Below are 55,089 nucleotides of genomic sequence, written 5' to 3' on the forward strand. Positions count from 1 at the left end.
GATTAAGCACCGTGGCCGGAATGAGATTATTGCCCGTCATCGCTCGGCTCCTTCTCCACGGCGCCGGCCGCCGCCATCAGGAGGGTCGCCAACCTGGCGACGACCGTGCTTCGTTCCGCGTCGGTCAGGCCCCGAATCTGTGGCATATCGAGCGGCATGCTCAACTGACGGGTCAGCATCGGTAACGTCGAGGGTGGTGGTAATGCCTTCATAGGGCGCCTCCTGGATGGCGGTGAGTCCATCCGACGAAGTCTGCCTGAAACCGCGATCGGTAAGCAGTCTATGAAGCTCCACGAGGCCAGTCACCGCAACCCGCGGTTCGCCCATTGCCATATCAGCGCAAAACGCCCGATCCAGCATCCACTCCGAAACCTGAATGATCTCGCCCGGCCTGATCTCTACCCGGACAATCGCACCACTGGCCCGATCCTCGCGGCCTTCATACCGAAAACGGCCGCCGTAATATGGATGCCAACGATAATGAAACTCTACCATCTGCCCGACATGGGCAGAATGAACATGTGACGGCGGCGGCCCGAAACATCTGGGCCAACATTCCCAACCGCTCCAACCGTAAGCAGCGCTTCGGCTTCTCGTCATGGCTCTACCGCCAGCGTAATCTCGTCGAGCGCTTCTTTAATCGGATCAAGCAGTTCCGGGGCATCGCCACGCGATACGACAAGGACGCTGCCAACTATCTCGCGGCCATCAAGCTCATTTGCGCACGTCTCTGGTGCAACGGGTAATGAGTCTACGCCCTAGATGCGTCCTCGCGCGTGGCTGTAGACTTCGCGCGGGGCCGCCACGCGATACGACGTTCGGCACGATCCGGAGCGCCCCTTCGAGGTACACACGTCGCAGGCCCGCATGACCGCGCTCGGCACCAGCTTCAGCGTCGATCACAGCGGCGACGGCAGCGAGTTGCGGGTCTTCTCGGGCAAAGTCGGGCTCGAGGCCGCATCTGGGCTGGTGGTTCCGGCCCGGCAATGGGCCATGGTCGGGGCATCGGCGATCACCGGCCACGGCACGTTCGATCCGGCTGCAGGGGACTGGCAGAGCGACTGGCTCGATGCGCGGGTAATGCCGCTCGGGCGTGCGGTCGAGCGCCTCGGCCGCTACAGCGCGGCGCCGCTGCGGCTGGGGCAGGCGCGCTTTGCGGCGCTGACGTTTAGCCGGTCAGTCATTCAGCTGGGCAACTTCAGCAAGGCGCTGGCCACGTTGCGGGCATTGGCTGCGAGTTCCTCGTCCGGTAGTTCGCCAGCAGTCCAGAAGGACAACACGCCGCGAAAGGCGAAGGCCAGGTGCCTTGCCAAAGCCGGTAGCGCTTGATCCTGTCCGTTCTCGCTCAGGCCCTCGCCCGTCCCGAGCGCCAGGGTCCATAGGGCGGTGGACTGCGCCAGCACTTCGCCATGTGTCGGCCCCGACGTGCCGAGCCATCCCATCACCGCGCGGTTCACACGCGGTTCTTCCAACATCAACTCAACCATCGTGGCAACCGCCAGCAAAACGCGCTGGCCGGCATTGTCAAGGCGGGGCTTGTCCGCGAACCTCTGGGTCGCGGTTGCGATCCGCCGCGCCGACAGGGCATGCATGATCGCGGCCTTGCTGCCGAATTGGTTGAACGGTGTGGCGAAACTGACACCCGCTTCCGTCGCCAGATCACGCATGGAAAATTCCGCTTTGCCATCGCGCAGCAGGTGCTCGGCCGCATCGATGACTCGATTGCGCACCGGTTCACCACGCGAACCGGTCGAGGGGGGCTTGATGGACGTCATCTCAATAAATATATCATGATATAGTTGATGTTCGAATCATGGAGTAAGCCATGTCAGTAGCCATCCCAAAGACTTTCCTGATCACCGGCGTCAGTTCGGGTCTGGGCCGGGCCTTTGCCGAGGGCGCGCTGGGCGCCGATCATGTCGTCATCGGCACTGTGCGGACACCCGCCGATGCCGAGAGCTTTGCGGCGCTTGCGCCCGGCCGGACGCATCCGTTGTTGCTGGACGTGACGCATCTGGACGCGGTTGCGGACATGGTGGCGGCTGCAGAGCAGCGGGTCGGACCGATCGATGTGCTCGTCAACAATGCCGGCTATGGCCATGAGGGGGCGCTGGAGGAATCGTCGATGGACGACCTGCAACGCCAGTTCGCCGCTAATGTTTTCGGCCCCGTGGCAATGATCAAGGCGCTCTTGCCCGGCATGCGCGAGCGGCGGCGCGGCCATATCATCAACGTGACGTCGATGGGCGGGTTCATTACCATGCCCGGCATCAGCTTCTATTGCGGAAGCAAGTTCGCGTTGGAGGGGATTTCCGAAGCGCTGGGTAAGGAAGTAGCGCCCTTCGGCATCCGGGTGACGGCTCTGGCGCCCGGCCAGTTCCGCACCGACTGGGCCGGGCGGTCGATGGACCGCGCTCCGCGCAGCATTGCCGACTATGACGCGATCATGGACCCTATCCGGGTAGCGCGTCAGGCCAAAAGCGGGCACCAGCCCGGCGATCCGGCGCGTGCGGCGCGGGCTTTGCTGGCGCTGGTGGAGGCGCCAGCCCCGCCGACGCGCCTGTTTCTGGGGCACGATGCGCTGGACCTCGTCCGAAGCAAACTTGACGGCATGGAAGCGGAAATCGCGCAGTGGCGCGGGCTGTCGCAGTCCACTAGCTTTGTGCTCTGACCGTTAAGGACCGATCGTCCCCTAAGCGAAAGAGATAGACGATGTTTTGAATAGCGCCCTTGAGCAGGGTGCATACGCTCGGCAGCCTGCCCGCATTCCGCTGGCGGCCTAAATGTTCGCGCGTCATGGCCGGATTACCCCCCGTTCTGCTCCGGCATCACTTATCTAGGCTCAGGAGCTATTAAAATGTTTTGCAGAGCAGAAGATCGGTTGATTTAATGGTGGCGCAAGGAGGCGTTGCGATAAGTGATCTGATCTGACTTTCGGAGGCGCAGATGCGCCGGATCGAGCCGTATTCTCCGCCGTCGCACGGCTTGCCACGAGTGGATGATCGCCGGATCATCAGCGGCATCGTCTTTGTTATCAGGAACGGCTTGCGATGGCGCGATGCTCCTGCCGACTATGGTCCACCCAAGACGATCTACAATCGCTTTGTTCGTTGGAGCCGCCTCGGGGTATTTAAAGATCGTCGCCGCCCTTTCGGCGCAGGGCGGCAAGCCCGACCAGTTAATGATCAATGCTACCCATTTGAAAGCGCACCGAACAGCCGCCAGCCTACTCAAAAAGGGGCTGTTCCCCCGAAGTATCGGACGCACCAGAGGCGGCCTGAACTTCAAGTTCCAATATCGTATGCGACGGCAGAGGCATGCCGTTGATCATGCTGCTCAGCGAGGGACAGATGAGCGACTTCAAAGGCGCTGCCTTGATGCTCGACGCCTTGCCTCACGCCAAAGCTCTGCTCGGCGACTGAGGCTATGTACCGACTGGTTCCGCAAGGCGCTCGCAGAGCGCAGACATCACCGCCTGCATCCCGTCAAAGAGGAACCGAAAGGTCCCTATAACACATGATGCTATGCTCAATCGCCAACGCCGCAGAATCGAGAACATGTTCGCCAGGCTCACGGATTGGCACCGCATCCATACTCGCTACGACCAATGCGCGCGCACCATCATTTCCGCTATCTGCATTGCCGCAACCATCACCTTCTGGATCAATCAATCAGTCCTGAGCCTTAGCTACAAAGAGAAATATTTCTCATTTATATCATAATTCATCGAATCGTCATGGCCGGGACGCGGAACTGTCATTCTCGCCGCCTAGTGGCTGCCCCTGCAAACGAATTCATTCATTTCGGGGCAAATCTCAATGCGTATCACCAAGCGTGCGCTGGCGTCGTCAGCGTCGGTAATCCTGTTCGCCTGCGTCGCCGCTTCGGCTTCGGCCCAGACGATACCGGCACCGACGTCAGCAACGGCAGGCGAAATCAACGGCGAGGACATCGTTGTCACCGGCAGTTACGCTCGCAGCCTGCGCGCCGCGACCGAGGCGAAGCGCACCGCGTCGTACCAGGTGGACTCGATCAATTCGACCGACATCGGCAAGTTCCCCACCCAGAACGTCGCTGAAGCGCTGCAGCTGGTCACCGGCGTCGCCATCACCCGTCCGCGCGGTGAAGGCCTGAACGTCAGCGTTCGTGGCCTTGGCCCGCAGTTCCAGAACACCCTGCTGAACGGCAGCCCGGTGGCGGTGAACGAAGTGATCGAGAACGGCGGCGCCGCCGGTCGCCAGTTCCGCTTCGAGATGCTCCCTGCCGAGTTCACCTCCAGCATTGACGTGGTAAAGACGCCCACCGGCGACATGACCGAGGGCGCGCTGGGCGGCAACATCAACGTCAAGACCTTCGAGCCCTTCGACGTCGGCACCAAGACCACGCTCAACTTGCGCGGCACGTATACCGAGCAGACCGGCAAGGTTAAGCCGAACGCTACGCTCATCACCAGCTGGGTCAACAAGGACGACACCTTCGGCATCCTCGTCGGTGCCCAGTACTGGGCCAAGGACGTGCGCAACGACCGCTGGTACAACGCCGGCTGGTACAAGGACCGCTTCGCCTCGCAGCTGGGCCAGACCGGGCTCTACCTGCCCACCCGCACCCGCGCCACGGTCGAGACCGAAAAGCGCGAGCGTCTTTCGGGCATGCTGTCGATGCAGTGGCGCCCGAACCCGGAGATGACGACGACGCTGAACGTCCTCGCCACCCGCCTCGACGTGGCTTACGACGAGTTCGGCCTCGACATCTATCCCGACGACACCAGCGTCGCCGGTCACCGCCCGACCATCGTGCCGGGCAGCACCGTGATCGACGGTGATACCGTGGTGAAGGCGACGATCAACGACGTGCGCTTCATGGCCTCGCGCGAGTACAGCCTCAACCGCCACGACTTGTTCAACGTCGGCCTGCGCCAGACGTGGGACCATGACGACTGGCATGTCGCGGGAACGGTGAACTGGTCCTACGCGCACAGCTATCACCCCAGCTACGACGTCGGCACCGTGCGCAGCCGCGCGATGTTCTTCGCGCCGCTGACGTACGATGCGACGCGCGGCTACAAGGAAGTGCCGGACTTCAACACCACCGTCGATCCGACCAACCCCGCCAATTACCAGCTGTACCAGTTCAACATCGCGCCCAAGAACAGCAAGGACTGGAACTTCTACGCCCGCGGCGACGTGGCGCACGATTTCGACGGCTTCCTCTCGAAGATCGCGGTCGGCGGCGAGTATCAGTTCCGCAAGCGCGACTATTCGCGCCGCGACTTCATCGTGAACCCCGTGGCGGGCACGCCGCTGTCGAGCCTCGGTTCGGGCGCCTACGAGCAGCTGCCGTTCGACGATTACCTCGGCGGCCTTGGCGGCAACATCCCGCGCAACTTCCTGGTGCCGGTGACCAGCGCCTATCTGGATGCGTTCTTCACTTCGGATGTCGAAAATTCGGCGCTGACCCCGGCCGACCTCGCCGCTTCGTTCCGCACCACCGAGAAGATTCTGAGCGCCTATGTGCGTGCGGACTACGACTTCTCGCTGGGTTCGGTTTCGATCACCGGCAACGTGGGCCTGCGCTATGTCCACACCGATCAGATCGCCAGCGGCAACTTGCGCACCGGCAACACGATCACCCCGGTGAGCTATCCCAAGACGTTCAACAACGTCCTGCCCAGCTTCAACTTGCGCGCCGAACTGACGCCGTCGTTCATCGGTCGCCTTAGCGCCAGCCGCGTACTGACCCGTCCGAACGTGACCGACAGCGCCCCGCGCATCACCATCTCGACCGACGCGCCGACCGCCAGTGGCGGCAACCCGGACCTCGTGCCGTTCCTCGCCACGCAGTTCGACGGTTCGCTGGAATGGTACTTCAACAAGTCCGGCTCGCTCACCGGCGCGGTGTTCTACAAGGCGATGGATGACTACATCACCCAGCAGAACGTGCCGATCGACATTCCGGGCCGCGGCACGGTGCAGTTGAGCACGCAGGTCAACGGCGGCGACGCCAAGGTCTACGGCTTCGAGGCCGCCTACCAGCAGGTATTCACCTTCCTGCCGCAGCCGTTCGACGGCCTGGGCTTCCAGGCGTCGTACACCCGCACCTCGGTCAAGGCGAACTACACCGCCGGTTCGCGCGTTATCAAGGACGAGATGATCGGCCTGTCGAAGAACAGCTTCAACGTGGTCGGCTTCTTCGAGAAGGGTCCGGTTTCGACCCGCCTGTCCTACGTCTGGCGCGACCGTTATCTGTCCGGCACTGGCAGCACCACGCAGGCGCCGACCTACACCGCCTCGTTCGGCTCGCTCGACGGCTCGCTGGCCTATCGCCTGACCAGCAACGTGACGCTCAGCCTGGAAGCGATCAACATCGCCAAGGCCCGCCAGTACACCTACAACGACCTGCCGATCCGCTACGGCGACATCAACGATTACGGCCGCACGATCCTGTTCGGCGCGCGGGCCGAATTCTGATGCGCGGCGTCAGGGCAAAAAGCACCGCAATCCTGCTGGCGGCACTAGCGTTCGGGGGGGCTTCGGCCTCCCCGGCCTCTGCGGGTGAGGGCGAAGCACTGCGGATGAATGACATTCAGGTCATTGGTTCGCACAACAGCTACAAGACGCGCATTCCAGCCGCTATCATGGCTGAACTGCGCCGCCGCGATCCGAAGATGGCCGAGGCGCTGGACTATTACCATCTGCCGCTGAGCGCCCAGCTCGACGCAGGCGTCCGGCAGCTGGAAATCGACATATTCGCGGACCCCAAGGGTGGCCGGTTTGCCCACCCGAAGGGCGAGGCGCTGCTTTCGGACGCCGAACGGGCGCACGCACGTGAGGATGGCTTCGATCAGGCGGCGATGCTGAAGCAGGGCTTCAAGGTCCAGCATATCCCCGATGTCGACTATCACGTCGTCTGCGCCACACTAATCCGGTGTCTTGGCGAAGTAGATGCCTGGTCGCGCGCGCATCCCGGCCATCTGCCGATCATGATAACCCTCAATGCCGCCGACACGCCCAACACGCACGGCCTCACGCAGCCCCTACCGCTCGACGATGCGGGACTGCTCGATGCACTCGACGCGGAAATCCGCAAGGCGCTGCCCGGCAAGCGGCTCATCACGCCTGACGAGGTGCGCGGCAAGGCCGCCACTCTGGCCCAGGCGGTGAAGACCACCGGCTGGCCGACCCTCAAGGCAGCGCGAGGACGCATCTACGTCCTGTTCGATGTGCGCAGTGCCGTTTCGGACGCTTACCGTTCGGGCCATCCTTCGCTGCGCGGCCGGGCGATGTTCGGCTGGTATCCCGATGGCGAGGCGGAAAGCGCGATCCAGATCGTGCAGGATCCGCTCGTAGACGGGGCGAAGATCCGTGATTGGGTGAAATCCGGCGTGATCATCCGCACCCGCACCGACGCCAACACGGTCGAGGCGCGGGCTCATGACTTCGCCAAGACACAGGCGGCGGAGCAAAGCGGCGCACAAGCGGTGAGCACGGATTATTATCCGGGCGCACCCGATCCGCTTGGCCTGCACTTCAGCGTGACCCTGCCGGACGGTGCCATGGCGCGCTGCAATCCGGTACGCGTGACCAGCGCCTGTACGATCAAGCCCTGAGATGAAAGGCTGAGATGAAAGGCTGGCGCAAGTTCGCCGTTCCGGCATTAGCAGCAGTCGGGCTGGTCCAGCCGGCGGCGGCGCGTGAACCGGTTCGTCCCGATCTGGTGACGGACAGGCCGTGCTGGTCATGCGGCACGGGATTCGCGCGCCGCGCTGCCTGTGCCGGATCGCGGCAAGGCCTCGATATCTCCGCGATACCGCTTGGCATCGTCGAGAGAATGGAGGTCGTCCCCGATGGCGCCTCCGAGATCTACGGGGCCGACGCGGTGGCGGGCGTCGTCAATGTCATCCTGCGGCGCGACTTTGACGGTGTGGAAGCCCGCGCCGATCTGGGGGGCGCCACTGACGGAGCCGGCTGGCGCCAGCAATACGGCCTCGTCGCAGGAAAGATCTGGAGCAGCGGCGCTCTCGTTGCAGCATACCAATACCAGGATATCGAGGGCATCCTGTCCTCTCAGCGCAGCGTGTCGGCCAATCGCCCCGGCCTCATGCTGCTTCCCGATCAGCGGCAAATTTAGCCATGCATCTGGCATGCTACAGAGGGCCTAGTTTTGTCGACACCCGCCGGAGTAGCGGACGGTCCGAACGTAGTGAACGAAATTGTGGTGCTGAGGGACTTAGAAGGGTCGACGGCAGAATACTTGCTTGCACCCGTTCAAGTCGTTTGGTCTCGCAGATGTTTTTCACAGAACCTGCCGTTCAGCAGGTCCTCGCTCCCATCGACCTGCACGACTGAATTTGGGATCTTCGACCCGCCGATTTCGGTTGAATATTGGATAGCCGACATTCCCTCATTAAGCGATGCTACCAATCGTTCCGGTTGGTTCGCACTGGCGCTGTATCGGCGCACTGATTACTTGAAGTTCGCCTTTTCGAACAACGTCCTCGCCTGTTTCCCAGTTCACTCCATCATCGCAAGCAGGGATTCTATCGAACAGGTCGCAAAGCCCACGGTACTGTCGGATATTCCATAGGGGATCAGCAACCGATCCTCGACCTTGAGCGCGCCGCAAGTGTAAATGACATTGGGCACGTAACCCGAACGGTCCGCATTTTCCGCCGTGAGCACCGGCTCGGGCGTACGAGCGAGCACCTTACTGGGGTCGCTACGATCGAGCAGCGCACAGCCGAGGGCATACTTGCGCATGGCGCCGACTCCGTGCGTGAACATCAGCCAGCCTTCATCGATCGGGATCGGGCTGCCGCAATTGCCGATCTGGATGAATTCCCAGGGGTACTTGGGCTCCATCAGCAACACGCCCTCGTCGTCCCACGTATCGATGGTGTCCGATTTGAGCAGGAACAGGTTCTTGCCGTCCTGCCGCCCGACCATGGCGAATTGTCCGTCGATCTTCTTAGGGAACAGGGCCATGCCCTTGTTGCGGCCCGCCTTCCCCCGGATCGGTTCGAGATCGAAACGCTGGAAATCACGGGTGCGCAGCAATTCCGACCGGATCGAACTGCCGGAATAGGCGGTGTAGGTACCGACCCATTCGAAATCGCCGCCGCCATGATCGAAGCGCACCAGGCGCAGATCCTCCAGGCCGCCGCGCTGCTGCTCGGTTATCGGGAAGATCACCGTGTTGGACAGGCTCGATTCCGTGTGGCGGTGGACCGACACCGAACAGTCGGCATCGAACTGGTCTTCCTCGTCAAGTTCCACCGATGTCGCGAAGGCGGCCTGGGGCCAGAGCCGGAAATCGCCACTGCATTCCGCGATACCCTCGCGAAAGGCGATCGAGCTGATGTGGCCTTCGCCCACCGCGCGCAGGCTCATGATGAAGCGCACGCAGCCGCCATGCAGTCCTGTCTGGTCGGGGGAAGGGACGATCGACGGATTCATGAGCGCAGCTGCGGCGAAGGTATACTCATGGCAGAAATACGAGCCGATCAGCCGCTGCTTGGTTTCCGAGAACAGGGAGGGATCGAGGCCAAGGTTGCTTGCCACTTCATCGAAGCGGCAGGCGAAAATCCTTTCGGTCTGCCAGTGGCGTTCCTTGAAGTCGCGCAGCACGCGCTCGTACTCTAGCGCAGCGCGCTCCTCGGTGAGCGCGGCGATGTCATCCACCAGGGCCAGCGCCCGACCTCCGGGCGCATTCTTCGCCTGCCAGCCGAGATGGAAGGGGCGTATAACCACGCGCGCCGGATCGGCGTGCAGACGCGTCTCGAAGATACGAAGCGGCTCAGACCAAACATTTTCAGGCCGGTTCAAGCATTCCTCCTTCCCGCGGGAGCGGGGTGGACAGAGGGAGCATTTCCATAAGCGCATAATGCGACAACTGAAAGGCCAGTATCGATTCCGCACCGCAATTCGCGTTGGCACCGCGCGGAGTTACCCCATCCCGGCAACGCCCCGTCGCAATGTCAGCAAGGATCGCACCCCGGTCATTGTCGCCGAAGAACCACCGCCATGCCATCATCGCATGCTCGCGCCAGAATGTGTTGCCGGTTACGCGCCATGCCGAGCCCGCAGCCTCGATCGCCGCCTGCGCTTCCAGCGGCTGCTGGTCGAAAGGCAGGTAATTGTGCTCCTTATGGAAGCTTTCCGAGCCGATTGGCCGGAACTGGCGCTTCGCCGAGACCTGCTGGGCACATATCCATTCCAGCGTTTCCAGTCCTGCGTCGGTCCAGTGTTCCTGCCCCAGCAATGCGCCGGCTTCGATCAGGGCCTGCGGCAGGCGCGGATTGTCGTAGCCGATCACGGCTTCGAACCACGCCCAGTCCGGCCGCCGCCCTTCGCCCAGAAGACGCATCAGGATGTCGCCGCCGCGCGCGGCAGCATCGCGGGAGGCGCGGTGCTCCGGATCGCGGCGCAGTACGGCGCAGGCGCCAAGCATGGCAAAAGCGATTGCTCGGGGTGATCCCAGTGGCGCCATGTTCTTGTTCACATCGTCGTAGAGATGAAGCGCCCAGTCAGCGACGCCGTCATCGGGTGCGCACGCATAAGTCTCGCCCAGTGTCCAGATCGCCCGCCCATTCGAGTCCTCGGAGCCTTCATCCTCGCACCAACTGCGGTCGAACCGCATGAAGTTTCGAAAACGCCCGAGATCTGGATTCCAGGCGGATTGCACGAAGGCGGCATAGGTGAGCGTCCACTTCATCCGCTCCGCTGCGGACAGACCCTGCGCCACGTTCATCAGCATGAGCGCGCGGGCATTGTCGTCGAGGCAGTAGCCGTGGCGGCGGTCTGGAACCACGCCGATCGAATGCTGGAGCATGCCTGTCGCATCGCTCATCGCCAGCACTGCGGCGAGCCCCGGAATGGCGGTGGCTGGCGGCGCCGCCCGCTGGGGCGCGACCGCGCGAGCGACCAAACGCGCGGAGGCCTCGGCGAACTGCGGCCAGATCGTGGCGCGCCCGCGGCCGTAGGCACGTCGTTGCATGGCGGCCATCGCTTCCGGCGCGTCGAGCAGGGCATTGACGGCTTCGGCAATGGCTTCGCTCGAGCGCGGGCGGATCAGCCGGCCGACATCCTGCGCAAGCAGTTCGCGCGCATGGACATAGGGCGTTGAGATGACAGCCTTGCCCAGCGCCACCGCGTAGCTCAGAGTTCCGGATGTGGATTGCTCCAGCCCCGGATAGGGCGTGAGGTAAATGTCACACGCTTCCAATTGGTCGAGTAATTCAGGCGTGTCGAGGAAGCGGTTGTCCCAAATGATGTAATCGGCGACACCGAGATGTTCGGCCAAGGCTATGAGCTTGTCGCGATAGGCCTCGCCTTCCTCGGCAACAAGGTTCGGGTGGGTTGCGCCGACGATGCGGTAGAGCGCCTCGGGGTGGCGTGCCACTATCGCGGGGAGTGAGCGGATCGCGTGTTCCAGCCCCTTGCCGGGGCCAAGCAGTCCGAATGTCATGAGCACCTTGCGGCCTGACAAGCCCAGCATCGACTTGAATTCTTCCTGGCGGCCGAATGGCCGGTCTGGCGCGCCGTGGTCGATAACTTCCAGAATGCCTGGCGGTGCGCCGTATTCACTCTCGAGCAAGTCGCGCGAGTGACGCGACATCACCATGATACGCGAGGCGCGGGTCACGAGATGGCGCAGGATGCGGCCCTGGCGCGCGGAAGGCTCTCCCAGCACCGTGTGGAGGGTAAGCACCAAAGGTGCGGCCAGCAGATCGACGAACTGAATGACCATCTCGCCGTCACGCCCGCCGAAGATGCCGTACTCGTGCTGAAGCCAAACTGCATCTACCCCGGACTCGTTGATCCGGCGGGCGACGCGGGCATAATCCTGCGGATCGCTGCGCGCGATGGTGTCCGCTACGTCCGTATATTCAAGAGGGCTTTCCGAATCATCCAGCGCATAAACGTCCACCGCGATTTCCCGATGAAATTCGCAAAGCTTCTCAAATACGTCGGTCGTGAACGTGGCGATACCGCATTTGCGAGGGACGAAATTGCCTACAAGTGCCACACGCATCTGTTTTTGAGGTTTTGTGCCACTAGCCTCGAAGATGGAATGGATGTCAGCGACTTCGCGCCCGAACTCAGGGTCTTGGGAAAACGGCAAGCGTACCATGTGCAGACCTTGAACGAGAAATGAACACCTCTCCTCAAGTCACCGGCGTCGATTCAGTTTCATGCCGCGCTGCAAAATGAGACGGTCCGATGCATGTGCGATCCGGAATGATGGGAAGCCAGAAACAAGTGCAAGACCTGGCATCGAGGGCAAGACCGCGTAAAATGGAACTTCACGCTGACCGTTGCGGCGTACAATCTGGTTCGTCTGCCAGAACTAATAGCGAGGGCCTAGCTATGCGAGGAATCCGCCACGCTGCAGTTCTGTCCGCCAACGACTGCCACCTGATGCCGAATTCCCCAAACCGAAGTCCGATAAACCCTCAGAGTCCGACGATCACCGCGCCTCAAGGAAGTTATTTCCGCGCCTTGCTAAAAACGGAAAGCTGTCCGCCCGTACCTGGGCAGCGAAAAATCGCCTCCGAACGACCGATAAGGGTCGGGTGCGGGAGTGGCTGCCGAGCAACTATCGCATCGCCGTTTAGACAACGCCACTCGTGACTAATTTGGTGGATTGTACGATCCTGCAAACATGAGAGCCCGTAGATATTCCTGTGTAGTGCTGGCGATACTCTATGCCGTAGCTGGCACGCTACATTTGGCGATCTCGGCACCATTCGTCGCGATCATCCCGGATTGGGTTCCTGCGCCTGCCTTAGTCGTCATGCTGACCGGTCTTGCCGAGATCGCCGGTGCCGCGGGAATCGGGCAGCCTTGGAAGCCTCGGCTTCGCGCTGCGGCGGCGTGGGGGATCGCCGCTTACACCCTGTGCGTCTGGCCGGCGAATGTCCAGCACATGCTGCTCGACCTTGCGAAGCCGGGCTACGGACTGGGACTGGCCTACCACTTACCACGCCTTGCCTTACAGCCGGTGCTTATCTGGTGGCCGTTATGGGCGACGAGCGTCACGACCTGGCCTTTCCGGCCACGCACCTGACCATCCCGGTGGCGCGCGTCAGGCGGACCGGAATGCCAGCGCAGCGCCATTCATGCAGTAACGCAGTCCGGTAGGGGGTGGCCCATCGTCGAAGACGTGGCCGAGGTGCCCGTCGCAGCGGGCGCAACGCACCTCCCTGCGAACCATGCCCATGGAGCGATCGGTAACGATCTTCAGGGCGCTCGGGAAATGGTTCCAGAAACTGGGCCACCCCGTTCCGCTATCGAACTTGGTAGTGGACGAAAACAAGGGCAGGTCGCAGCCCGCGCACAGGAAGCGACCCTTGCGGTGTTCCTTGAGGAGCGGGCTCGAATAGGGACGCTCGGTACTCCCCTGTCGCAGCACCGCATAGGCCTGAGTGCCTGACTCAGAAGTTTCTCAAGCGTAGCAATACCTTGCAGTTCTGCGGGTGAGCATGCGGATGGAGGCTATCGTTATCCATGCCGTGGAGGATTCGATGGTAGTTTCCCAATCCTTGGCGAGGCGGCGGCATCGGCCAAGCCATGCGAAGGTGCGTTCGACGACCCACCGCCGCGGGAGAACCTGGAAGCCCTTCGCCTTGTCCGAACGCTTTATGATCTCGATCGTCCAAGCCCCTGATCCGGCAAGGGCAGTACGGAGCTTGTTGCCGGCATAGCCCCCATCGGCAAAAACATGCCGCAGCCACGGGAAGCGTTTCCGCACGGCCTTTAGGACATCGACGGCACCGTCGCGGTCCTGGATGTCGGCGGTGTGGACGAGGATAAAGATGAGAAAGCCGCAGGTGTCGGTCAGGATATGCCGCTTGCGGCCCTTGATCTTCTTGCCCGCGTCATACCCGCAAGGGCCGCCGCTTTCGGTGGTTTTAACTGACTGGCTGTCGATCACACCGGCGCTCGGCGAGGCTTCGCGCCCTTCGATCTCGCGCAGGTTCAACACCAGCATCGTGTTCATGGCTTCGAGCAAACCGGTGTTGCGCCAAGCGTAGAAATAGCGCTGCACAGTCGAGACCGGCGGAAAGCATTTGGGCAGAAGCCGCCAAGCGCAGCCGCTGGCTGCTATGTAAAGCAAGGCATTCACTACTTCGCGCATATCTGTCGTCCGACGACGACCTCCGCGCTTGGCTGGCGGGATGAACGGTGCCGCCAATTCCCACTCCCGGTCCGTCATATCGCTGGAATAGCGCAATCCTTTCCGGCTATGCTCCTGCCGGGCAATACCAGTCCATGTCATTGATCACTCCATCTCTCGCAGGACGGACTGAATCACAACATACTGGTATTGCTCAACAACTTTTGGGGCAGGCTCTGAGGGGATAGGCGTCGGCGCCATTCCGCGTCCGGCAGGCGGAGACTTGCCGCCGGAGCGCCGACAGATGGTCCAACTGTCAGTGCAATCGCGCCTGCAACGAACCCCGCCGACGTGAAGGCGCGGCGGTCCAAGGAAAAAAAGCTCGAAGTCATGGCCGCGAAAATCCTGTCGCTTGAAAGTATGCAGGAGATACATGGGGCGGCGGGCCAACGGCCCACAAGCCCCATGTGTCGTTGAAATCGTGGTCAGGGCATCAGCACGGTGTCGACCACGTGGATGACACCGTTTGATTGCATGACGTTGGCGATGGTGATCTTCGCCTTGCCGCTCTTGGCATCGGTTAGCCACCAGGCTCCGGCCTTGTCTTTCCAGGCGGTCAGCTTCTCGCCCTCTACCGTCGTCAGCATGGCCTTGCCGCCATGGGCCTTGGCGTTGGCGGCGATGTCGGCGGCGGTCACGCGGCCCGCGACGACGTGGTAGGTCAGCACTTTCGTCAGCATCGCCTTGTTTTCAGGCTTGAGCAGCGAATCCAGGGTGCCCTTGGGCAGCTTGGCGAAAGCGGCGTTGGTGGGCGCGAAGACGGTGAACGGACCGGGGCCCTTCAGCGTATCGACGAGCCCAGCAGCCTTAACCGCGGCGACGAGGGTGGTGTGGTCCCTGGAGTTGACGGCGTTGTCGACGATGTCCTTGGTCGAATACATCGCGGCGCCGCCCACCATCGGGTTCTTGGCCGCAATGGCTACGCCGCCGCTGAGCAACAGGGCGGCGGCCAGGCCGGAGGCGAACTTGCGGGATAATGCTTGCATGTCAGGGATCCTCTTTCGCGCACTCCTTTGGATGGAATGCCCCGAAGATACGGAGCGCATGCCGGTCCGGATGCAGGAGAAATCAGATCATCGAGATTTTTCCCGTCATCACCGGCAGGCTGCTCGGCGCGGCATGGGGCGCGGTGGCGGGATCTTCCATAGTAACGGCTAGCGTCGCTCCCGCAGCAATAAGCGGGCGCATTGCGGGATCGACGGGAATGGCGCCTCCCTGGTGCGCCATCATTCCCAGCGAGCGCGGGACGCCGTCCTGCGGGATGACCCATAGCTCGGCGCGCTTGCCGTCGCCGGGCTCCGCCTGCGAGCCGACCTGCAGGATGCCTTTCCGCGGGTCGTAGCTGATGGCGAGAACTTGCGCCTCATCGGTCCCCTTTAGCTGCGAGACGGCCATTGGCATGCGTGCAGTCGGCTCGACCGGGCGCAGTACGATGAATAGGGCGAGCGCTGCCGCGACGGCTCCAGACATCAGCGCACCCGCTCGCCAAGCATGCAGTCGGTTCAGGCTTGGCGCCTCCGGGGCGGCTCCGATGCGCGCCGCTACCGTATGCCAGACCCGGGACGAAGGCAGGACGGGCGGGAGCGTATCGAGTAAAGGAGATAGCCTTGTGGTCCATCCTTCCACCTCGCGTGCAAAGACCGGATCGGATAGGCACAAGCGCAAGGCCTGCGCTCGCTCGGCTCCTTCCAGCAGCCCCAGCGCGAGTTCAGCGGCGAGAGCACCGCGATCCTGTTCCTCGGCTGCGTCAACCATGGCCCAGGCAATCCTTAAGCCTGAGCATGCCGCGCCGGATCCAGCTCTTGACCGTGCCGAGCGGCGTATCGCTGCGTTCCGCCAACTGCTGGTAGGTAAAGCCCTGAAGGAACGCGCTGCGGATGGCGCTGGACTGCTCGCTGGGAAGGCCTTCGAGGCAGACAAGCAGCCTGCGCCTTTCCTCATCGCCTTCCATCAGCGCATCGGCGAGCGGCGCATCGTCCGCGATTGCGGCCATCGCTTTATCGGGCATGGCGTCATGGCGATGTTCGGCTCGGCGCCAGTCGACGGCGGCGTTGCGCGCGATCGTGGCGAGCCAACTTACGGGACTGGCCCGAGAGGCGTCGAATGACGCCGCCCGTCTCCAGACCTTCACGTAGACATCCTGTAGCACATCCTCCGCCGCTTCCCGGTCCGCGCAGATGCGAAGGCAAATACCGAATAGCTTGGCGGAGGTGAGGTCATAGACATTGCGCAATCCGGCCGCATCGCCGCTGGCGGCGAGATGGATCGCCGAGACCAAAAGTGCCCGGTTTTCCGACCGTGAGGCAGAACTCGCTTCATGCATTCGCCGGTCTCGTCCCTGCTACGCCGAAGGATCAACGATCCTTCGCAGAACTTGTGCCCGGCCCGGACACGAGAACGGGATTGCTGCGATAGAGCGCCGGGAACGTCGCTTTAAGCGCGGTGACCTTCGGCAGGTCGTTGCGGCGGATATAGGCCGAATCCGGGTGCAGGGTCAGGTAGTCCTGATGGTAGGCTTCCGCTGGGTAGAAGCCCTTAAACGGCTCCACGCGCGTGACGATGGGGCGCTTCCAGGCACCTGCCTTGCCGAGTTGGGCAATATATCGCTCCGCGGTCTCGCGCTGTCCCGGCGACTGGGGGAACAGCGCGCTGCGATACTGGGTGCCGCGATCCGGTCCCTGCGCATTGAGCATCGTGGGGTCCGCGATCACCGAGAAGAATACGTGCAGTAATTGTCCGTAGCTGACCTGCCGGGGGTCGTACGTCACCTTCACTGCCTCGGCATGGCCCGTGCTCCCGCGTGAAACTACGGCGTATTTCGCGTTTTCCCGATCGCCTCCCGCATAGCCCGATACCGCGCTGCTCACGCCCCGGACATGCTGATATACGCCCTGAACGCCCCAGAAGCATCCGCCCGCGAAGACGGCGGTTTCGCGCTTGCCTACCTCCGAGGCCTGGAATGTCGGTGCCTGGATGCGGAATACGGCCTGCGTCGGGGCGGCTTGAGCGCTGTTCTTGCGCATGAGCGCCGTCGCTCCCGCCATACCTGCAGTGACGGTAACAACGAGCATGGCGATGCTGGCGATACGCTTCATGAACAAGGCTTTCCGGCTTCGTGGTTCCTGCGTGAATATACGATGCAAGCTGGCGGAAGGATGCATGCCGCCGTCATTCATGGATCATTATGGTGCGCAAGCGTCTATGGACCGCAATACCGAATCCGCCGACGCATCGGAGCGCCGCGCGCTTCGGCATCTGCGGCAAGGCGGCGATACCAATGATCCTTTTTCTGCTGGCTTACCTGGGCGGTGTGCTGACGATCATCAGCCCATGCATCCTGCCTGTGCTGCCTTTCGTCTTCGCGCGCGCCGACAGGCCGTTCCTGCGTAGCGGCCTGCCGTTGCTGCTGGGCATGGCGATGACCTTTGCCGCCGTAGCGACGCTGGCGGCGGTCGGGGGAGGATGGGCGGTCCAGGCGAATGCCTATGGCCGGATCGCGGCGCTTGTCGTGCTTGCCGCCTTCGGGCTGCTGCTGCTGTATCCCGCGCTTGCCGACCGGGCGACGCGTCCGCTGGTGGCGTTGGGCGGAAGGCTATCCCAATCCGCTGACCGGGCGGATCACGGCGCATCGAGTTTCTTTGCCTCGCTCCTGCTGGGCGTCGCCACCGGCCTGCTGTGGGCGCCTTGCGCGGGGCCCGTGCTGGGGCTCGTCCTCACCGGAGCCGCGCTGCAGGGCGCAAGCGCGCATACGAGCCTGCTGTTGCTGGCTTACGCGGCAGGCGCCGCGACTTCGCTGGCTCTGGCCTTGCTGGTGGGCGGCAAGGTCTTCGCCGCGATGAAGCGCTCGATCGGCGTGGGCGAGCGGATCCGCAAGGTTCTGGGCGTCGCCGTGCTGATCGGCGTCGCCGCGATCGCGCTGGGGCTGGATACCGGACTGCTGACGCGGCTCTCGCTGTCAGGCACCACGCGTTTCGAGCAGGGCCTGCTCGACCGGTTCCATCCGGATGATGCCATGCCTTCAGCTGCGATGGGCAAAGGCGGACGACTGGCCGACGAAGGCCCGGTCCCCTCGCTCGCTGGGGCCGGTGAGTGGATCAACTCGCCGCCGCTGACCCCGCAGTTGCTGCGCGGGAAAGTCGTTCTGGTCGATTTCTGGACCTACAGCTGCATCAACTGCCTGCGCTCGCTGCCCTACGTGCGGGCCTGGGCGGAGAAGTACCGGGACCAGGGGCTGGTCGTCATCGGCGTCCACACGCCCGAGTTCGCGTTCGAGAAGGACCCCGCCAATGTCCGCAAGGCGGTGCACGACCTCGACATCGCCTATCCGGTCGCGATCGATAACGACCATGCCGTCTGGCGCGCGTTCCGCAACCGCTACTGGCCCGCCCACTACTTCATCGATGGCAAGGGCCGCATCCGTTACCACCATTTCGGCGAAGGCGATTATGCGCAGTCGGAGAGGGTGATCCAGCGCTTGCTGGCAGAGAATGGAAACGCGGTGGGTAATTCCGGGACCGTCACCGTGTCGGCGACCGGAACCGGAGCCGCTGCGGGGCAGGGCAAGGCGCGATCGCCGGAAACCTATCTCGGCTATGGAAAGGCGCAACGGTTCGTCTCGCCGGGCGGTCTCGTGCGCGATACTCGTCACGACTACGCGGTCCCTGCATCACCGCGCAGGGACGACTGGGCACTCGGCGGCACATGGACGGTCGGGCGCGAACAGGCTTCGCTCGAGGCCGCCGGAGGCCGCATCGTCTATCGCTTTTATGCGCGCGACCTGCACCTTGTGCTCGGCCCGACCCGGTCGGGGCAGCGGGTACGGTTCCGCGTGACCATCGACGGCAAGGCCCCCGGAGCCGACCATGGCGCCGACGTCGATGCCAGCGGTAACGGAGCGGTCGAGAGCCAGCGGCTCTACCAGCTGGTCAGGATGCAAGGCGGCATGGCGGAGCGGACTTTCGCGATCGAGTTCCTCGACCCGGGCGTTCAGGCCTACGCATTCACGTTCGGCTGAGGCGTGCCATCGGCTGTGCACACAATGGCACATGGGCAACAAAACGTCATGGTAAGCCGGCGCAACCAAACTTTGGCCCTCGCAGTTTGCCCTTCCGACAGCGGCTGAGTTGGCCGTCTGATAAGGAGGATTTCCATGAGGGCACTGTACTTTGCGCCGTTGGGCGTGATGGCGCTCGCTCTTACCGCGCCAGCTTTTGCGCAGGACGGGGACGCGGTGGACTGGAGCGGCCCGTATGTCGGCGGCTCGATCGGCTACACGTTCCAGAAGAGCGACAACAACGAGCATCTTCGCTTCGACACCAATGCCGACGGCACCTTCAACGACACGGTCACGACGACCACCGGCGCAAACGCGTTCTCACCAGGCACGTGCGGCGGCGCAGCGCGTGGTTCGACACCGGCCAGCGGCTGCCGGGGCGACAAGGATGCGCTGAGCTGGATGGGCCATGTCGGGTACGACCGGCAGTTCGGCAGCATCGTCGCGGGCGTGGTCGCCGAAGCGGGCAAGACGTACATCGACGATGCCGTGAGCGAATATTCGACGACGCCTGCCTACTACACCATGCGCCGTCAGATCGACTGGAACGGCAATCTGCGTGCCCGGCTCGGCGTGACAACGCGCAGCGGCATCATGCCCTATGTGACGGGCGGCCTGTCCTACGCCAAGGTGAGCAACAGCTTCACCACCAGCAACGGGGCGAACAGCTTTACGGAAGTGAACCGCAAGGAAGATGCCTGGGGCTGGAACGTCGGTGGCGGCGTTGAAGCCAAGGTCGCGCAGAACTTCTCGATCGGTGCGCGCTATCTCTATACCCGCTACAATGCCGGCGATTACCGTGTCGATGTCGGTGCCGGCACGGCGCCTGCGACCAATCCCTTCCGCATTACCCCTTCGGGCGGAGCCAGCATCAATCGTGGCGACAAGTTCGACACCCAGAGCGTCATGGTGACCAGCAGCTTCCGCTTCTGATCGCGCTGACCTGAGGGCAGTTGCGAACATCTTGCTCCACCTCGCAATTGCCCTCATTGGTCACACCGCCAAACGTCCGGGCTTTAAACTCGAAGTTCCTTACGGGCAGTCTTGGGCCTTCAGAAAAGGGGAAGCTGCACGTCCGCAACTGGATAACGAAAAGTGACCGCTGAGAGTCCGAGAAGGGGCGGTTCGGACAAGGGCGAGCGCCAGATCGAGCGCCATTTTGGGCAGTCAGCTTTGTATTAATAATTCGAGAGGTTGCACCGTTTGGCCGCCTTTATCCTCTAGAGGCTTCGAGAAATTCAGGAGCGCATAGGACCTTGGCTGCTGCCGGGTTATCGGGGCAATATGCGCATGCCCCCCATCCTCGTCAGATTGTTGAGCGAACCGGCCGGACGATCAACGTATTAACGTCCACATCCGCCGGCTGCTCCACTGCATAGGCGATGGCGCGCGCGATCGCGTCCGGGGTGAGCGCGATGGAGCGGAAATCGACCATGGCCTGCGCCGCGACCGGATCGGTGATCGTGTGGGCCAGTTCCGATTCCACGACGCCCGGCGCGATGATGGTGACGCGAATGTCGTCATGCTCCATGCGCAGCGCCTCCGAGATGGCGCGCACTGCATATTTTGTCGCGCTGTAGACGCCGCAGGTCGGCCACACGGCATAGCCACCGATCGAAGAAATGTTGACGAACTGGCCGCTGCCCTGGCTTTTGAAGCGGGGGAGGGCGGCGGCTATGCCGTGCAGGACACCGCGGATGTTGACGTCGATCATACGGTCCCATTCGTCAACCTTCAGGCTGTCGAAGCGCGACAGCGGCATCAGCCCCGCATTGTTGACCAGCACATCAACGCGGCCATATTCGGCTTCGGTCGCGGCGATGAACGCCTCGAAATCGCCGCGGTCGGTGACATCGAGTGACCGGAAGGCGACTGTGCCTCCCGCTGCGTTCAACTCCTCCGCCAGCGCTGCGAGCCGGTCGGTGCGGCGTGCGCCCAGCATCAGCTTCGCGCCGCGCGCCGCCAGGAGCCGCGCCGTGCCTTCGCCGATGCCGCTGCTGGCGCCGGTAATCGCGATGACCTTGTCCTCTATGGCCATGATAGTCACTCCCGTTCAGACAGACCGAACCATCGATCCGATGCCCCTTAGATGGCGCTATCTGGTCGGAAGGAGGTAGAACGGTCATCCGGGTTGATTGCACGATATTCCAGATTTATAGCGCCGCGCTGGATCGGTCTCTATCAGCCGTGTAGGCTGATCGTACCGACTGCTTTAGGAGAGGCGCTGATGGCGCATCAAGAACTGGCTCAGCAGATTGCCCGATACGCCGAGCGAGACGGTATCATCGAGACGCCCATCGCTCGGCTCACGCTGGTCCGCTCGGGCCGGGGTGGCGAGTCGGTGCATATGGTGCAGCGTCCGGCGCTGTGCATCATCGCGCAGGGCAGCAAGCGCGTGCTGCTGGGCGATGCGGTGATCAACTATGGCCCTGCCAGCTATCTCGTCGCCTCACTCGACCTGCCCATCACAGGCGCTGTGACGCAGGCGAGCGCGGACGCGCCTTATCTCTGCTTCTGCCTCTATCTCGACCCCGCCCTGTTGTCGGAGATCGCGTTAACCCTGCCGCCTCTGCCGGCAGGCACGGAGGAGAGGGGCGGGATGACGCTGCATCCGATGACACCTGAACTGATTGACGCGGCGACGCGGTTGACGGCGCTGCTCGGCGATCCGGCGAACGCGCCGCTGCTCGCGCCGCTTATCGAGCGGGAATTGCTGGTGCGGCTGATGACCGGGCCGGGCGCGGGCATCCTGCGCGCGATAGCGAGCGGCGAAAGCCGCACCAGCCAGCTGGCCAAAGCGATCGCCTGGCTCAAGACCCATTTCCGCGAACCATTCAGCGGACCACATCTTGCCGCCCTTGCCGGCATGAGCCTGTCGAGCTTCCATGATCATTTCCGCCGCGCCACCGCCATGACTCCGCTGCAATATCAAAAGCAGTTGCGGTTGCAGGAAGCGCGGGCGCTGATGCTAGCCGGCCGGCTTGATGCGGCAGAGGCGGGCTTCCGCGTTGGCTATGACAGTCCTTCCCAGTTCAGCCGCGAATATCGTCGCCTCTTCGGCGCCCCACCTGTCCGCGACGTGGAGCGGTTAAGGGCAATGCCGCAGATGGCTATGGCGATTTGAGGGCGAGGCGTAGTTCGGTTCGATGCGGGGCGACGATACTTGCCCAGCTGTGATCCGCATCGTTTCAGGGGCAATGACGCGCTTGGAGAGCGCCAAAGACTGGATCGACAGCACTCGCTGCTCGTCGTCGCTTGCAACATAGGTTCCGCTCTCCGAGCATTGCGAACCGTCCGCATCTTATGTCCCCCTTGGCGAGACATCGGGTGCGACATCGGGACAGAGAGAATGTTCGGGATCATACGCCAGAGAACAAAGCTCCGCTGCCCTCACAGCGAGCGGCTCCTGCCGATGGCGCCATTGCACAATTCCGAGCGACAGCCGCGAGATATAGCTGACGGTTGGCACTTTGGAGTTTCGAAATGAAAGCCTAGTATCTGCGTTGGGTCGATTGCGTAGGCGGCATCGTGGGGCAGTGCCGTCATTTTCGCCTTGGTCGGCGAGTGTCGGCTTCGGCGAAGAGCCGACACTCGCACGATCGGCGGTCCCTTTAAAAAGGTTGGAAGTGGCACGCTCGGCGCAATCAATCCGAAGCCGACAGTTCCCGCACGATCTCCGCGACCAGCCCCCGCAGCCAGCGGTGCGCCGGATCCTGTCGGTATCGCACATGCCAGGCCATTTCGACGGGAAACGTACCTAGATCCACCGGCGCGGTAAGAATTTTCAAGCGGGAATCCTGTCGTAGTCGCCGGCAAATCAGTGACGGCAGTGTCGCGCAATAGTCGGTGACGGCCACCATCTCAGCGACCGCGAAGAAGTTGGTCACCGAAATCGCCACCTCGCGCTTGAGCTGCTGCTGCGCGAGCGCCTGGAACAGGCCCGCGCGCATTCGCCCCGGCGGTATGATGTTGACGTGCTTGAGCGCCTCGAACTGCTCGCGCGTCATCGCGTCGCCCACGGTGGGATGGTCCGCCCGCACGGCACAGGCAAGGCTCTCGTCCATCAGATGCTGGACGACGAGATTGTCGGGAGGATCGACGATGCGGCCGAGCACCAGCGCAGTGGTGCCTGATACGACACCGGTCTCGACCAGATCGTTGCCATAGGGTGTCAGCCGCAGCTTGATGCAGGGCGCCACCTGCTGGAGCCGGGCGACGATGGCGGGGACAAGCACGAACTCGACATAACCATTGGGCGCTATCGTGAAAACCCGCTCGGCCTTGGCGGGATCGAAGCCCTGCTGGCCCAGTACAGCATCATCGAGCTTCGCCAGCGCATCGGCGATCGCGGGCGCGAGTTCCAGCGCGACGGCGGTGGGCTGGATCCCGTAACGCTCGCGGATGAAAAGCTGATCCTGCAGCATCAGGCGCAGCCGCGAGAGCGCGTTGGACAGCGCCGGCTGCGTCATCCCGACGCGCTCGGCCGCGCGCGTCACGCTCCGCTCTTCCATCAGGGCAACAAAGATAGGGAGCAGGTTGAGGTCGTATCGCATACAGACATACTCTAGAGCGTATAACTGAAATCAGAATAATAAACTTCTGGAATATGTCGAATAGGGCCACCTTTCACTCGTCCGCAGCAAATGCGGTGAGACAATGGAGACTCAGATGACCAATGCGAAAGTGCTCTTCCTCGGATCCAACGCCACGCAGATCGAGCTGCGCGGCGGCGGCTCTGCCACGATTGGCCAGTACCTGAACGAGACAGTGGTGCCCGCGATGGCGCTGATCGAGGCCGGCTACGATGTCGTGCTCGCTACGCCCGACGGCACCAAGCCGCACATCGACGAAGCATCGGATACGGTGCAGCATTTCGGGGGCGACCAAGCCGCGTATGAGCGCGCACGGCACTTCTTTGCCGAGGACCCCGCCATGAACGAGGTCCACACCCTCGCCTCGGTCATCGGACAGGGTCTGGACGAATTTGCAGGCGTCTTTGTCCCGGGCGGCCATGCTCCGGCGGTTGATCTGATGCAGGACTGCGAGGCGGGCGCCATTCTGCGCCACTTCCATGCGGCGGCCAAGCCGACCGGGCTGCTCTGCCATGGTCCCGTCGCGGTGGTCGCCGCCCTGGCCGACCCGGCAGCGTACAGGGCCGCCCTGATCGAGGGCGATGACGCTAGGGCGACCGACCTCGCTAAGGGTTGGATCTATGCGGGTTATCGCATGACGGTTTTCTCGGCGAGCGAGGAGAAGATCGCCGAAGAGCACCTGCTGAAGGGCGAACTGTACTTCGACATGCCCAAGGCCCTGCGGCTGGCCAGCGGCGAGGTTTCGGCGGCTCCTGAAGATTTCGTTGCCAACGTGGTCGTGGATCGCGAACTGATCACCGGCCAGAACCCGGCCTCCGACCACGCAGTCGCGAAGGCCATGATCGAGGCGCTCGGCGGCCCGCAGACGGCCGCATGAGCACGCGCATGACAGGTGGCGCGCTGCGGATGCGCGCCACCACGCGCACCCATTCATCAAGGATTACCCATATGACCAACCCTGTGAAGATCGTCGCCGTCCTGACCGCTCGTCCCGGCGCTGCCGACCAGCTCCGTACCCTGCTCGAGGGCATGCTCGCGCCGAGCCGGGCCGAAGCCGGCAACTTGCGCTATGATCTCTGGCAGGATCAGAGCGAGCCCACGCGCTTCGTTCTGGACGAGCTCTACACCGGCTCGGACGCGGTTGCCGCGCATCGCGCGACCCCGCACTTCCAGGCCTATCTGGCCGCGATCAGCGATCTTGCCGAGCGGACCGCCTTCGTCCTCGATCCCGTTTCGGCCTGAGGAGGCCCCGATGCGCAACCTGAAGCACTGGATCGGCGCCGCGCTGCTCGCGCAGCCCTTCTACGCAGAGGAAATTCAGATGATCGGACTTCTGGCGCAGACATGGCGCTTCGGGTTGCCGCACCGCCTGCAACCAGGGCGCTAAACCCGCCACCATCCCACACGAGACGGCAGCAGACCGCCACCTTCGTTCCGCGCCGCCGGACCGGAAGGAGCCATGCCGCGCGCCTGCCAAAAGGCGCCGGCTGATCCACGCACTCCGAGGAGATCATGATGACCCGCCACCCCGCCCTGTTCACCCCCGTCCCGCTCGGCCAGCACACCTTGCGCAACCGCATCGTGCTGCCGCCCCAGACCACCAGCGCGCCGCCCAGCCCGGAGACGTGCCGACCGCGCTGATGGCCCGCTACTATGCCCAGCGCGCCGGCGCAGGCTTCATGGTCAGCGAAGGCACGCAGATCGAGCCGCTCAGCCAGGGCTACCGGCAGGCGATCCCGGGCAGTTCGGTCGCGCGTGCCATTGCCTATGCGATCGAGCAACCCGCCGATGTCGACATCAACGCCATCGTCATCCGCCCCACTCGCCAGAATTTCTGACAGCCGTTGCAGCCCCGCTTCCGTTCTTAGGAGCCCACGATGTTCGACACACTGACCAACCCCGCCCAGATCTTTGCATCCGAAGCCGTATCGCGCGACCCCGCCACCGACGCGCTGATCGCGCGCTGCCCCTACCAGAACCCTGAAGAGGTCGGCGATTCCGCTTCCAGAACACGGGTCAGGTCTGTCTCGTGGCCAAGCGCTTCATCCTCGAGCGGCCCATAGCCGAAGCCTTCACGGCGAAGTTCGTGGGCGCCGCGCGCGACCTGAAAATCGCGATCCGCAAGATCCCGCCACGAAGATCGGCCCCATGACGCCGGCCATCCTGAGGCGCCCGCGTCGAGGTCGATTGACGTGGCGGAAAGTACGGGAAGCGACAAAATTCTTTCAGGATGACCTTTATTGGTCGCGAGCTGCCAGAAGAGCGGAAGGTCTGCACCTGGGGAGCCGAACTCTGGCTCTGAGCGTCTCCTAAGGGGCGGCAGCGATGGGCTGGGCTTGGGATGAACCTGCCGTTCGCGATAAGAATGCGAATGGCAGGTTCCAACGACCGAGCCGCTCACGCGGTTTCATTCCCGTCGGACTGATTGATCTAATGCTTGAATGAGAGCGTGCTCGACCCGGTGATCGTCCGATTGCGCCACGTTGAAGCGCATGAACGGCGCCGCAGACTGAGACACGCTGAACACGTTGCCAGGTGCTAGCACAACGCCAGCCTCCAGGCAGTGTCTGGCGATGTCCGCGGAATCGAGGCCATCTGGTAGGCGGCACCATAGATAGAAACCACCTCGCGGCATGATCCATGGCATGATTCCCAACTTCGCCAAACGTGCGGCAGTATGGTCCCGCGCTTGCGCCAAACGCTGGCGCAGTTCGGCCATATGCTTTCGATAGCTACCACCCGCCAGCACATCGGCGATCAATTCTGTTGCCACTGGGCTAGGTCCACCGAAGCTCGTCGCAACCTGAAGATCAATCAATCCCTCGATCCAGTCGCGACGCGCCGCGATATAACCACAGCGCACGGCCGCGGAGAGGGTCTTGGAGAAGCTCCCTATGCGGATCACCCGGTCGAGTCCGTCGAGGACCGCGAGACGCGGCGACGGCGATGGTTCGAAATCGGCGAAGATATCGTCTTCCACGATCGTGAGGTCATGGGCTCCGGCAGCGCTCAGCAGGCGGTGCGCCGTTTGATACGAAATGCTTGCCCCCGTTGGATTGTGGAGCGCGGAGTTGGTAATGTAGAGCCTTGGCTTATGCGCAATCAGCGCCGCTTCGAATGCCGCGGTGTCCGGACCGGTGGACGTGAATGGAATACCGACCAGCTTCACACGGTGCGCGCGCAGCAGCGCCTGGAAATTGAAATAGCCGGGGTCGTCGACCAGCACGGTGTCGCCGGGATGCAGCAGAAAGCGGCAGATCAGATCGATGGCCTGCGTGCCGGATCCGGTCAGCAGAACCTGGTCAGCGCTCACGTCGATGCCCTCTTCGGCGAAACGACCGAGAAGCAGGCGGCGCAGCGCCAGCGAACCATGTGTGCTGCCATATTCGGTCAGCAGTGCATCCTCACCGCGTGCCAGTGATCGTAATGCCTTGCGGAGTGCGGCATGGGGCATCCAGTCCGTTGGCAGCCAGCCACAGCCTGGCTTGGCCATGGAAGCATCGGCGTCGAGAGATTGGCGGGAAATCCAGAACGGATCGACGGCCCGCTCGCGGCGTGGCCCCATTTCGCTAACCGACATCGGCGAGATGCTGCTTCCCGTCACATAGAAGCCCGAACCTCGGCGTGCACTGATCACCCCTTCGGCCGCCAGTCGATCATAGGCCTCGACCACGGTGGATGGAGACACGGACATGGTCTCAGCAAATCCTCGGACGGAGGGCAGCCGATCCCCCGGACCGATTGCACGGCTTGCGATCTTCGCACGGATTGCGTCCATGAGTTCTTCGGTTCTGGTTCCGCTGCGCAACCGACCCATCGCTATGCGCTTTTTGATTGTATGGTATAAAATATCCATACAGTTACCAATTTTTGTATTGTATTGTCTCTGTCTTGGCCAGACCTCTCCGAATAGTCGGATCGCGAAAGCGAGGAGTTATGGAACGGAATACAGCCGGTTGGGGCAGCGGCCTCCTGGGCGTCATCATCTTTAGCGGGTCTCTGCCGGCGACACGTCTCGCAGTCGCGGACTTCACGCCGCTGTTCGTAACGTCGGGGCGTGCCGTCATCGCGGCGCTGCTTGGCGCGGTCGTCCTCATGGCACTCCGGCAAGCACGGCCCGCGCGCTCCGACCTGCTGCCGCTCGGCATCGTCTCGATCGGCGTAGTGCTCGGCTTCCCGCTTCTGACCGGTTTTGCTCTCCAGCACATCACAGCGGCACACTCGGTTGTCTTCGTGGGATTGCTTCCGCTGTCCACCGCCATCTTCGGCGTATTGCGCGGTGGCGAACGCCCCAAACCTGCCTTCTGGTTTTTCTCGACAATCGGGGCTGCTGCGGTGGCCGGTTTCGCCTTGTACAACAGTGGAGCCGGTTCGTTGACCGGCGACCTGCTGATGGTGGCGTCCATTGTGCTGTGCGGACTGGGCTATGCTGAAGGTGCGGCGCTGTCCCGCCGGCTTGGCGGATGGCAGGTTATCAGTTGGGCTCTGCTCCTCTCGCTACCGGTCATGATCGTCTTCGCCATGACGACAGTGCCGGCGAACTGGGCCGACATCGGGTGGCGCGCCTGGTCCGGCTTCGCTTATGTTTCGGTCTTCTCGATGATGCTGGGTTTCGTGTTCTGGTATCGCGGCCTTGCCGTTGGCGGCATCGCCGGCGTCGGACAACTCCAGCTCCTTCAGCCCTTCCTTGGTCTGCTCCTCGCAGGCGTGGTTCTCGGAGAGCCTGTCGCATGGACGATGATCGCATCGACCGTGATCGTCATCCTCTGCGTGGCCGGTGCGAAGCGCTTCTCCTGATCCATACCTGATCTGTCCATTCACGAGACATAGCCATGACCGAAGAGTTCTATCGCATGAAGCGCCTGCCTCCCTACGTAATCGCGGAAACCAACGCGATGCGGGCAGCCGCGCGCGCTGCCGGGCAAGATGTCATCGATCTCGGCATGGGCAATCCAGACCTGCCTCCGCCCGATCATGTCATTGAGAAGCTGATCGAGGTGACGCGCAAGCCCGATGCCCATGGCTATTCCCAGTCAAAGGGCATTCTTGGCCTGCGTCGGGCACAAGCCGATTATTACGGCCGGCGCTTCGGCGTCGAACTTGATCCCGAGACGGAGGTGATCGTCACGATGGGATCGAAGGAGGGGCTGGCCAGCCTCGCCACCGCGATCACCGAGCCGGGTGATGTCGTGCTCGCTCCCAATCCCTCCTATCCGATCCACACGTTCGGCTTCATCATCGCAGGCGCGACGATCAGAAGCGTGCCGACCACGCCGGACGAGCACTATTTCGAGAGCCTCGAGCGCGCGATGCGTTTCACCGTGCCCCGCCCGAAGCTGCTGGTGACGAACTATCCCGCCAACCCGACGGCGGAGACTGTTGACCTCGCTTTCTACGAACGCCTGGTGGCATTCGCGAAGGAGAACGACCTGTGGGTTCTGAGCGACCTTGCCTATTCGGAGCTGTACTATGACGGCAAGCCGACGGTATCGATCATGCAGGCGAAGGGCGCGAAGGATGTCGCCGTCGAGTTCACCAGTCTGTCCAAGACCTACAGCATGGCAGGATGGCGGATCGGCTTCGCTGTCGGGAACCCAAGGCTGATCGCGGCTATGGCGCGGGTGAAGTCCTATCTCGATTATGGCGCTTTCACGCCGATCCAGGCTGCCGCCGTCGCGGCGCTCAATGGGCCGCAGGACGTTGTCGAGAAGAACCGCCGGCTCTATCATCGGCGACGCGACGTGCTCGTCGACAGCTTCGCCCGCTGCGGATGGGAGATACCAAGCCCAAGCGCATCGATGTTCGCATGGGCGCCGCTACCGCCCGCCCTTCGGCACATGGGCAGCCTCGAATTCTCGAAGGAGCTGTTGACCCAGGCGAAAGTGGCTGTCGCAGCGGGGGTCGGCTATGGCGAACAGGGTGAAGGATATGTCCGCATCGCACTTGTCGAGAACGAGCAGCGAATTCGACAGGCCGCGCGCAGCATCAAGCGCTATCTTCTGTTGAAAGGCGTGAACGTGCCCACTGGCAAGGGAGACTGAAATGGCGCTCTTCAGAGGCATCGGCGGACGGACCGCACTGGGGAGCGTGGATTTGGCTGCTGGAGAACGGGGAAAGTTCGCTGCCGGCGAGGTCAGGCCGCTCGCTGCAAGCGACGGTTCGCTACATCGACTTCGCGGCAAGGTGCGTCAGCGCGGCTCGCAAAAGGCTGACCAGCCATTCATCAGCAATCGGCGCTTTTCGAGCAAGTTTCCGCGTCGATACGCAGCTTCAGTTTTGTCTTTTGCAACGTGAGCAAGTGCTGCCTCGGCCACTTCGCCGTGATGCTCAGTCTCTTCGCTCACCCAATCGCGAAATGCCGACCTGAAACCATGTGCCGTGTAAGGTTCCTTAATTTCACGCAGAAGCTTCGTCAACGTCATGTCGAACAGCGGGGTGTTCCGTTTCGCTCCAGGGAAGACGAGGGGGCAATCACCCAGTTTGAGGGCGGCTGCTCTTTCTATGATCCGAATTGCGCTCGGCGTGAGGGGAATGACATGCTCGCGGTTGGCCTTCATTCGCTTCTTCGGCACCGTCCAGAGGCAGTTCTCCAGATCAAATTCCTCCCACCGCGCGCCGCCAACCTCCCCCGATCGTGAAGCGCACAGGATTGCAAACTCGAGTGCCATCCGGCTGAATGACTTTCGTGTCCTGAGGCTGGCAACAAAAGCGGGTACATTATTATAGGGCATCGCTGCGAAACGGCCCTCATTCTTCGGCTGCTTAGGCAGACTTTTGGTCACCGGATGCATCGGTGCCTCTGATTCTCGGAAGCCGGAGGCAAAGGCCCAGTCGAGCACCGCTCCAATACGCTGTCAGACCCGCCGTACGGTCTCAGGCTTGGATAGCCAGATTTCGGCCAGGACATTGCGGATCATGGGCTGGTGATTTCCGAGACTTGGACATTGCCTAGTTTGGGGAAGACATATGTCTCCAGCGTACGAAGCCACTGACCTTCATGCTTCTCATTGCGCCAAGTCTTGCGCTGGGCTGCTAGGACTTCCGCAGTGGCCTCCTTGAAGGTAGGCACGCCTTCGGCCTTACGCCGTTCGAAAACGGGGTCGAGGCCCAGCTCCACCCAGCTCCGAATCTCCCGAGCGCGCTCCCTTGGCTGGGCGATCGACACCTTCGCCGCGCTGCCCGCGCCAAAGTCGCGGCGGCTACCAGCCTTCTGAACCCGGCACATCCAACTCTTGGTATCACTGGGTTGGATGATGAGAAAAAGTCCATCACCATCCCCCAGGCGTCCTGGCTTGGTGGCGTTTCTTACAACGGTTGCGGGCAGCTTACCCATGCCACAAATCTTCCCACATTTTTTCCCACACGACGAATCGGTTGCAGGCGAACAGGGATGAATGCGGGTGGACACGAAGCACCCGAAAGACCTGATTTCTCAGGGCTTTATCGGATGGTCGCGAATGTGGCTATACAAGCCGGTGGCGGAGACGCCGGGATTCGAACCCGGGGTGCCCCCTTAAGGGCACGACGGTTTAGCAAACCGCTGGTTTCAGCCACTCACCCACGTCTCCGAGTGCGGCTTGGAGCGGTGCCTATAACGGGAGCATTCGGGGGCGGCAAGGGGGCAAGAGTGCCAGAATGCAGATTTATTCGGCACTCGCTTCGGCGCATGTTTCAAGTTCAATCCGCCGCAAAACCGACTCGGGTCGTCGTCCGTTCATTGCTAGGTCATGCGCGGTGGATTCTTGTGGGATGATACCAGTTTTGACCGTGCATGGGGCGCGGGGAACGTGGAAGCGCCAGTATCGGCGTGGAGAACGCAAGGTAATCACGCCATGAAGGGTCATTCTATGCAAGATCGCACGCACACTGCCCGGGGCGCGCGTCGCAGGTCGGTCATCGGGTTGGCGGCGGCGTTTATGGCGCTCGCCATGCCTGTTGCGCCGGCCTTAGCGCAAGTCACCACCGTCGATCCCGACGCTGCGATCGATAGCGACCTCAACCGGGGGACGACCTATTCGCCGGTGCCGCCTGCAACTGATCCTGGTAACGGCACGCCTGTTGAAGGGCCCCCCGCCACCGACTGGAACGGCGGGCAGCCGGCCTATCCTGCTCCCACGCCCGCGCCGACTTATCCCGCCGCACCTGCTGTCGCGACGCAGGACAATGGTTCGACCTACCGCGAGGACGACCTGATTGGCGCAGCCGAAGGTGTATTCGGCAAAGGCGCCAAGGGTCTTGCGGACATCATCAAGGACCTGCTGGCCAAGCAGGGCGAGCCGAACGCCTATATCATCGGCCGCGAGGCTGGCGGCGCCATCGCCGTGGGCCTGCGCTACGGCTCGGGCACGCTTCACCACAAGGTGGAGGGCGAACGTCCCGTCTACTGGACCGGGCCGTCGATCGGCTTCGATGCCGGAGCCAATGCAGGCAATGCCTTCGTCCTCGTCTACAACCTCTACGACAGCCAGGACCTGTTCCACAGGTTCGGCGCGGGCGAAGGCCAGGCTTATCTCGTGGGCGGCTTTACCGTCAGCTACCTGCGCCGCGGAAACACCGTGCTGATTCCCGTGCGCGCGGGCGCGGGACTACGTCTGGGCGCCAACATCGGCTACATGAAGTTCTCCGAAAAGCAGAGTTGGCTGCCCTTCTGACGCAACGATATTGCGCATCGACGCGGCCCTTCAACTAGGTGGTTGCGTCAAGCGGCGGGCGGGGTTAAGGGCCGCCCGCCATGCTCAACGATCTCAAGCAACAGCCCGCTGACGCGCTCCTTGCGCTGATCAAGCTCCACAACAACGATCCGCGTGCGGACAAGATCGACCTCGGTGTCGGCGTCTACAAGACTGCGGAGGGCGACACGCCCGTCTTCGCCGCGATCAAGGCGGCGGAGAAGAAACTGGTCGAGGAGCAGAACTCCAAGGCCTACCTTGGCCCCGAGGGTGACATGGGCTTCGTCGAGAAGCTGATGCCCTACGTGTTCGGCAAGGCCAACCCGACCATGGACGGCCGGATCGAGGGCATGCAGACCCCCGGCGGCACCGGCTCGCTGCGCCTCGCGCTCGCGATGGTGAAGCGTGCGGGCTACAAGCGCGTCATCGTCGGCAAGCCCAGCTGGCCGAACCATAACCAGATTTGCGCCGATCTCGGCCTCGAAGTCCTCGAATTCAACCACGCGACCGGGGCCGGTGCCGACATGGACGCCCTGCGCGGCGCGATCGCCACGGCGCAGGAAGGCGATGCCATCCTGCTGCACGGCTGCTGCCACAACCCGACAGGGATTGACTACACCCGTGCAGAGTGGTCCGAGATCGCCGGACTGCTGGCCGCTTCGACCATCCTGCCGGTTCTCGACCTTGCCTACCAGGGCCTCGGCCAGGGCATGGAAGAAGATGCCTACGGCCTGCGCCGCGTTCTGGCATCGGTGCCCGAAGCGCTGATCTGCTATTCGTGCGACAAGAACTTCGGCCTCTATCGTGACCGCGTCGGCGCGCTCTACGCAATGGTCGCCGATCCGGCCGATCTTGCCAAGGTGATGTCGAACGGTCACTCGCTGGCGCGCGCCAACTGGTCGCAGCCGCCAGATCACGGCGGCGCGGCGGTTCGCGTGATCCTCGAAGACGAGGCGCTGACCGCGCAGTGGCTGGCCGAACTCGACGAAATGCGCGAGCGCATGCGCGGCGTGCGCGCCAAGCTGCAGGCTGCCGGCAAGACCGGCGGCGTCGATCTGACCCCAGTGGGTTCGCAGAACGGCCTGTTCTCGATCATCCCCTTCACCCCGGAGCAGGTGCAGGCGATGCGTTCGGAATACGGTATCTACTTTGCCGCTTCGGGCCGCATCAACGTTGCGGGTCTGACCGACGGCAACATCGACCAGTTCATCGCCGCCGTCGCGGCCGTGACGGCCTGATCATGAACCGTGAGCCGGTTCTCGAAGGGGACCGGCTGACGCTCCGGCCCTTGGTCGAGGCGGATTGGGATGCGCTGTTCGCAGTCGCGTCCGATCCCGACATCTGGGCCGTGCATCCCTCGCACGATCGTTGGCAGGAGCCGGTGTTCCGCGCCTTCTTCGACGAGGCGCTGGCGGGTGGCGGCGCCCTTGCGATCCTCGATCGGGAGAACGGCGCAATCGTCGGCTCCTCCCGCTACGGAGCGCCCGAAGTCGAGCAACCCGGCGAAATCGAGATCGGCTGGACGTTCCTGGCACGCCGCTACTGGGGCGGCGGGTACAACGCCGAATTCAAGCGCATGATGCTTGCGCACGCACTCCAGCATTTCGAGCGTGTCATCTTCCAGGTGGGCGCGGACAACGTCATCTCGCGCAAGGCGATGGCGAATATCGGCGGCCGTCTGGTCGAGGGCCGTTCGCGCAGCTACGAGCGCTGCGGCGTGATGGTCGAGCACGTCATCTTCGAAATCACGCGCGAGAGTTTCACGGCAGGCCCGCTGGCCTGACCGGGTATCGTCCGCCTGTCGATCAACCGCCCAGGCGGTGATGGACGGCGGGTGAAGATATGGGCCTCGTCACGTCTTTCCTGACCGACGTTACGTGGAGCCTGCATGACAATCGATCGACCCATCGGGATCGCCCTCGTCGGCTGCGGCCGGATCGCGCCGCTGCATCTCAAGGCGATCGTCCGCAGCCCGGAGCATGCCCGGCTGGTCGCGGTGGTCGACCCCGATCCCGCTCGCGCTGCCGAATTCGCCGGCGAGTATGGCGCTAAGCATGCCTGCTGCTCGCTGGAAGAGGCGCTGGCGCTGGATGCTGTCGAAGCAGTGGTGCTGTGTACGCCCAATGCGCTTCACGCCGATCAGGTGGAGCAGGTCTTGCGCGCCGGGCGCAACGTGCTGGTCGAGAAGCCGTTCTCCGAAACCGTCGCCGATGCCGAGCGGATCGCTGCACTGGCGGACGAAACCGGGCTGGTCCTTGCTGCCGGGCACACCTTTCGCCATGTCGAGGCGGTCCGTACGCTGCAGGACCGCCGCGCCGGGTTCGGCCGTCTGCGCGGGGTCAGCATCTCGATGTGCGTGTTTTGGGACGGCCCGCAGGCGCCCTGGTGGGCGACCCGCACGCGCGAGGAAGGACTGGTCCTTACCCTGTTCGCCCCGCACGCGATCGATTTCCTGCAACTCGTCGTCGGCGAGATCGATCCGCTGCGCATCCATGTCGAGGCGGCGCGCTTCCAGCCCGACTGGGCGGCAGAGGACGAGGCGATGATCCTGCTGCGCTATCCTGACGACGTGCTCGCCTCTATCCACGTTTCGTACAACCAGAAGCGCACGATGAACCGCAAGGTCGCGCACTTCGAGAACGCCACCGTGCGCGTCGAGAACGGCGATGAACTCTGGATCGACGACGAGCCCGTCGTCATGCCCGAGCGAGCACCGGTGGATGACGATGCGCTCTTCAACGACGGGATCACGCACTATTTCGCGACGCAGCTTCGCGAGTTCGCTCTGGCGGTGAGGGGGCTGCCGAACCGCAGCGTGCTGCACCCCGCCGCCCTGCGCCAGACCCGCCTCAACCGTGCGATCGTGGCGGCGGCGCAGCACGATAGCTAGTGTGCCAGCGCTGCGCCTCCGCGTGCGGGGACTCAGCGCCAGATGATCAGCGCGGCAATGCACATCAGCGCGGCCGGGACGATTCCGAAGGCGTAGCGGATCGCGTCGATGGCCTCGGCGCTCTGGGCGATGCCGCGCTTGGCGGCGGCTGAATCGAAGCCGCCGATCGCCAGGATCGAACTCGCGATCAGCGTGCCGCCGAGCGCGATTCCGGCCTTCTCGATGATCGACCAGATCGCGGCGAACGAGCCGGCGGTATCGCGCCCGGTCTCCGCGCGGGCCTGCGCCATGGCGTCGGTGAGGAGCGAGAGCGCGATCAGGCCCCAGCCCGAGTTGAACAGCCCGACGCAGCCCGAGCACACATAGGTCACCCAGATCGGCCCGGCGCCGGCATTGGACCAGACGATCAGCGTGATCACATGGCCGAGCGCGCCGACGAGGTACGCGTTGCGCTTGCCCAGCACTTTCGCCGCCGCCACCCAGAGCGGCGAGACCGCCATGACGACGCAGCCCGCAATGGCGACAAGGATGCCGAGCTGCACCAGCGCGTCGGTCCGCCCCATGTTGTAGGTGATGAAGAACGCCATCGCCGCCGAGCAGGTGCCTGCCGCCACCGTCATGGCGGCGGCGGAAAGGCACAGGACGCGGAACGGGCGGAAGGTCAGCGTGGCCAGCAGGCCGCGCAGCGAGAGGTCGCGCTCGAGAGGCGTGACGACCTGCACCTTGCGCACCGCGTTCCAGGCGGTGACGAGGCTGATCGCGGTGATCCCGCCCAGCAGCGCCGCGCCGGTGACGTAGGCGCCGCGATCGGCACCCAGTTCGTGGATGAGCCATGGCACCAGCGCCGAGCCGAGCAGCAGTCCCGCGCCGGTCCAGGCGTGCTTCCACGCCATCAGCACCGTGCGCTCCTGCGGATCGCTGCTGATTTCCGAGAAATGCGCAAGGAACGGCACGGAGAAGCTGGCGAAGGTCACCATGTAGAAGCTGAAGGCGACGACGACGTAGCCGACTTGGGTGCTCATCCCGGCGTTGGGCACGAAGAACGTGGCGATCATCGCGAAGGGGGCCAGCACTGCGCCGACCAGCAGCCAGTTTCGCCGCGCGAAGCGATGGAGGTTGCGGTCGGAAACGACGCCGACGGTGAAGTCGCTGAGCGCGCCGACGATGACCTTGGGCACGAAGATCGCCGCGCCCGCGATCGCTGGCGGAATGCCGACGATGCTGGTGAGGTAGTAAAGCAGGAGGATCATCGGCGCGTCGCGGAACAACTGGTTCCCGACGTTGCCAAAGCTGTAGAGCGCCTTGGTCCGGGTCCGAAGCAAGCCGCCTTGCGGCGCGGCTCCATGCATGCCGTTGTCTCCAAATGATCCTGTAGCCGCCAGCCTAGTGGCAGGGCGCCGGATCATCGGGAGAAACCCGCAGAGTCACCGACACGCGGTGACTCTGCCGTGCCTTTCAGGCCGATCAGCTCCGCAGCGACTGCATGCGCTGGAGATAGCGGGCCAGCACGTCGATCTCCAGATTTACGCCGTCCCCTGCTTGCATCGCGCCGATGGTGGTCACTTCCGCCGTGTGGGGGATGATGTTCAGGGCGAAGTGGCAGGTGCCGTCCGGTTCGTCACTCACTTCGTTGACGGTGAGGGAGATGCCATCGACGGTGATCGAACCCTTGGGGGCGAGGTAGGGGGCCAGTTCCCTGGGCGCGGCGATGACGAAGCGGCGCGAATCGCCGACCGGCTCGATGCTGACCACGGTGCCGACGCCATCGACGTGGCCGGTGACGATGTGACCGCCCAGTTCGTCACCCAGCTTCAGTGCCGGCTCAAGGTTCAGGTGGCGGCCTTCCTGCCAGCGGTCGGAGACGGTGCGGGCCACGGATTCGGCCGAAATATCCACCGCGAACCAGGCGTCGCCGGCCACGCCGCCCTTGTCCACCACGGTCAGGCATACGCCCGAGCAGGCGATCGAGGCGCCCATCGCGATGCCCGCGGGATCAAAGGGGCAGGCGATGACGGCGCGCAGGTCGCCGGTCTTGCGGGCTTCGCGGATGGTGCCGACGGCAGTGACGATTCCGGTGAACATGAGCTAGCCTTCGTGAGAATTTCGCGCGTCGTAGACTTCCAGCGTGTCGCTGCCAAGCTGCCGTCGCTTGATCATCCGCCAGCGGCCATGGGCCTGCGCCAGCGAGGACAGGCCGAAGTCGGCGAGGCCCGGCCTGCCGCCGAGCAGCACCGGCGCGCGGTAGATCAGCAGCCTGTCGACCAGCCCCGCCGCGAGGAAAGCCGTCGCGGCATGGGCGCCGCCCTCGACGAAGAGGTGAAGCACACCCTCCATCCCGGCGACGGCGTCCGGTGAAGGCAGTGCATGCCAGCCTTCGGGAGCGGAGCCGCGTGTCAGTACCCAGCGCTGCGGGCTGCGATCCTCCAGCCCCGGCAGGCGCACGTCGAGGCGGGGATTGTCGGCTCTCAACGTGCCGCCGCCGACAAGGATCGCATCGGCACGGGCGCGCATGGCGTGGGTGTGGGCGCGGGCTTGGGCGCCGGTGATCCACTGGCTTTCGCCGCTCGCCAGTGCGATGCAGCCGTCGAGCGACAGGGCGAGCTTGAGCGTCACCTCGGGACGGCCGAGGCGCTTGGTGGTGAGATAGCCGGAAAGGCTCTGCTCGCAGGCCGTCGAAGGCAGGTATTCGGCCGCGATCCCAGCGGCGTGGATGCGGGCGATTCCGGCGCCCGAGGTGCGCGGATCGGGGTCCATGCAGCCGATCACCACGCGGGCGAGGCCAGACTGCGAGACGAGGTCGGCGCAGGCCGGGCCGCGCTCGGACTTGTGGGCGCAGGGTTCGAGGGTGACGTAGATGGTGCCCCCGTGCGCGGCCTCTCCGGCGGCGGCGAGCGCCATGGCTTCGGCGTGAGGGCGGCCGTCGGCTTGCGTCCAGCCGCGCGCAATCACGCGGCCGGCCTTCACGATGATCGCGCCGACGCCCGGATTCGGCCTGCTCAGCGGACGGGCGCGCGCGGCGAGAGCCGCGGCGGCGGCGAGCCAGCGCGCGTCTTCGCTCCCCCCCCTGTCGTTCACTGCTGGGCGGCGTCCGGTGCCAGCTTGGGGTTGGCGATGCCGCCTGCCTTCAGATTCTGTTCGATCCGCTCGCGATCGGCCTTGGCCTTGGCGGCTTCCTCGGCGTCGGCTTCGCGCGCGATCTTGTCGACGTCCATGCCGGAATAGCGGCCGATCGTCTTGTAGAGTTCGCGTACGTCCTTGTCGCGGCGCGCTATTTCGCGGGCGTAAGCTTCCTTGGCTTTCTGGTTGGCGATGTTTTCCGCTTCGATCTCGGCGTCGGTGCGGTGTTCCTTGAGGACGGAGATCCAGGTGACCTTCGGCGGCGGGTGCGGGGCGCTGCCTTCCTGCGTAAACATCAGATAGAAAACGCCGAAAGTGCAGGCGGCCGACACCGCCGCGATGCGCCAGCGGTTGTGTCCGGCCTGCTTCCAGACCAGCTTGAAATCCGCGACCATCCCGGTCGGGTTTGCGTCTTTCCAGATTCCACTGCGCTTCAACATGGCACCCATGTAGGCCCTAACGGCACCCAACGCTACCCAAACGGCACATAGAGCGACCGGCCATGCGCCTTGAGCCACCGATTAGCCTCATGGATCGACCCCTCGAAGATCGTCTTGAGGACATGATGGAACGCGGGAGAGTGATCGAAGTGGACGAGGTGGGCAACCTCGTGTGCGACTACCGAGCGGCGCACCGGATCGGGCGCCATGATCAGCCGCCAGTTGATCCGGATCGTCCCGTCATGCGCGCAGGAACCCCAGCGCCGCTGCGCGCTCGACAGGCCGAGGGCGGGGCAGGGCTGGGCGGCGCGCTCGCAATATTCGGCGAGGTCGGCGGCGAGGAGGTCCTTCGCCTCCGTCTGCAGCCAGCGCAGGACGCGCGGGGCAAGCGAATCGGCAGGGCCGCCGAGGCGCAGTTCGCCGTCGTCGACGACCGGGCGTCGCGGCGCGGTGATGTCGTGGACCACGGCGAGGGCGTCGCCCCGGAAGGTGATCGTGGTTCCGTCCGCCATCGGCGCGGCGGCGGGGAGGGCGGCGAGCTGCTTCGCCAGCCAGTCGCGGCGGCTCCGGGCGAAGGCGACCGCCTCGGCCGTGCGGGTCCAGCGCGGGACGGAGATGCGCACCTCGCTGCCGTCGGGCGCAAGGCGCATGGTCATCCGGCGGGCGCGGTCGAGGTGGCGGACCACCACGGGAAGGGCGCGGTCACCGACCTCGACGACCAGCTCTTCGCGCGGATCGCGCCTCAGCCAGTCGAGCATCGCATTCAGCGCTTTTGCTCCGGCAGGACGTCCCACGGCGCGCCGCCGTCCTCGACCTCCCACTCCTCCCCATCCTCGTCGCCGTAGGGCCAGACGATGTGCTGTTCGAGCGGCCCGGCCACCGTCTCCGAGATCACCTTGCCTGCCACTGAGATGCCCGCCTCGTGCACCGTGTCTCGGCTGCCGCTGACGAGGTAGTGCCATTCGGGCAGCGGGTCGCCGTCGGCACGCAGGCGGTAGGCGCAGCTCGGCGGCAGCCATGCGTAGCGACCCGCGCTCTCGGGCGTCAGCTTCAGGCAGTCGGGCACGAAGCTGCGGCGGTTGGCATAGTCGCTGCACTGCGCGGTCTTGAGGTTGAGCAGCTTGCAGGCGACATTGGTGTGGTAGATCTCGCCGGTGTCCTCGTCCTCGACCTTGTGCAGGCAGCATTGACCGCAGCCGTCGCACAGGGCCTCCCACTCATCGCGGGTCAGGCGGTCGAGGGGCAGTTCCCAGAAGGGCTTCTGGCCGCTCACTTCACCCACTTTTCAAGCTCGGCCTCGACCGCCTTGCGGCCCTGGTCGGAGGGCAGCATGGCAATCGGCTTGCCGTCGGGGTCGAACAGGTAGGTGATGCGAACGTGATCCATCAGGTAGCCGCCGGGCGTGTCGGAGCCCTTCTTGTAGTAGATCGCGAAGGCCTTGGCAGCACTTTCGATCTGCTGCGGCGTGCCGGTGAGGCCGAGCAGCTTCGGGCCGAACGCCGAGGTCCACTGGCCGACGATCTCGGGCGTGTCGCGCTGCGGATCGACGGTGATGAAGATCGGCTGCACTTTCGCCGCCTTGGCCGGTTCGCGCTTCGCAAATTCGGCGAAGCCGCGCATCGTTTCCTGCATGTCGAGCGGGCAGACGTCGGGGCAGAAGGTGTAGCCGAAGTAGACGATTCGCCAGCGGCCCTTGAAGCTGTCCCAGGTGACCGGCTTGTTGTCCTTGTCCACCAGCGTGAACGGCCCGCCGATGGCCGCGCCCTCGAGCGGCGGACGCTCGGCCGCAGGCTGCTTCGAGCAGGCGGAAAGCGGCAGCCCCGCCAGCAATACGAGTGCAAGGGGAGCGAGACGACGTGCAAGGTATGTCATGGCGCCCACGCTCATGACCTGCTAGACGCCTCCATGCAAGGCGCGGATGGCGGGGCGCGCGTAAAGACCTGTGGTGGAAGGACGTTAGAAGTGCTGAAGATGACGATACGCCGCGTTGTGGGCCTTTCTCGCATGGTCCTCAAGGTGGCTGTTCCCGTGTTCGCGATGAGCCTGCTGATGACCTCGCCCGCCCGCGCCGACTTCTCGGAAGGGTACAAGTTCCTCGAAGCGGTTAAGAAGAAGGAAGGCGACAAGGTCGAGGAGGCGATCATGAAGTCCTCCCAGATCATCAACGCCAAGGACGTCACCACCGGCGAAGGCGCGCTGCACATCGTCACCGCGCGCCGCGACCTGACCTGGCTCAGCTACCTCATCGCCAAGGGCGCCAACGTCAACGCCACCGACGATCGCGGGCGCAGCGCACTGGAACTGGCGGTGAACCTCGGCTGGCGCGAGGGCGCGCAGCTTTTGCTCGACCAGAAGGCCAGCCCCGACACCTCGAACGACGCGGGCGAGACACCGCTGATCTTCGCCGTCCACCGCAAGGACCTGCAACTGACCAAGGCGCTGCTCGAAGCGGGCGCCAATCCCGACCGCTCCGACAATTCGGGCCGCAGCGCGCGGGACTATGCCAAGATCGAAGGCGGCAGCGCGCAGCTGATGTCGGTCATCGAGACTTATGGCAAGAAGGGCGCGAAGACCGCCAAGCCGGTCTACGGCCCGACCTTCTGAGGACGTTGGAAATGACGCAAGAAGCCGCCTCGCTCGACGAACTGCGCCTGCAACTGGCTCCGCTGGTGGCCGATGCCGCCGTGTTCGACGGCTGGACTGCCGATGCGGTCGCTTCGGCCGCGGCTTCGGCGGGTGTCGATCCGGCGCTGGCGGCTTATGCCTTCCGCGACGGGGCGATGGCGATGATCTCCGCGTGGATTGGGCATGTCGATGCGACGATGACCGCGTCCGTCGGAGGGGGCGCGTTGTCGAACCTTTCGATCCGCGAGCGTATCCGCCGCCTCGTCTGGGCGCGGCTGGAGGCCGTGGCGGGGCGCGAGGAAGCGCTGCTGCGGGCGCTGACGATCATGGCGATGCCGCAGAACATCGCCGCATCCACGCGGCTGGGCTGGCGCAGCGCCGATGCCATGTGGCGGCTCGCGGGCGATACCGCGACCGACTACAACCATTACACCAAGCGCGCGATCCTGGGCGGCATCTATGCGGCCACGCTCCACGCCTTCGCGCGTGACACCAGCGAGGACAAGGCCGAGACGCGCGCCTTCCTCGACCGCCGCATCGCCGGGATCATGCGCTTCGAGAAGGCCAAGTCGCAGCTGCTGCGCAAGCCCGACGAGCGGTTTAGCATGACCCGCCTGCTCGGCCGCATGCGCTACCCGGCACGGTAAAAGGGAGTGGCGCGCAGTCTGCGCTCCACCTTCCGTGCCACCAGTCTACACAACCGTTCGTCATTGCGAGCGCAGCGAAGCAATCCAGGGCGGCTCAAGACTGCCCTGGATTGCTTCGCTGCGCTCGCAATGACGAACGGTGGTTGGCGGCGGGGTTGGCTTCGTTTCAAATTCTTGCCCCCGCTAAAACCCATACTTTCGCTATTGCGATCCGGTTGCAATTAAGGGTGTTATCTGGCACCGCGCCAGCATGACTCTCGATATGCTTCCTATCGGCCGGTTCGCGCGCATCGTCGCCGTGCACTGGCCCGCGCTCGTCCAGGAAGAGGCGCGCAGGCTCCGCGCCCTGGGCTTGGAGGAGGGCGCCAGGATCGCGGTGTCGCATCGCGGCATCCTGGGCGGGCGCGACCCTATCGCCATTACCGTGGGCCGCATGACCGTGGCCGTGCGCCGCGCCCATGCCGCCGCGATGGAGGTCGAGGAACTGTGAGCCGTCAACGCCCTGAAGGTAACAGGCGGGTCGCGCTCGTCGGCAACCCCAATGCGGGCAAGAGCGCGCTGTTCAATGCGCTGACCGGCGCGCGCCAGAAGATCGCCAATTATCCCGGCGTTACCGTGGAACGCAAGTCGGGCCGCTTCGTCCTGCCGACCGGCGAGCCGGTGGAGATGACCGACCTTCCCGGCGCCTACGGCCTCGACCCGACCAGCCCGGACGAGGAAGTGACCGCCAAGGTCATCGCCGGGCACTTCCCCGGCGAAGCCGCGCCCGACGTGCTGGTGGTGGTGCTCGACGCATCGAACCTCGAGCAGCACCTCGTCTTCGCGCAGGAACTGCTGGCGCTGGGCAAGCCCACCGTCGTCGCGCTCAACATGGTCGATCTGGCGGAGCGTGACGGCCTCGTCCTCGACGCCGCAGTGCTGGCCGAGGAACTGGGCGTGCCGGTGATCCCGACCGTCGCGGTGCGCCGCCGCGGCCTTGCCGAACTGGGCGAGGCGATTGCGAACGCGGGCGAGCGGCATCCGGGGCCGGGCCTGACCGCCCTCGGACAGACCGAACGCCGCGTCGCCGCGCATGCCATGGCGGATGCGGCGATCCTTTCGGAATCCAAGCGCCACCGTCTTCACGCCAAGCTGGACCAGCTGCTGCTGAACCCGTGGGTCGGGCCGGTGATCCTGCTGGCAATCCTTTTCGTGGTGTTCCAGGCGGTGTTCGCCTGGGCGACTCCGTTCGCCGATGCGCTGGATGCGGGCGTCAGTGCGCTGCACGACGGCGTCAAGGCCGCGCTTCCGCCAAGCCTGCTGCGCGACCTGCTGACGGACGGCGTGATCGCGGGCGTCGGCTCGGTGATCGTGTTCCTGCCGCAGATCGTCATCCTCTTCGCCTTCATCCTCGCCATGGAGGCATCGGGCTACATGGCCCGCGCCGCGTTCCTGATGGACCGCATGATGGCAAGCGTGGGCCTGTCCGGCCGCAGCTTCATCCCGCTGCTCTCCAGCTTCGCCTGCGCCATTCCGGGCATCATGGCGACGCGCTCGATCACCGACCCCAAGGACCGGTTGACGACGATCCTGATCGCGCCGCTGATGACCTGCTCGGCGCGCCTGCCGGTCTATGCGGTGATCATCGCCGCGTTTATCCCGCATACCAGCGTGTGGGGCGGGATCGGCCTGCAGGGGCTGGTGCTGTTCACGCTCTATGTCGTGGGCGTGGTCGGGGCCATGGCGGTGGCGCTGGCGCTGCGCAGCTCGATGACCAAGGGCGCCGCTTCGGGCTTCATCATGGAGCTGCCCAAGTACCAGATGCCGCGCCTCAAGGACATGGCGATCGGCCTGTGGCAGCGCGCGTGGATCTTCCTGCGCCGCGCGGGCACGATCATCTTCATGGTCACGGTCGTGCTGTGGGTCATGCTCAACTTCCCGAAGGCCGGCCCGGGCGAGAGCCAAGTCGATGCCTCGATCGCGGGCAAGGTGGCGAACGGCCTCGCCTTCGTGGTCGAGCCGATCGGTTTCAACCGCGACATGGCGCTCGCGCTGATCCCGGCGATGGCCGCGCGCGAAGTTGCGGTGTCCTCGCTGGCGACGACCTACGCGGTCGATGCGGGCGACAACGAGGACGAGCAGGCGCTCGAACTCGGCGACCAGCTCAAGCGGCGCTGGACCCTGCCGATGGCGCTGGCGTTCCTGGCATGGTTCGTGTTCGCGCCGCAGTGCATGTCGACGATCGCGGTGACCCGGCGCGAGACCAACGGCTGGAAGTGGCCGACGTTCATGCTCGCGTACCTGTTCGGGCTGGCTTACATCGCGGCGGGTGCGACGTACTGGGTCGCGGTGGCGGCGGGGCTGTAGCGCGCTTTCACTTCGTCATTGCGAGCGAAGCGAAGCAATCCAGGGCAGCCTTACACCGCCCTGGATTGCTTCGCTTCGCTCGCAATGACAGTTACAATTGTAGAAAAGGCGGTCTGCCGGACTCGCATCGGTGCCCCGGCTTGGGCTAACCCGTCCGCCAGATTCGAAACGAAAGCGATTCCCGCATGGCAGGCAGCGTCAACAAGGTCATCATCGTCGGCAACCTGGGGGCCGACCCCGAGGTCAAGTCGTTTCAGAACGGCGGCCGCATCGCCAATCTGCGCATCGCGACCTCCGAAAGCTGGAAGGACCGCGCCACCGGCGAGCGCAAGGAGCGTACCGAATGGCACTCGGTCGTGCTCCAGTCCGACGGCCTCGTCGGCGTCGCCGAGCGGTTCCTGCGCAAGGGCTCGAAGGTCTACATCGAAGGCCAGCTGCGCACCCGCAAGTGGCAGGACCAGAACGGCAACGACCGCTACACCACCGAAGTCTCGGTCGGCGGCGTCGGCGGCGTGCTGACCATGCTCGACGGTGCGCCGGGCGGCGGCGGCGGTGGCCAGCGCAGCGGCGGTGGCGGCTGGAGCGAGGGTGGTTCCTCTGGCGGCGGCTTCGGCGGCGGCCAGCGCTCGGGCGGAGCATCGCGCGGCGGTGACGAATGGGGCGGCGGTTCCTCCAGTGGCGCTTCGGGCGGCAGCGAATGGGGCCGCACCGGCGGTTCCTCGGGCGGCTCGTCCGGCGGTTCCGGCGGCGGCTTCGGCGACGACCTCGACGACGACATCCCGTTCTGACCGTCTTTCGCCGCACGCGGCGAGAAGCTGACAGTTCTTACAGACCGCCTCGGAAGCACGCCGCTTCCGGGGCGGTTTCGTCATGCCCTTCGCGATCTTTCCGGGGCCACCGGACGAAATCCGCAAAAAGTCCTTTACGTAACAGTCAAGCTGCGCAATTGGCCTTTCTGCTAATGCATACGATTCGCATTAGCGAAGGGGAAACAATTATGCTTCGTAGTTTTGCCGCCCGCGCGCTTGGCGGGGTGTCCGCCATTGCCTTCTTCGTCGCCGCTCCGGCCCACGCGCAGGACGCTGCCGCCACCGACAAGAACACGCAGGCCGGTGAATTCCTCGGCACCATCGATATCGGCGAGAGCACCCGCGCCATCCAGACCGACACCGCGACGCCGATCACCGTGATCGACCGCAAGGAGATCGAGGACCGCCAGGCCTCCACCATCGCCGAACTGCTGGACTCCGTGCCCGGCGTCACGCTCATCAACGGATCGACCCCGATCGGCTCTGGCATCAACATCCGCGGCTTCGGCGCCAACGGCACCTATGGCACCGACCAGAAGGTCGCTTTCGTCGTCGACGGCGCCACCACGGGCTCGGAAGAGATCTACCGCGTCGGCACGCAGCTGTTCACCGACCCGCTGCTCTACAAGCGGGCGCAGGTGATCCGCGGCACCGTGGGCAGCTTCGAGTGGGGCTCGGGGATCATCGGCGGTGTCGTCCTGCTGGAAACCAACGATGCGGCCACCGTCCTCCACGGCAAGACCGGCATCACCGCCAGCCAGACGGTTTCGGGCCAGACCAACGGCAACGGCTTCGCGACCTCCACCACCGTCGCGGCAATGCCGACCGAGCAGTTCGAGTTCCTCGCGAACTACACCTGGCGGACCCAGAGCACGCAGCAGGACGGCCACGGCGATGACATCGGCAACAGCAGCTTCGATCTGCCCAGCTTCCTGGTGAAAGGCGCGTTCCACTTCGGCGCCGACAATGCCCACACCATCGCCGCCAGCTTCAACCAGACCACCACCAGCGACCGCGACGTCCCCTACGACAGCTTCGGCACTACGGCGGGTATCTTCGGCAACGTCGACCGCGACACCAAGAGCCAGGTGCTGACGGTATCCTACGGCTACAAGCCGGTCGATAACGACGCGGTCAATCTCCAGCTGCTGTACACGTACGCCAATCAGGAGATCGACCAGAGCGCCGTGGGCGTCGCGATCTCGCCGGTGCTCGATGCCGACCACCGTTACGAGACCTCGAAGATCACGCTCAAGAACGCCGCGCTGTTCTCGACCGGGCCGATCCGCCACAACCTGCACTTCGGCGTCGAGTACATTCACAAGAAGCGGGCTGACGCCAACAGTGCGCCGGGCGGCACCGACAACCGCATGGCCGCCTTCGCAGTGGACGAGATCGGCCTGTTCAAGGGCTTCACGCTGAGCCCGGCGATCCGCTGGGAGACCTCGAACGTCAAGTCCAACCGCACCGGCACGCCGGTTTCCTACAACAACGAGGCGTGGATGGGCGGCGTCTCGGCCCGCTACGAGCTGCCTTTCGGTCTCGCCGCGTTCGGAAGCTGGGCGCGCACGCGCAACATGCCGATCATCGACGACCTCGACAACGCCACCTACATGAACCAGCCGGAAAAGAGCCGGACCTGGGAAGCGGGCGGTTCGTTCGACCGCACCGATCTGCTCGGCAAGGGCGATCACCTTGCGATCAAGGTCAACTACTACGACACCGAGCTGACCGACAACACTGCCTACTCGGGCGTGCGCGAGGTCTATCTCGACGGCTTCGAGATCGAGGCATCCTACGCCACCGCGAGCGGGATCTACTTCGACTTCAACGCGACTATCCCGGACGGCCAGCGCTTGCGCACCACCGGCGTGATCGACGACTGGACCAACCTGCCGCAGAAGACCTACATGCTTTCGGCGGGCAAGCGCTTCGGCAAGCTGCTGGACGTGCGCTGGGAAACGACCCTCGCCGAAGACCTCGACATCAACGGCACCGAGCACGAGGGCTTCGACGTCCACAACCTGCGCGCCACGATCACGCCGAGCGGCGGCATCTTCGAGAACGTCGCGCTGCGCCTGAGCGTCGAGAACATCTTCGACACTTATTACCAGTCGGCGCTGTCTACGCGCCCGGCGGTGGGGCGCAACTTCAAGGCCGCCCTCTCGAAAATGTTCTAAGGGGGGCGAGGCGGACATGGCTTACTGGATGGGCAGATCCGAATTCGGGACAGGTCCGTTTGCGCGGATCGACCTGAACGCCATGGCCGCCTCGGTCACCGCGCACGCGATCGTGGCGGCCCTGCTGGTCTTCACCTGGGGCGAGACGGTGCTGGTGGAAGGGGGCACCCGTTCCCGCCTCGTCAGCATCGATCTGTCCATGCGCGAGGGCGGACCCGGCCCGAAGATGCAGCCGCTGGCCGAGGCACAACAGCCTCGGGAACGCACGGTGACGCCGCCTGCCGAAGTTCCGTCGCCGGCGATAGTCGCAGAGGCTCGGCCCGCTGCGCAGCCCCTGCCGCAACCGGCGGCGCAGGCAGGCGGCGGCGGGCAGGGGCGCACGGGTGAAGGTGCGGCCGCGACGACGACGCGGCAGTTGCCTGTGGCCAAGCTGATCCCCGCAGCCGCGTTCGTCACTCCGGCCGCCACTGCACCCGGTCCGCAGGCGCGGGCGGCGGAAAGCGCGGCGGAGGCTCAGGGGAAGGGCGGCAGCGGCGGCGGCAACACCGATCAGGCGGGCAATTCCGCCGTCAGCAATTTCAGCGGCCGCGTCTACCAGCATCTGAAACGCTACCAGCGCGGCAACACCATCGGCGCCGGCGAGGCACTGATCGCCTTCACCGTCGAGCCCGGCGGCGCCGCGCGCGCGATCCGCGTGGCGCGCACATCAGGCACCTCGCGCTTCGATCACGAGGCGATGGCTCTGGTCCGCCGGGCATCGCCTTTCCCGCGCCCGCCGGACGGCGAGGCGCACACCTTCACTTTCGAGATCACCGGACAATGATGAGGACCGCTTCGACCATGACCAGACTTCCCGTAAGGCTCGCCGCGCTGTTGTGCGCCGTCAGCATCGCTCCCGGCGCCGCGCTCGCCCACACCTCCTACCTCCTGCCCAAGTTCTTCGCGGGCAATACCGAGAAGATGGTGACGGTGGAATCGGCTTTCGGCGAGAAGTTCTTCCGTCCCGAAGTGCCGGTCGATGCCAGCGACTATCACGTCATCCTGCCGGACGGATCGCGCGGCAGCTTCCAGTCGATCACCCCGCTCAAGCAGATGGTGGTGCTGGAAAGTGCGCTCGATGCCGAGGGGACTTATCGCTTCACCACGGGCGTGCGTCTCGGCCGGGTGGGCAAGAGCGCGCTGGTCGGCGGCAAGTGGCAGCCGGTCCACGGCGAAGTGCCCAAGGAAGCCACGCAAGTCCGCACCAGCCAGACCGAGACCGTCGCCGACGCCTATGTCTCCAAGAAGCAGCCGACCCGTGCGCCCGTCGACGTCGCGATCGGGCGCCTGCGCATCCAGCCGGTGACGCATCCCAGCGAACTCTATCTCGACACCCCGTTCACGCTCAATGTACTGTTCGACGGCAAGCCGATGGCCGCGCAGGAACTGGAGCTGGACCGGGGCGGCGCGGACTATGAGGAGGCGGTCAGCCACCGTCAGGTCAGGACCGACGCGCAGGGCAAGGCCGTCATCACGTTCGACCGCCCCGGCACATACGTCCTGATGACCCGCCACCGCGCCGAGGCGCCCGCCGGCTCCGGCACCGACGAGCGCAGCTACACGACCTCGCTTACGTTCCAGGTCGAAGAGTGATCCCGATTTCCAGTTCAACGGAGAAGACCATGACCAAGACTCACTTTATCGCAGGGCTCGTTCTCGCCCTCACAGCCAGCCAGGGCGCGCTTGCCCAGTCTACCGAAGAGCGCCGCGCCGCGCCCGGCCACGGCAAGGAAGCCTTCCTGCGCGAGAACGACGCCGATCACGACGGCCGCGTCACCGCCGCCGAGTTCGCCGCTGCCCGTGCCGCCAAGTATCGCACCTTCGACCTCGATGGCGACGGCAAGGTCAGCGAGGCGGACTACGTCGGCGAGTTCACCGGCCGCTTCAGCAAGGACAAACCGGCACCGGACGGCCAAGTCAAGCAGGCCCACGTGCGCTTCGGCGTGCTCGATACCGACAAGGACGGCAACCTGACGCTGGAAGAGTTCAATGCTTCGGGCGAGCGGATGTTCGAGCGGCTCGACACCAACGGCGACGGCATCGTCGATGCGACCGACACTTCGGGTTCGTATTGATACTGAGCGTATAAAACACTTTCGTCATCCCCGCGAAGGCGGGAATGACGAAGGTAAGTTCGGCGACGATCAGGCGTCGGCGGTAAGGCTATCCGCCAATCCGCGCTCAAGCGCCTCCGTCAGCTTGTCGAGTGCGATCGCCAGCCGCTCGTCCAGCAGCGCGAGCAGTTCGGTCCAGCCCGACATGCCCTCCAGTTCGTCCGCGCCGTCCGAGACACCGCGCAGGCCGATCATCGGCACGCCGAACCGCTGGCATGCGCGCAGCACTGCGTAAGTCTCCATGTCGACGAGGTCGGCGTCGATCCGCGCATAGTCTTCGCCGCCTATGACATCGCCGCCGGTCGAGAGCGAGGCGCGGGGCAGGTCGGGGAGCAGCACGGGCAACTGCAGAACTGCCGGATGGTCGGCGAACGGTGTGACGCCCCTTGCGAAGCCGAGGCGCGATGCGTCCATGTCGCGCCATGACACGCTTTCGATCTGGTAGACTTCCCCCATCCGGCAGCGCCGCGATCCGGCAGAGCCCAGGGTCACGACCAGATCGGGCAATTGCCCCGAGGCCTCCAGACGCTGCAGGCACGCGGTCGCCGCGATGGCGGCCTCGACGGGACCTACGCCGGTCATCAGCGGCGTCATCCGCGCCCTGAGATGCGGGCCGTACTCATGGTCGATGGCCATGACGAACAGCACCTGCATTCCCGCTATCGACGTCGGCTTCACAACTTGCTCCTGCATCGCCCGGCCCTGATTCCTGCCGTAGCGGCGCGATCTTTCGCAAAGGTGACGCCGGCGCGCAATCGGCTTGTCGCAGGCCACCTTGATTTCAGTAGCCGCGACGTGTCAGGCATTCATCATGCTAGCACATACCCGTTCGATGATCGCTGCGATCGCCTTCGCCGCCCTGACCGGCAAGAAGGTTGCCGGACTCTACGACCATTCTCTTGGCCGCGACCTGCAGATCGCCGCCGAGTTCCGCGACGGCCGTTTACAGGGGTTCGACGGCGCCCGGAGTGTAAAATTCGGCGGTACGCTGCCGGAAATCCACGACGCCGGGGACAAGAATTTCGTGTCGGTCGAGATCGATGGCGCGCAAGTCAAAGGCTACGATCGCGCCTCATCCACGTTCTTCGCAGCCCGGGTCGAGGATGGGCTGGTGCAGGTCTATGACTACGGGCGGAAGGCGTGGTTCGCCTATGACGTGCAGGACCCGCAGGCGGCGAGCGAGTACCACCGCGCGGCCGGCCCGGCCTAGGATTTTCCGGGTGCGGCCTTGGGTGCGACCGGTGCTTTCCTGGCTTCCCGCTTTTCCATGTGCTTCTTGAGCGCGTAGCCGCCCACCGCCGCGGCAACGAGTCCGACCGGCCCCAGTCGTCGCAGCACGCTCGTCGCGGCTACGCCGAGGACCGCACCGCCGGTGCCGTCGATACCGCGCACGTGTTGCGCTACCTGACTCCCTGCGACTGCACCCAAAATCTTGCCGAGCATATTTCTGTCTCCTTTGCAGGAGGAAGGGACGGGATCGGCCTTTGTTCCGGCTATCGCGCCTTTGCGCGTGCGCAAACCCGGGGGATCAGTTCTGCGCCGAACAGGCGGGCGTCGGGGATCGGGTCATAGCCGCTGACGATGAACCGGGAGAACCCGGCTTCCCGGTATTCCATCAGCGCATCCGCGACCTGATCGTGGCTGCCCACCAGGCATCCCAACGCCGGCCGACCGATGGGAACGCGGGTGATGCCTGCCCAGAGCAAACCCTCCAGCGCATTCTCGTTGGCGGCTTGCCTGGCCCGGTCGATTGCCGCCCGGCGGCCTTCACCCGGATTGGTCGGGAAGCGGCCGTTATCGACGACTTCCTCGATCAACCGGTCCTGAATGGCATGGGCGCGTTCCCACGCCTGCGCCGGAGTGTCGGCGACGAGGACGCGCAGGGAGGTGAGCAGGGCCGGTGAACGGCCGATCGCGCGGGCGCGGGACAGCACGTCGCGCGCGGGCTCCTTCAGGGCGGCGGCAGGGAAGCCGGGGAACGCATAGACGTCCGCCGCGCGCGTCCCGTACTCGATCGAGGCTGGCGAACTGCCACCCCAGAAGACCGGGATGCCCTTTTCCGGCCGAACGTGGGAGAAGGCGCCCTCCACCTGGTAGAATTCCCCCTCGTGATCGAAAGGCGCCTGGCTCGACCAGACCTTGCGCATGACTTCGACGTATTCGTGGCTGCGGCGATAGCGGTCGTCCTTGGTACTGTAATCGCCGTCCGCGTGGAGTTCTTGATCGTCGGCACCGGTGATGATGTGGACACCGCAGCGCCCGCCGCTCATCCGGTCGAGGATGGCGAACATGCGCGCGGCCATTGTCGGCGCGATGAAGCCGGGTCGGTGCGCGATCATGAAGCCGAGCCTGCAGGTCGCTGCCGCTGCCCATGTCGCTATGGGCAGGCTGTCAGGCCGATGGGCCGAGTTGGCGATGAGCACGCGATCGAACCCTGCGTCCTCATGAGCGCGGGCGCAGGCTGCGATGAACTCGGAATCCACTTCGTCGAAGGGCCTCGGCCTGGCTTCGGAATAGTCGTTCCAGTGCAGGATGCCGAAGAATTCGGTCGTGTCGTCGGTCATGGATGTGCGCGCCTCACCGCTTGGCAGGGTCCGGCGCGACTGGCCGGTAGGGGGTAACGTCGAAGAGGAAGCTGTCGAGGATGTCGGCGAAGCGACCCGGCACTTCCAGCGGCGGATAATGTCCCACGTCCGGCAGGATCAGCGTCGATACCTGAGCATGGACCAGAGCATCGCGGAGGACCGCTGCACTCTCGACCGGCAGGACCGGATCGCGGGCGCCCCAGACAAGCAGCACCGGCGCAGTCACCTTCGCCAACGCGTCGGCGGTCAGCGCCGGATCGTCGAGCGCTGCGACGATGGCCAGCCTGTCGGGCGCGGCGGGGCGGCGGTTCATGTCGTAGTATTCGTCGACGAGCCGGTCGTCCGCGCGGCCGGGCTCTCCGGTGTAGAAATCGAAGTAGGCCCGCCAGTAGGAGCGCGGGCGGAAGATCTTGCTCTTGCGTCCGGTGGCCGGAGTGGAGGCGGCGATTTCCCTCGCCAGCGCGGCGCTGAGCGCCATGCCTTTGCCGTCCGCGCGGCCGGTGGGCGTGTTGGACAGGATCAACCGCTCGACCCGCCCCGGATTGCGCGCCGCGTAGTAGAACGAGATTGCACCGCCGCTCGATACCCCGGCAAGGTTGGCGCGTTCGACCTTGAGGGTCTCAAGCAGCGCCTCCAGCACCAGTACGGGATAGAGCGGGCGGTCGTAGAGTACACGTGGCGGGGCGCCCGACAGGCCCATGTTCGGCTCATCCCACGCGATCACGCGGTAGCGGCGGCTCAGACGCTCGATCATGGGCGCGAACGTGCGCAGCGACGAACTCGACCCATGCGTGAGGACCAGTACGGGGCCGGAGCCGACATCGACATAGTGGATGCGCGTGCCGAGCAGGTCGATGAACTTCGATTGCGGAAGGCGGTAGCGGCTTTCCAGTTCGGCGACCGGGATCGGGTCGGGGCTGGCGATGGTTTCCTGCGCGCAGACGGGGGCGATCGTGAGCGAGAGCGCGCAGAACGCGCCGAGCACGGCGTGTTTCATCGTGTGCAGTCCTGTACTGTGCCGGCAGGCGGACGGGCGGCCTTGCCGCTGTCGGCATCGAGGAACCAGGCGATGTCCTCGGCGGCGTGCGGAGCCTCGATCGGCAGGAAATGGCCTGTACCGGGAAAACTGACCATTAGCCGGCGGGAGGCGCCGACCGTGCGTGTCACCTCGCAGCCCACCGAAACCGGGAGCATGGACCCGGCCCCGCCCCAAAGCACGAGCGTCGGTACGCGGACCGAGCCCAGCTGCTGCGCGGTCGTCTGCGATCGCTTGCCGTAATCGCTCGCTTCAAAGCGCAGGGCGCTGGTGAACTGGTCCAGCGTCGCCCCATTGCCGGGCTTGCGGTGCATGTCGTAGGTCTGCTGCACCAGATCGTCGGTGAGGACGGACTTGTTGGCGATCAGGCGGTTCAGGAGGTAGCGGTAGAACGCCTTGGGCCGGTAAATCGGCCGGAACAGGGTGTTCTCCAGAAAGCCCAGCATGGCCGAGGTCTTCGGCTGCAAGCCGGGTGGGATCGGCACCAGCGGCGCGTTCACCAGGATAAGGCTTTCCACCTGATCGGGATGCGCCAGCGTATAGCGCATGGCGATCGCGCTGCCGGTAGAGATGCCGCCGATACTGAAGCGCTTCAGGTGTTCGTGCCGGGCTAGGAGGGCGATCAGCTGCTCGACGCGGCGGGGGCTGTACTGGCCGGTGCGGTCGGGGCCGGAGAGGCCGTAAGGCGGCATGTCGATGCGGATCACGCGGTGGTCGCTGGCGAGCCGCTGCGCCCAGGCATCCCAGATACGCAGCGACTGGTAGTGCCCGTGGATGAGCATGATGACAGGCCCGGAGCCCCGGTCGTCGATGTGAAGTTGCACCCCGTCTAGCGACACGTAGCGGGAATGCGCGGTCTGGTAGCGGTGGCGCAAATCCTCCAGCGAAATGGCGAAGGCGCCCGTCCGCGCAGCGAGGGCGAAGGCGCCGAACCCCACTGCAAGCAGTGTCAGCGCCGCGATCCCGGCCATGACCGGACGTTTCAGCATGTCCCGTGTTTCCCCGCCTTCATGCCCCGGACTATGCGGAGGGCACCGGTCATCGCCCAATCGAAAGCGCGCGCGCAGTCATGCCCAAATCGTATGGGAGATGGCTCTCACAGCGCCTCGTGCAGCCGCTTGATCACCACGCGCAGGGCGCCGCTCATGTAGGTCCGCCGCCGGGTGATGACGCAAAGCGTCGCCTCGACGCGGCGCATGTCGGCGGAGACTTCCTGCAATCGCCCGTCGGCTAGGCAGTCGGCGATCTCGGTACGGGCCATCAGGCCGATGAGGTCGGCGTGGAGCAGCAACTGCCGCAGCATCGCGGGCGAGGAACTGCGGACGCGGATGTTGTGGTCCTCGTCCTCCAGCCCCAGAAGTCCGCGGTAGAATGCCTCGGCATTGGGCTGGTTGAAGATCGCCCAGGGCCAGCGGGCCAGTTCTCGCGCAGGCATCACGCCGCGTTCGAGGATCGGGTGCCTGCGTCGCGCGACGAGCACCAGGTCGAGCCGGGTGAGCGGCCGGAAGTTGAGGTCGCCGCTGTCGAGGTCGGGGCGCAAAGTGTCGATGATCGCATCGAGTTCCCCGCGCCGCAGCCGCGCGAACTGCGTCTCGGGCACGTCGAAGTCCAGCGAAAGCGTGATGTTTTCCGCCGAAACCGCCATTTCCGCGCAGGCCTGCGCAATGCGCGGGTCGGTCGCGGTGGAGCCGATGCCGAGGCGGACATGGCCCAAACCGCCCGCCCGCATGGCGCCGACATCCTCGATCGCCTGGTCGAAGCCGTGGAGGATC

At 64.5% G+C, this 55,089-nt stretch carries 56 protein-coding genes, 1 tRNA gene and 5 pseudogenes (1 of these 62 only partly in view); 33 read left to right on the plus strand and 29 right to left on the minus strand.

Annotation, left to right across the window (positions count from 1 at the left end):
- Nucleotides 1-26: 26 nt before the first annotated feature.
- A complete protein-coding gene (locus PKE80_RS21725; protein WP_162792473.1) occupies nt 27-212 on the minus strand; it encodes a hypothetical protein in 186 nt (61 codons plus the stop codon).
- 315 nt (nt 213-527) lie between these two features.
- Here PKE80_RS21725 and PKE80_RS21730 point away from each other — a divergent pair.
- Nucleotides 528-746 (plus strand): annotated as a pseudogene (locus tag PKE80_RS21730) (transposase); the annotation flags it as partial.
- Between the two features lie 58 nt (nt 747-804).
- Nucleotides 805-933: pseudogene (locus PKE80_RS25370) on the plus strand (FecR domain-containing protein); the annotation flags it as partial.
- A gap of 251 nt (nt 934-1,184) precedes the next feature.
- Here PKE80_RS25370 and PKE80_RS21735 read toward each other — a convergent pair.
- Entirely contained in the window at nt 1,185-1,775 is a 591-nt protein-coding gene (locus PKE80_RS21735) for a TetR/AcrR family transcriptional regulator (protein WP_271184312.1), read from the minus strand.
- Nucleotides 1,776-1,825: 50 nt separating this feature from the next.
- Here PKE80_RS21735 and PKE80_RS21740 point away from each other — a divergent pair, with 50 nt between their 5' ends.
- The 5 genes and pseudogenes from PKE80_RS21740 (at nt 1,826) to PKE80_RS21760 (ending at nt 8,127) form a co-directional block, all read left to right on the plus strand.
- The gene (locus tag PKE80_RS21740; protein ID WP_271184313.1) at nt 1,826-2,671 is read left to right on the plus strand and encodes an oxidoreductase; all 846 of its coding nucleotides are present in this window, start codon (nt 1,826-1,828) and stop codon (nt 2,669-2,671) included.
- Nucleotides 2,672-2,946: 275 nt separating this feature from the next.
- A pseudogene (locus PKE80_RS21745) lies at nt 2,947-3,722 on the plus strand (IS5 family transposase).
- Between the two features lie 96 nt (nt 3,723-3,818).
- The gene (locus PKE80_RS21750; RefSeq protein ID WP_271184314.1) at nt 3,819-6,467 is read left to right on the plus strand and encodes a TonB-dependent receptor; all 2,649 of its coding nucleotides are present in this window, start codon (nt 3,819-3,821) and stop codon (nt 6,465-6,467) included.
- Between the two features lie 104 nt (nt 6,468-6,571).
- A complete protein-coding gene (locus PKE80_RS21755) occupies nt 6,572-7,606 on the plus strand; it encodes a Ca2+-dependent phosphoinositide-specific phospholipase C (protein ID WP_271184315.1) in 1,035 nt (344 codons plus the stop codon).
- A 14-nt stretch (nt 7,607-7,620) separates the two neighbouring features.
- Entirely contained in the window at nt 7,621-8,127 is a 507-nt protein-coding gene (locus tag PKE80_RS21760) for a TonB-dependent receptor plug domain-containing protein (RefSeq protein ID WP_271184316.1), read from the plus strand.
- Nucleotides 8,128-8,510: 383 nt separating this feature from the next.
- Here the strand turns inward: PKE80_RS21760 and PKE80_RS21765 are convergent, their stop codons facing one another.
- Nucleotides 8,511-9,821 carry a glycoside hydrolase family 130 protein gene (locus PKE80_RS21765; protein ID WP_271184317.1) on the minus strand — a complete coding sequence of 437 codons (1,311 nt, stop codon included), beginning with the start codon at nt 9,819-9,821 and terminating at the stop codon, nt 8,511-8,513.
- Nucleotides 9,808-12,129, minus strand: a complete 2,322-nt coding sequence (locus tag PKE80_RS21770) for a glycosyltransferase family 4 protein (protein ID WP_271184318.1) — start codon at nt 12,127-12,129, stop codon at nt 9,808-9,810. Before PKE80_RS21770 ends, PKE80_RS21765 begins: the two co-directional genes overlap by 14 nt.
- A 531-nt stretch (nt 12,130-12,660) precedes the next feature.
- Between PKE80_RS21770 and PKE80_RS21775 the strand changes: the two genes are divergently transcribed.
- Nucleotides 12,661-13,065 (plus strand): DoxX family protein, encoded by a 405-nt coding sequence (locus PKE80_RS21775; protein WP_271184319.1) that lies wholly within the window; start codon nt 12,661-12,663, stop codon nt 13,063-13,065.
- A gap of 18 nt (nt 13,066-13,083) precedes the next feature.
- Here PKE80_RS21775 and msrB read toward each other — a convergent pair.
- The 6 genes and pseudogenes from msrB to msrA all read right to left on the minus strand — a co-directional run.
- Nucleotides 13,084-13,419: pseudogene (gene msrB / locus PKE80_RS21780) on the minus strand (peptide-methionine (R)-S-oxide reductase MsrB); the annotation flags it as partial.
- Between the two features lie 24 nt (nt 13,420-13,443).
- Nucleotides 13,444-14,277: an IS5 family transposase gene (locus PKE80_RS21785; protein WP_037517694.1), complete on the minus strand. Its 834-nt coding sequence runs from the start codon at nt 14,275-14,277 to the stop codon at nt 13,444-13,446.
- A 323-nt stretch (nt 14,278-14,600) separates the two neighbouring features.
- Nucleotides 14,601-15,161: a fasciclin domain-containing protein gene (locus tag PKE80_RS21790; protein WP_271184320.1), complete on the minus strand. Its 561-nt coding sequence runs from the start codon at nt 15,159-15,161 to the stop codon at nt 14,601-14,603.
- A gap of 82 nt (nt 15,162-15,243) precedes the next feature.
- Nucleotides 15,244-15,930 carry an anti-sigma factor gene (locus PKE80_RS21795; protein WP_271184321.1) on the minus strand — a complete coding sequence of 229 codons (687 nt, stop codon included), beginning with the start codon at nt 15,928-15,930 and terminating at the stop codon, nt 15,244-15,246.
- On the minus strand, nt 15,923-16,498 hold the full coding sequence (locus PKE80_RS21800; RefSeq protein WP_271184322.1) for a sigma-70 family RNA polymerase sigma factor: 576 nt from the start codon (nt 16,496-16,498) through the stop codon (nt 15,923-15,925). Before PKE80_RS21800 ends, PKE80_RS21795 begins: the two co-directional genes overlap by 8 nt.
- Before the next feature lie 31 nt (nt 16,499-16,529).
- Nucleotides 16,530-17,270, minus strand: coding sequence for a peptide-methionine (S)-S-oxide reductase MsrA (gene msrA / locus PKE80_RS21805; RefSeq protein ID WP_271184479.1), 741 nt, complete (start codon nt 17,268-17,270; stop codon nt 16,530-16,532).
- Nucleotides 17,271-17,452: 182 nt separating this feature from the next.
- Here msrA and PKE80_RS21810 point away from each other — a divergent pair, with 182 nt between their 5' ends.
- Nucleotides 17,453-19,189, plus strand: coding sequence for a cytochrome c biogenesis protein DipZ (locus PKE80_RS21810; protein WP_271184323.1), 1,737 nt, complete (start codon nt 17,453-17,455; stop codon nt 19,187-19,189).
- A 135-nt stretch (nt 19,190-19,324) separates the two neighbouring features.
- Nucleotides 19,325-20,161 carry an outer membrane protein gene (locus PKE80_RS21815; protein ID WP_271184324.1) on the plus strand — a complete coding sequence of 279 codons (837 nt, stop codon included), beginning with the start codon at nt 19,325-19,327 and terminating at the stop codon, nt 20,159-20,161.
- A 373-nt stretch (nt 20,162-20,534) separates the two neighbouring features.
- Here the strand turns inward: PKE80_RS21815 and PKE80_RS21820 are convergent, their stop codons facing one another.
- Nucleotides 20,535-21,266 carry an SDR family oxidoreductase gene (locus PKE80_RS21820; RefSeq protein WP_271184325.1) on the minus strand — a complete coding sequence of 244 codons (732 nt, stop codon included), beginning with the start codon at nt 21,264-21,266 and terminating at the stop codon, nt 20,535-20,537.
- Nucleotides 21,267-21,455: 189 nt separating this feature from the next.
- Here PKE80_RS21820 and PKE80_RS21825 point away from each other — a divergent pair, with 189 nt between their 5' ends.
- Complete coding sequence (locus PKE80_RS21825; RefSeq protein ID WP_271184326.1) at nt 21,456-22,352, plus strand: AraC family transcriptional regulator; 897 nt, start codon at nt 21,456-21,458, stop codon at nt 22,350-22,352.
- Nucleotides 22,353-22,872: 520 nt separating this feature from the next.
- On the opposite strand, the gene PKE80_RS21830 is transcribed toward PKE80_RS21825, so the two are convergent.
- A complete protein-coding gene (locus tag PKE80_RS21830; RefSeq protein ID WP_271184327.1) occupies nt 22,873-23,781 on the minus strand; it encodes a LysR family transcriptional regulator in 909 nt (302 codons plus the stop codon).
- Between the two features lie 115 nt (nt 23,782-23,896).
- Here PKE80_RS21830 and PKE80_RS21835 point away from each other — a divergent pair, with 115 nt between their 5' ends.
- The 6 genes and pseudogenes from PKE80_RS21835 to PKE80_RS21860 form a co-directional block, all read left to right on the plus strand.
- Complete coding sequence (locus PKE80_RS21835) at nt 23,897-24,697, plus strand: type 1 glutamine amidotransferase domain-containing protein (RefSeq protein WP_271184328.1); 801 nt, start codon at nt 23,897-23,899, stop codon at nt 24,695-24,697.
- A gap of 71 nt (nt 24,698-24,768) precedes the next feature.
- Entirely contained in the window at nt 24,769-25,062 is a 294-nt protein-coding gene (locus PKE80_RS21840) for a putative quinol monooxygenase (protein ID WP_271184329.1), read from the plus strand.
- A 10-nt stretch (nt 25,063-25,072) separates the two neighbouring features.
- Nucleotides 25,073-25,207: a hypothetical protein gene (locus PKE80_RS21845; protein ID WP_271184330.1), complete on the plus strand. Its 135-nt coding sequence runs from the start codon at nt 25,073-25,075 to the stop codon at nt 25,205-25,207.
- A gap of 128 nt (nt 25,208-25,335) precedes the next feature.
- Nucleotides 25,336-25,461: a hypothetical protein gene (locus PKE80_RS21850; RefSeq protein WP_271184331.1), complete on the plus strand. Its 126-nt coding sequence runs from the start codon at nt 25,336-25,338 to the stop codon at nt 25,459-25,461.
- Nucleotides 25,461-25,658 (plus strand): hypothetical protein, encoded by a 198-nt coding sequence (locus PKE80_RS25405; RefSeq protein ID WP_271184332.1) that lies wholly within the window; start codon nt 25,461-25,463, stop codon nt 25,656-25,658. Before PKE80_RS21850 ends, PKE80_RS25405 begins: the two co-directional genes overlap by 1 nt.
- A gap of 173 nt (nt 25,659-25,831) precedes the next feature.
- Nucleotides 25,832-25,972: pseudogene (locus PKE80_RS21860) on the plus strand (hypothetical protein); the annotation flags it as partial.
- Between the two features lie 255 nt (nt 25,973-26,227).
- Here PKE80_RS21860 and PKE80_RS21865 read toward each other — a convergent pair.
- On the minus strand, nt 26,228-27,676 hold the full coding sequence (locus tag PKE80_RS21865) for an aminotransferase-like domain-containing protein (RefSeq protein ID WP_309299003.1): 1,449 nt from the start codon (nt 27,674-27,676) through the stop codon (nt 26,228-26,230).
- Between the two features lie 80 nt (nt 27,677-27,756).
- Between PKE80_RS21865 and PKE80_RS21870 the strand changes: the two genes are divergently transcribed.
- Nucleotides 27,757-28,617: a DMT family transporter gene (locus tag PKE80_RS21870; RefSeq protein ID WP_271184333.1), complete on the plus strand. Its 861-nt coding sequence runs from the start codon at nt 27,757-27,759 to the stop codon at nt 28,615-28,617.
- Between the two features lie 35 nt (nt 28,618-28,652).
- Nucleotides 28,653-29,861, plus strand: a complete 1,209-nt coding sequence (locus PKE80_RS21875) for an LL-diaminopimelate aminotransferase (RefSeq protein ID WP_271184334.1) — start codon at nt 28,653-28,655, stop codon at nt 29,859-29,861.
- Between the two features lie 147 nt (nt 29,862-30,008).
- On the opposite strand, the gene PKE80_RS21880 is transcribed toward PKE80_RS21875, so the two are convergent.
- The 3 genes from PKE80_RS21880 to PKE80_RS21890 form a co-directional block, all read right to left on the minus strand.
- A complete protein-coding gene (locus PKE80_RS21880) occupies nt 30,009-30,611 on the minus strand; it encodes a tyrosine-type recombinase/integrase (protein ID WP_271184335.1) in 603 nt (200 codons plus the stop codon).
- Nucleotides 30,612-30,733: 122 nt separating this feature from the next.
- Nucleotides 30,734-31,153: an Arm DNA-binding domain-containing protein gene (locus PKE80_RS21885; protein WP_271184336.1), complete on the minus strand. Its 420-nt coding sequence runs from the start codon at nt 31,151-31,153 to the stop codon at nt 30,734-30,736.
- A 143-nt stretch (nt 31,154-31,296) separates the two neighbouring features.
- A tRNA-Ser gene (locus PKE80_RS21890) sits at nt 31,297-31,388 on the minus strand.
- A gap of 360 nt (nt 31,389-31,748) precedes the next feature.
- Between PKE80_RS21890 and PKE80_RS21895 the strand changes: the two genes are divergently transcribed.
- The 4 genes from PKE80_RS21895 to PKE80_RS21910 all read left to right on the plus strand — a co-directional run bounded on the left by PKE80_RS21895 (nt 31,749) and on the right by PKE80_RS21910 (nt 35,379).
- The gene (locus PKE80_RS21895) at nt 31,749-32,471 is read left to right on the plus strand and encodes a DUF1134 domain-containing protein (RefSeq protein WP_285022159.1); all 723 of its coding nucleotides are present in this window, start codon (nt 31,749-31,751) and stop codon (nt 32,469-32,471) included.
- 80 nt (nt 32,472-32,551) lie between these two features.
- Nucleotides 32,552-33,727 (plus strand): amino acid aminotransferase, encoded by a 1,176-nt coding sequence (locus PKE80_RS21900; RefSeq protein WP_271184338.1) that lies wholly within the window; start codon nt 32,552-32,554, stop codon nt 33,725-33,727.
- A gap of 2 nt (nt 33,728-33,729) precedes the next feature.
- Nucleotides 33,730-34,272, plus strand: a complete 543-nt coding sequence (locus PKE80_RS21905) for a GNAT family N-acetyltransferase (protein WP_271184339.1) — start codon at nt 33,730-33,732, stop codon at nt 34,270-34,272.
- Between the two features lie 105 nt (nt 34,273-34,377).
- Nucleotides 34,378-35,379 (plus strand): Gfo/Idh/MocA family protein, encoded by a 1,002-nt coding sequence (locus PKE80_RS21910; RefSeq protein ID WP_271184340.1) that lies wholly within the window; start codon nt 34,378-34,380, stop codon nt 35,377-35,379.
- 32 nt (nt 35,380-35,411) lie between these two features.
- Here PKE80_RS21910 and PKE80_RS21915 read toward each other — a convergent pair whose 3' ends face one another.
- From PKE80_RS21915 to PKE80_RS21945, 7 genes are all read right to left on the minus strand, one after another.
- The gene (locus PKE80_RS21915; RefSeq protein WP_271184341.1) at nt 35,412-36,701 is read right to left on the minus strand and encodes an MFS transporter; all 1,290 of its coding nucleotides are present in this window, start codon (nt 36,699-36,701) and stop codon (nt 35,412-35,414) included.
- A 142-nt stretch (nt 36,702-36,843) separates the two neighbouring features.
- Entirely contained in the window at nt 36,844-37,461 is a 618-nt protein-coding gene (locus PKE80_RS21920) for a riboflavin synthase (RefSeq protein ID WP_271184342.1), read from the minus strand.
- A 3-nt stretch (nt 37,462-37,464) separates the two neighbouring features.
- Nucleotides 37,465-38,454, minus strand: coding sequence for a bifunctional diaminohydroxyphosphoribosylaminopyrimidine deaminase/5-amino-6-(5-phosphoribosylamino)uracil reductase RibD (gene ribD, locus PKE80_RS21925; protein WP_271184343.1), 990 nt, complete (start codon nt 38,452-38,454; stop codon nt 37,465-37,467).
- Nucleotides 38,451-38,891, minus strand: coding sequence for a hypothetical protein (locus PKE80_RS21930; RefSeq protein WP_271184344.1), 441 nt, complete (start codon nt 38,889-38,891; stop codon nt 38,451-38,453). The genes ribD and PKE80_RS21930 overlap by 4 nt, the downstream gene beginning before the upstream one ends.
- A gap of 77 nt (nt 38,892-38,968) precedes the next feature.
- A complete protein-coding gene (locus PKE80_RS21935; RefSeq protein ID WP_271184481.1) occupies nt 38,969-39,694 on the minus strand; it encodes a M48 family metallopeptidase in 726 nt (241 codons plus the stop codon).
- A 5-nt stretch (nt 39,695-39,699) separates the two neighbouring features.
- A complete protein-coding gene (locus PKE80_RS21940; RefSeq protein WP_271184345.1) occupies nt 39,700-40,218 on the minus strand; it encodes a YcgN family cysteine cluster protein in 519 nt (172 codons plus the stop codon).
- Complete coding sequence (locus tag PKE80_RS21945) at nt 40,206-40,808, minus strand: SCO family protein (RefSeq protein WP_271184346.1); 603 nt, start codon at nt 40,806-40,808, stop codon at nt 40,206-40,208. Before PKE80_RS21945 ends, PKE80_RS21940 begins: the two co-directional genes overlap by 13 nt.
- Before the next feature lie 90 nt (nt 40,809-40,898).
- Between PKE80_RS21945 and PKE80_RS21950 the strand changes: the two genes are divergently transcribed.
- The 9 genes from PKE80_RS21950 (at nt 40,899) to PKE80_RS21990 (ending at nt 49,657) form a co-directional block, all read left to right on the plus strand.
- Nucleotides 40,899-41,540: an ankyrin repeat domain-containing protein gene (locus PKE80_RS21950; protein WP_370424662.1), complete on the plus strand. Its 642-nt coding sequence runs from the start codon at nt 40,899-40,901 to the stop codon at nt 41,538-41,540.
- Nucleotides 41,541-41,551: 11 nt separating this feature from the next.
- Nucleotides 41,552-42,208 carry a COQ9 family protein gene (locus tag PKE80_RS21955; protein WP_036527940.1) on the plus strand — a complete coding sequence of 219 codons (657 nt, stop codon included), beginning with the start codon at nt 41,552-41,554 and terminating at the stop codon, nt 42,206-42,208.
- A 250-nt stretch (nt 42,209-42,458) separates the two neighbouring features.
- On the plus strand, nt 42,459-42,698 hold the full coding sequence (locus PKE80_RS21960) for a FeoA family protein (protein WP_271184347.1): 240 nt from the start codon (nt 42,459-42,461) through the stop codon (nt 42,696-42,698).
- Entirely contained in the window at nt 42,695-44,554 is a 1,860-nt protein-coding gene (gene feoB / locus PKE80_RS21965) for a ferrous iron transporter B (RefSeq protein WP_271184348.1), read from the plus strand. The genes PKE80_RS21960 and feoB overlap by 4 nt, the downstream gene beginning before the upstream one ends.
- Before the next feature lie 185 nt (nt 44,555-44,739).
- On the plus strand, nt 44,740-45,342 hold the full coding sequence (ssb, locus tag PKE80_RS21970; RefSeq protein WP_271184349.1) for a single-stranded DNA-binding protein: 603 nt from the start codon (nt 44,740-44,742) through the stop codon (nt 45,340-45,342).
- Nucleotides 45,343-45,551: 209 nt separating this feature from the next.
- Nucleotides 45,552-47,543 (plus strand): TonB-dependent receptor plug domain-containing protein, encoded by a 1,992-nt coding sequence (locus PKE80_RS21975; protein ID WP_271184350.1) that lies wholly within the window; start codon nt 45,552-45,554, stop codon nt 47,541-47,543.
- Between the two features lie 28 nt (nt 47,544-47,571).
- Nucleotides 47,572-48,366, plus strand: a complete 795-nt coding sequence (locus PKE80_RS21980) for an energy transducer TonB family protein (protein ID WP_271184351.1) — start codon at nt 47,572-47,574, stop codon at nt 48,364-48,366.
- A 17-nt stretch (nt 48,367-48,383) separates the two neighbouring features.
- Nucleotides 48,384-49,175 carry a DUF4198 domain-containing protein gene (locus PKE80_RS21985; protein WP_271184352.1) on the plus strand — a complete coding sequence of 264 codons (792 nt, stop codon included), beginning with the start codon at nt 48,384-48,386 and terminating at the stop codon, nt 49,173-49,175.
- A gap of 29 nt (nt 49,176-49,204) precedes the next feature.
- Nucleotides 49,205-49,657 (plus strand): EF-hand domain-containing protein, encoded by a 453-nt coding sequence (locus PKE80_RS21990; RefSeq protein WP_271184353.1) that lies wholly within the window; start codon nt 49,205-49,207, stop codon nt 49,655-49,657.
- 69 nt (nt 49,658-49,726) lie between these two features.
- Here the strand turns inward: PKE80_RS21990 and PKE80_RS21995 are convergent, their stop codons facing one another.
- Nucleotides 49,727-50,389: a 5'-methylthioadenosine/S-adenosylhomocysteine nucleosidase gene (locus PKE80_RS21995; protein ID WP_271184354.1), complete on the minus strand. Its 663-nt coding sequence runs from the start codon at nt 50,387-50,389 to the stop codon at nt 49,727-49,729.
- A 118-nt stretch (nt 50,390-50,507) separates the two neighbouring features.
- Here PKE80_RS21995 and PKE80_RS22000 point away from each other — a divergent pair, with 118 nt between their 5' ends.
- Nucleotides 50,508-50,906, plus strand: a complete 399-nt coding sequence (locus PKE80_RS22000; protein ID WP_271184355.1) for a hypothetical protein — start codon at nt 50,508-50,510, stop codon at nt 50,904-50,906.
- On the opposite strand, the gene PKE80_RS22005 is transcribed toward PKE80_RS22000, so the two are convergent.
- The 5 genes from PKE80_RS22005 to PKE80_RS22025 all read right to left on the minus strand — a co-directional run.
- On the minus strand, nt 50,903-51,139 hold the full coding sequence (locus tag PKE80_RS22005; RefSeq protein ID WP_036527928.1) for a hypothetical protein: 237 nt from the start codon (nt 51,137-51,139) through the stop codon (nt 50,903-50,905). The two genes, PKE80_RS22000 and PKE80_RS22005, sit on opposite strands and share 4 nt — an antisense overlap.
- Nucleotides 51,140-51,189: 50 nt before the next feature.
- Nucleotides 51,190-52,260, minus strand: coding sequence for an LLM class flavin-dependent oxidoreductase (locus PKE80_RS22010; protein WP_271184356.1), 1,071 nt, complete (start codon nt 52,258-52,260; stop codon nt 51,190-51,192).
- A gap of 13 nt (nt 52,261-52,273) precedes the next feature.
- Complete coding sequence (locus tag PKE80_RS22015) at nt 52,274-53,278, minus strand: alpha/beta fold hydrolase (protein ID WP_271184357.1); 1,005 nt, start codon at nt 53,276-53,278, stop codon at nt 52,274-52,276.
- Nucleotides 53,275-54,306, minus strand: a complete 1,032-nt coding sequence (locus PKE80_RS22020; protein WP_271184358.1) for an alpha/beta fold hydrolase — start codon at nt 54,304-54,306, stop codon at nt 53,275-53,277. Before PKE80_RS22020 ends, PKE80_RS22015 begins: the two co-directional genes overlap by 4 nt.
- A gap of 107 nt (nt 54,307-54,413) precedes the next feature.
- A protein-coding gene (locus PKE80_RS22025; RefSeq protein WP_271184359.1) for a LysR family transcriptional regulator crosses the window boundary here: on the minus strand, nt 54,414-55,089 show its 3' portion. 209 nt of this gene lie beyond the right edge of the window; the window shows 676 of its 885 coding nt (coding positions 210-885); the start codon falls outside the window, past its right edge; its stop codon occupies nt 54,414-54,416.

The organism is Novosphingobium resinovorum, from assembly GCF_027922145.1.
GTDB classification, from domain to species: Bacteria; Pseudomonadota; Alphaproteobacteria; order Sphingomonadales; family Sphingomonadaceae; genus Novosphingobium; species Novosphingobium resinovorum.

Coding starts and splice junctions, on each gene's coding strand:
- PKE80_RS21725 (WP_162792473.1), bottom strand. CDS start 212: ATGAAGGCATTACCACCACCCTCGACGTTACCGATGCTGACCCGTCAG.
- PKE80_RS21735 (WP_271184312.1), bottom strand. CDS start 1,775: ATGACGTCCATCAAGCCCCCCTCGACCGGTTCGCGTGGTGAACCGGTG.
- PKE80_RS21740 (WP_271184313.1), top strand. CDS start 1,826: ATGTCAGTAGCCATCCCAAAGACTTTCCTGATCACCGGCGTCAGTTCG.
- PKE80_RS21750 (WP_271184314.1), top strand. CDS start 3,819: ATGCGTATCACCAAGCGTGCGCTGGCGTCGTCAGCGTCGGTAATCCTG.
- PKE80_RS21755 (WP_271184315.1), top strand. CDS start 6,572: ATGAATGACATTCAGGTCATTGGTTCGCACAACAGCTACAAGACGCGC.
- PKE80_RS21760 (WP_271184316.1), top strand. CDS start 7,621: ATGAAAGGCTGGCGCAAGTTCGCCGTTCCGGCATTAGCAGCAGTCGGG.
- PKE80_RS21770 (WP_271184318.1), bottom strand. CDS start 12,129: ATGGTACGCTTGCCGTTTTCCCAAGACCCTGAGTTCGGGCGCGAAGTC.
- PKE80_RS21775 (WP_271184319.1), top strand. CDS start 12,661: ATGAGAGCCCGTAGATATTCCTGTGTAGTGCTGGCGATACTCTATGCC.
- PKE80_RS21785 (WP_037517694.1), bottom strand. CDS start 14,277: ATGACATGGACTGGTATTGCCCGGCAGGAGCATAGCCGGAAAGGATTG.
- PKE80_RS21790 (WP_271184320.1), bottom strand. CDS start 15,161: ATGCAAGCATTATCCCGCAAGTTCGCCTCCGGCCTGGCCGCCGCCCTG.
- PKE80_RS21795 (WP_271184321.1), bottom strand. CDS start 15,930: ATGGTTGACGCAGCCGAGGAACAGGATCGCGGTGCTCTCGCCGCTGAA.
- PKE80_RS21800 (WP_271184322.1), bottom strand. CDS start 16,498: ATGCATGAAGCGAGTTCTGCCTCACGGTCGGAAAACCGGGCACTTTTG.
- msrA (WP_271184479.1), bottom strand. CDS start 17,270: ATGAAGCGTATCGCCAGCATCGCCATGCTCGTTGTTACCGTCACTGCA.
- PKE80_RS21810 (WP_271184323.1), top strand. CDS start 17,453: ATGATCCTTTTTCTGCTGGCTTACCTGGGCGGTGTGCTGACGATCATC.
- PKE80_RS21815 (WP_271184324.1), top strand. CDS start 19,325: ATGAGGGCACTGTACTTTGCGCCGTTGGGCGTGATGGCGCTCGCTCTT.
- PKE80_RS21820 (WP_271184325.1), bottom strand. CDS start 21,266: ATGGCCATAGAGGACAAGGTCATCGCGATTACCGGCGCCAGCAGCGGC.
- PKE80_RS21825 (WP_271184326.1), top strand. CDS start 21,456: ATGGCGCATCAAGAACTGGCTCAGCAGATTGCCCGATACGCCGAGCGA.
- PKE80_RS21830 (WP_271184327.1), bottom strand. CDS start 23,781: ATGCGATACGACCTCAACCTGCTCCCTATCTTTGTTGCCCTGATGGAA.
- PKE80_RS21835 (WP_271184328.1), top strand. CDS start 23,897: ATGACCAATGCGAAAGTGCTCTTCCTCGGATCCAACGCCACGCAGATC.
- PKE80_RS21840 (WP_271184329.1), top strand. CDS start 24,769: ATGACCAACCCTGTGAAGATCGTCGCCGTCCTGACCGCTCGTCCCGGC.
- PKE80_RS21845 (WP_271184330.1), top strand. CDS start 25,073: ATGCGCAACCTGAAGCACTGGATCGGCGCCGCGCTGCTCGCGCAGCCC.
- PKE80_RS21850 (WP_271184331.1), top strand. CDS start 25,336: ATGACCCGCCACCCCGCCCTGTTCACCCCCGTCCCGCTCGGCCAGCAC.
- PKE80_RS25405 (WP_271184332.1), top strand. CDS start 25,461: ATGGCCCGCTACTATGCCCAGCGCGCCGGCGCAGGCTTCATGGTCAGC.
- PKE80_RS21865 (WP_309299003.1), bottom strand. CDS start 27,676: ATGGATATTTTATACCATACAATCAAAAAGCGCATAGCGATGGGTCGG.
- PKE80_RS21870 (WP_271184333.1), top strand. CDS start 27,757: ATGGAACGGAATACAGCCGGTTGGGGCAGCGGCCTCCTGGGCGTCATC.
- PKE80_RS21875 (WP_271184334.1), top strand. CDS start 28,653: ATGACCGAAGAGTTCTATCGCATGAAGCGCCTGCCTCCCTACGTAATC.
- PKE80_RS21880 (WP_271184335.1), bottom strand. CDS start 30,611: ATGCATCCGGTGACCAAAAGTCTGCCTAAGCAGCCGAAGAATGAGGGC.
- PKE80_RS21885 (WP_271184336.1), bottom strand. CDS start 31,153: ATGGGTAAGCTGCCCGCAACCGTTGTAAGAAACGCCACCAAGCCAGGA.
- PKE80_RS21895 (WP_285022159.1), top strand. CDS start 31,749: ATGCCTGTTGCGCCGGCCTTAGCGCAAGTCACCACCGTCGATCCCGAC.
- PKE80_RS21900 (WP_271184338.1), top strand. CDS start 32,552: ATGCTCAACGATCTCAAGCAACAGCCCGCTGACGCGCTCCTTGCGCTG.
- PKE80_RS21905 (WP_271184339.1), top strand. CDS start 33,730: ATGAACCGTGAGCCGGTTCTCGAAGGGGACCGGCTGACGCTCCGGCCC.
- PKE80_RS21910 (WP_271184340.1), top strand. CDS start 34,378: ATGACAATCGATCGACCCATCGGGATCGCCCTCGTCGGCTGCGGCCGG.
- PKE80_RS21920 (WP_271184342.1), bottom strand. CDS start 37,461: ATGTTCACCGGAATCGTCACTGCCGTCGGCACCATCCGCGAAGCCCGC.
- PKE80_RS21930 (WP_271184344.1), bottom strand. CDS start 38,891: ATGGTCGCGGATTTCAAGCTGGTCTGGAAGCAGGCCGGACACAACCGC.
- PKE80_RS21935 (WP_271184481.1), bottom strand. CDS start 39,694: ATGCTCGACTGGCTGAGGCGCGATCCGCGCGAAGAGCTGGTCGTCGAG.
- PKE80_RS21945 (WP_271184346.1), bottom strand. CDS start 40,808: ATGACATACCTTGCACGTCGTCTCGCTCCCCTTGCACTCGTATTGCTG.
- PKE80_RS21955 (WP_036527940.1), top strand. CDS start 41,552: ATGACGCAAGAAGCCGCCTCGCTCGACGAACTGCGCCTGCAACTGGCT.
- PKE80_RS21960 (WP_271184347.1), top strand. CDS start 42,459: ATGACTCTCGATATGCTTCCTATCGGCCGGTTCGCGCGCATCGTCGCC.
- ssb (WP_271184349.1), top strand. CDS start 44,740: ATGGCAGGCAGCGTCAACAAGGTCATCATCGTCGGCAACCTGGGGGCC.
- PKE80_RS21975 (WP_271184350.1), top strand. CDS start 45,552: ATGCTTCGTAGTTTTGCCGCCCGCGCGCTTGGCGGGGTGTCCGCCATT.
- PKE80_RS21980 (WP_271184351.1), top strand. CDS start 47,572: ATGGGCAGATCCGAATTCGGGACAGGTCCGTTTGCGCGGATCGACCTG.
- PKE80_RS21985 (WP_271184352.1), top strand. CDS start 48,384: ATGACCAGACTTCCCGTAAGGCTCGCCGCGCTGTTGTGCGCCGTCAGC.
- PKE80_RS21990 (WP_271184353.1), top strand. CDS start 49,205: ATGACCAAGACTCACTTTATCGCAGGGCTCGTTCTCGCCCTCACAGCC.
- PKE80_RS21995 (WP_271184354.1), bottom strand. CDS start 50,389: ATGCAGGAGCAAGTTGTGAAGCCGACGTCGATAGCGGGAATGCAGGTG.
- PKE80_RS22000 (WP_271184355.1), top strand. CDS start 50,508: ATGCTAGCACATACCCGTTCGATGATCGCTGCGATCGCCTTCGCCGCC.
- PKE80_RS22005 (WP_036527928.1), bottom strand. CDS start 51,139: ATGCTCGGCAAGATTTTGGGTGCAGTCGCAGGGAGTCAGGTAGCGCAA.
- PKE80_RS22010 (WP_271184356.1), bottom strand. CDS start 52,260: ATGACCGACGACACGACCGAATTCTTCGGCATCCTGCACTGGAACGAC.
- PKE80_RS22015 (WP_271184357.1), bottom strand. CDS start 53,278: ATGAAACACGCCGTGCTCGGCGCGTTCTGCGCGCTCTCGCTCACGATC.
- PKE80_RS22020 (WP_271184358.1), bottom strand. CDS start 54,306: ATGCTGAAACGTCCGGTCATGGCCGGGATCGCGGCGCTGACACTGCTT.